Annotated in this window: 44 protein-coding genes and 2 pseudogenes (2 of these 46 running past the window's edge); 21 read left to right on the top strand and 25 right to left on the bottom strand. The window is 73.5% G+C overall.

The window, feature by feature from the left end; genetic code table 11:
* On the bottom strand, window positions 1-459 hold the 5' portion of the coding sequence (locus ACIQWR_RS34680; RefSeq protein ID WP_404018102.1) for a hypothetical protein. 348 nt of this gene lie to the left of the window's left edge; only the first 459 of its 807 coding nucleotides appear in the window; it begins with the start codon at window positions 457-459; the stop codon falls past the left edge of the window.
* A 332-nt stretch (window positions 460-791) separates the two neighbouring features.
* Here ACIQWR_RS34680 and ACIQWR_RS34675 point away from each other — a divergent pair, with 332 nt between their 5' ends.
* Window positions 792-1,460 (top strand): transglycosylase family protein, encoded by a 669-nt coding sequence (locus ACIQWR_RS34675; RefSeq protein WP_404018000.1) that lies wholly within the window; start codon window positions 792-794, stop codon window positions 1,458-1,460.
* Window positions 1,461-1,634: 174 nt separating this feature from the next.
* Window positions 1,635-2,633, top strand: coding sequence for a helix-turn-helix transcriptional regulator (locus ACIQWR_RS34670; RefSeq protein ID WP_404017997.1), 999 nt, complete (start codon window positions 1,635-1,637; stop codon window positions 2,631-2,633).
* 299 nt (window positions 2,634-2,932) lie between these two features.
* Here the strand turns inward: ACIQWR_RS34670 and ACIQWR_RS34665 are convergent, their stop codons facing one another.
* Entirely contained in the window at window positions 2,933-3,979 is a 1,047-nt protein-coding gene (locus tag ACIQWR_RS34665) for a phosphatase PAP2 family protein (RefSeq protein ID WP_404017995.1), read from the bottom strand.
* A gap of 253 nt (window positions 3,980-4,232) precedes the next feature.
* Entirely contained in the window at window positions 4,233-5,429 is a 1,197-nt protein-coding gene (locus ACIQWR_RS34660; RefSeq protein ID WP_404017992.1) for a hypothetical protein, read from the bottom strand.
* Between the two features lie 269 nt (window positions 5,430-5,698).
* On the opposite strand from ACIQWR_RS34660, the gene ACIQWR_RS34655 reads away from it, so the two are divergent.
* Window positions 5,699-7,327, top strand: coding sequence for an MFS transporter (locus tag ACIQWR_RS34655; RefSeq protein WP_404017989.1), 1,629 nt, complete (start codon window positions 5,699-5,701; stop codon window positions 7,325-7,327).
* A gap of 355 nt (window positions 7,328-7,682) precedes the next feature.
* Window positions 7,683-8,867, top strand: a complete 1,185-nt coding sequence (locus tag ACIQWR_RS34650; protein ID WP_404017986.1) for an acyl-CoA dehydrogenase family protein — start codon at window positions 7,683-7,685, stop codon at window positions 8,865-8,867.
* A 9-nt stretch (window positions 8,868-8,876) separates the two neighbouring features.
* Here the strand turns inward: ACIQWR_RS34650 and ACIQWR_RS34645 are convergent, their stop codons facing one another.
* Window positions 8,877-9,335: a cell division protein SepF gene (locus ACIQWR_RS34645; protein WP_404017983.1), complete on the bottom strand. Its 459-nt coding sequence runs from the start codon at window positions 9,333-9,335 to the stop codon at window positions 8,877-8,879.
* A gap of 284 nt (window positions 9,336-9,619) precedes the next feature.
* Between ACIQWR_RS34645 and ACIQWR_RS34640 the strand changes: the two genes are divergently transcribed.
* From ACIQWR_RS34640 to ACIQWR_RS34620, 5 genes are all read left to right on the top strand, one after another.
* The gene (locus ACIQWR_RS34640; RefSeq protein ID WP_404017980.1) at window positions 9,620-10,978 is read left to right on the top strand and encodes a DUF5685 family protein; all 1,359 of its coding nucleotides are present in this window, start codon (window positions 9,620-9,622) and stop codon (window positions 10,976-10,978) included.
* A 95-nt stretch (window positions 10,979-11,073) separates the two neighbouring features.
* A complete protein-coding gene (locus tag ACIQWR_RS34635) occupies window positions 11,074-11,898 on the top strand; it encodes a DUF1684 domain-containing protein (RefSeq protein ID WP_404017978.1) in 825 nt (274 codons plus the stop codon).
* Window positions 11,899-11,986: 88 nt separating this feature from the next.
* Window positions 11,987-12,919, top strand: coding sequence for a S1 family peptidase (locus tag ACIQWR_RS34630; RefSeq protein ID WP_404017975.1), 933 nt, complete (start codon window positions 11,987-11,989; stop codon window positions 12,917-12,919).
* A gap of 95 nt (window positions 12,920-13,014) precedes the next feature.
* Window positions 13,015-13,494, top strand: coding sequence for a hypothetical protein (locus ACIQWR_RS34625; RefSeq protein ID WP_399266729.1), 480 nt, complete (start codon window positions 13,015-13,017; stop codon window positions 13,492-13,494).
* Window positions 13,495-13,609: 115 nt separating this feature from the next.
* Window positions 13,610-14,080: a hypothetical protein gene (locus ACIQWR_RS34620; protein WP_404017972.1), complete on the top strand. Its 471-nt coding sequence runs from the start codon at window positions 13,610-13,612 to the stop codon at window positions 14,078-14,080.
* 112 nt (window positions 14,081-14,192) lie between these two features.
* Here the strand turns inward: ACIQWR_RS34620 and ACIQWR_RS34615 are convergent, their stop codons facing one another.
* The 7 genes from ACIQWR_RS34615 to ACIQWR_RS34585 all read right to left on the bottom strand — a co-directional run bounded on the left by ACIQWR_RS34615 (window position 14,193) and on the right by ACIQWR_RS34585 (window position 24,975).
* Window positions 14,193-15,092: a DUF4231 domain-containing protein gene (locus ACIQWR_RS34615; protein WP_404017969.1), complete on the bottom strand. Its 900-nt coding sequence runs from the start codon at window positions 15,090-15,092 to the stop codon at window positions 14,193-14,195.
* A 100-nt stretch (window positions 15,093-15,192) separates the two neighbouring features.
* Window positions 15,193-19,158 (bottom strand): FxSxx-COOH system tetratricopeptide repeat protein, encoded by a 3,966-nt coding sequence (fxsT, locus tag ACIQWR_RS34610; protein ID WP_404017966.1) that lies wholly within the window; start codon window positions 19,156-19,158, stop codon window positions 15,193-15,195.
* Window positions 19,142-20,527, bottom strand: coding sequence for a TIR-like protein FxsC (locus ACIQWR_RS34605; RefSeq protein WP_404017964.1), 1,386 nt, complete (start codon window positions 20,525-20,527; stop codon window positions 19,142-19,144). The genes fxsT and ACIQWR_RS34605 overlap by 17 nt, the downstream gene beginning before the upstream one ends.
* 80 nt (window positions 20,528-20,607) lie before the next feature.
* A complete protein-coding gene (locus ACIQWR_RS34600) occupies window positions 20,608-21,420 on the bottom strand; it encodes an AAC(3) family N-acetyltransferase (RefSeq protein ID WP_404017961.1) in 813 nt (270 codons plus the stop codon).
* Complete coding sequence (fxsBH, locus tag ACIQWR_RS34595; protein ID WP_404017959.1) at window positions 21,417-23,690, bottom strand: radical SAM/SPASM protein FxsBH, inactivated beta-hydroxylase extension form; 2,274 nt, start codon at window positions 23,688-23,690, stop codon at window positions 21,417-21,419. Before fxsBH ends, ACIQWR_RS34600 begins: the two co-directional genes overlap by 4 nt.
* A 29-nt stretch (window positions 23,691-23,719) precedes the next feature.
* Window positions 23,720-23,884, bottom strand: a complete 165-nt coding sequence (gene fxsA / locus ACIQWR_RS34590; protein WP_399266734.1) for an FxSxx-COOH cyclophane-containing RiPP peptide — start codon at window positions 23,882-23,884, stop codon at window positions 23,720-23,722.
* Between the two features lie 188 nt (window positions 23,885-24,072).
* On the bottom strand, window positions 24,073-24,975 hold the full coding sequence (locus tag ACIQWR_RS34585) for an alpha/beta fold hydrolase (RefSeq protein ID WP_404017956.1): 903 nt from the start codon (window positions 24,973-24,975) through the stop codon (window positions 24,073-24,075).
* A 291-nt stretch (window positions 24,976-25,266) separates the two neighbouring features.
* On the opposite strand from ACIQWR_RS34585, the gene adhE reads away from it, so the two are divergent.
* The gene (gene adhE, locus ACIQWR_RS34580) at window positions 25,267-27,909 is read left to right on the top strand and encodes a bifunctional acetaldehyde-CoA/alcohol dehydrogenase (protein WP_404017953.1); all 2,643 of its coding nucleotides are present in this window, start codon (window positions 25,267-25,269) and stop codon (window positions 27,907-27,909) included.
* Window positions 27,910-28,011: 102 nt separating this feature from the next.
* Here the strand turns inward: adhE and ACIQWR_RS34575 are convergent, their stop codons facing one another.
* The 4 genes from ACIQWR_RS34575 to ACIQWR_RS34560 are packed head-to-tail and all read right to left on the bottom strand — an operon-like array spanning window position 28,012 to window position 31,687.
* Entirely contained in the window at window positions 28,012-28,578 is a 567-nt protein-coding gene (locus ACIQWR_RS34575; protein WP_404017950.1) for a YcxB family protein, read from the bottom strand.
* Between the two features lie 49 nt (window positions 28,579-28,627).
* On the bottom strand, window positions 28,628-29,812 hold the full coding sequence (locus tag ACIQWR_RS34570) for an AAA family ATPase (RefSeq protein ID WP_404017948.1): 1,185 nt from the start codon (window positions 29,810-29,812) through the stop codon (window positions 28,628-28,630).
* A gap of 43 nt (window positions 29,813-29,855) precedes the next feature.
* Window positions 29,856-30,551, bottom strand: coding sequence for an acetate uptake transporter (locus ACIQWR_RS34565; protein WP_404017945.1), 696 nt, complete (start codon window positions 30,549-30,551; stop codon window positions 29,856-29,858).
* Window positions 30,548-31,687, bottom strand: a complete 1,140-nt coding sequence (locus ACIQWR_RS34560; RefSeq protein WP_404017943.1) for a DUF3533 domain-containing protein — start codon at window positions 31,685-31,687, stop codon at window positions 30,548-30,550. Before ACIQWR_RS34560 ends, ACIQWR_RS34565 begins: the two co-directional genes overlap by 4 nt.
* Before the next feature lie 184 nt (window positions 31,688-31,871).
* Here ACIQWR_RS34560 and ACIQWR_RS34555 point away from each other — a divergent pair, with 184 nt between their 5' ends.
* From ACIQWR_RS34555 to ACIQWR_RS34545, 3 genes are all read left to right on the top strand, one after another.
* Window positions 31,872-35,486: a DNA polymerase III subunit alpha gene (locus tag ACIQWR_RS34555; RefSeq protein ID WP_404017940.1), complete on the top strand. Its 3,615-nt coding sequence runs from the start codon at window positions 31,872-31,874 to the stop codon at window positions 35,484-35,486.
* Window positions 35,483-36,532 (top strand): hypothetical protein, encoded by a 1,050-nt coding sequence (locus ACIQWR_RS34550; RefSeq protein WP_404017938.1) that lies wholly within the window; start codon window positions 35,483-35,485, stop codon window positions 36,530-36,532. The genes ACIQWR_RS34555 and ACIQWR_RS34550 overlap by 4 nt, the downstream gene beginning before the upstream one ends.
* Window positions 36,533-36,835: 303 nt before the next feature.
* Window positions 36,836-37,696 carry an esterase/lipase family protein gene (locus tag ACIQWR_RS34545; protein ID WP_404017935.1) on the top strand — a complete coding sequence of 287 codons (861 nt, stop codon included), beginning with the start codon at window positions 36,836-36,838 and terminating at the stop codon, window positions 37,694-37,696.
* 54 nt (window positions 37,697-37,750) lie between these two features.
* Here ACIQWR_RS34545 and ACIQWR_RS34540 read toward each other — a convergent pair whose 3' ends face one another.
* The 3 genes and pseudogenes from ACIQWR_RS34540 to ACIQWR_RS34530 form a co-directional block, all read right to left on the bottom strand.
* Window positions 37,751-38,845: a lytic polysaccharide monooxygenase gene (locus tag ACIQWR_RS34540; RefSeq protein WP_404017933.1), complete on the bottom strand. Its 1,095-nt coding sequence runs from the start codon at window positions 38,843-38,845 to the stop codon at window positions 37,751-37,753.
* Window positions 38,846-39,117: 272 nt separating this feature from the next.
* Window positions 39,118-39,420 (bottom strand): annotated as a pseudogene (locus ACIQWR_RS34535) (DUF402 domain-containing protein); the annotation flags it as partial.
* A 210-nt stretch (window positions 39,421-39,630) separates the two neighbouring features.
* Window positions 39,631-40,560: pseudogene (locus tag ACIQWR_RS34530) on the bottom strand (GNAT family N-acetyltransferase); the annotation flags it as partial.
* A gap of 92 nt (window positions 40,561-40,652) precedes the next feature.
* Between ACIQWR_RS34530 and ACIQWR_RS34525 the strand changes: the two are divergent.
* Window positions 40,653-41,039, top strand: coding sequence for a GntR family transcriptional regulator (locus tag ACIQWR_RS34525; RefSeq protein WP_404017930.1), 387 nt, complete (start codon window positions 40,653-40,655; stop codon window positions 41,037-41,039).
* Between the two features lie 77 nt (window positions 41,040-41,116).
* On the opposite strand, the gene ACIQWR_RS34520 is transcribed toward ACIQWR_RS34525, so the two are convergent.
* Complete coding sequence (locus ACIQWR_RS34520; RefSeq protein ID WP_399266747.1) at window positions 41,117-42,214, bottom strand: DUF5925 domain-containing protein; 1,098 nt, start codon at window positions 42,212-42,214, stop codon at window positions 41,117-41,119.
* A gap of 199 nt (window positions 42,215-42,413) precedes the next feature.
* Between ACIQWR_RS34520 and ACIQWR_RS34515 the strand changes: the two genes are divergently transcribed.
* Window positions 42,414-43,217: an SGNH/GDSL hydrolase family protein gene (locus ACIQWR_RS34515; RefSeq protein ID WP_404017926.1), complete on the top strand. Its 804-nt coding sequence runs from the start codon at window positions 42,414-42,416 to the stop codon at window positions 43,215-43,217.
* Between the two features lie 13 nt (window positions 43,218-43,230).
* On the opposite strand, the gene ACIQWR_RS34510 is transcribed toward ACIQWR_RS34515, so the two are convergent.
* Entirely contained in the window at window positions 43,231-45,012 is a 1,782-nt protein-coding gene (locus tag ACIQWR_RS34510; RefSeq protein ID WP_404017923.1) for a serine/threonine-protein kinase, read from the bottom strand.
* A 304-nt stretch (window positions 45,013-45,316) separates the two neighbouring features.
* On the opposite strand from ACIQWR_RS34510, the gene ACIQWR_RS34505 reads away from it, so the two are divergent.
* Window positions 45,317-45,586, top strand: coding sequence for a hypothetical protein (locus ACIQWR_RS34505; RefSeq protein WP_354384390.1), 270 nt, complete (start codon window positions 45,317-45,319; stop codon window positions 45,584-45,586).
* Between the two features lie 153 nt (window positions 45,587-45,739).
* Here the strand turns inward: ACIQWR_RS34505 and ACIQWR_RS34500 are convergent, their stop codons facing one another.
* A complete protein-coding gene (locus ACIQWR_RS34500) occupies window positions 45,740-46,942 on the bottom strand; it encodes a CaiB/BaiF CoA transferase family protein (RefSeq protein ID WP_404017919.1) in 1,203 nt (400 codons plus the stop codon).
* Between the two features lie 91 nt (window positions 46,943-47,033).
* Entirely contained in the window at window positions 47,034-48,236 is a 1,203-nt protein-coding gene (locus tag ACIQWR_RS34495; RefSeq protein WP_404018100.1) for a type ISP restriction/modification enzyme, read from the bottom strand.
* A 192-nt stretch (window positions 48,237-48,428) separates the two neighbouring features.
* Between ACIQWR_RS34495 and ACIQWR_RS34490 the strand changes: the two genes are divergently transcribed.
* Both ACIQWR_RS34490 and ACIQWR_RS34485 read left to right on the top strand, forming a co-directional pair.
* A complete protein-coding gene (locus tag ACIQWR_RS34490; protein ID WP_404017917.1) occupies window positions 48,429-49,442 on the top strand; it encodes an SPFH domain-containing protein in 1,014 nt (337 codons plus the stop codon).
* On the top strand, window positions 49,439-50,374 hold the full coding sequence (locus ACIQWR_RS34485; protein WP_404017914.1) for a hypothetical protein: 936 nt from the start codon (window positions 49,439-49,441) through the stop codon (window positions 50,372-50,374). Before ACIQWR_RS34490 ends, ACIQWR_RS34485 begins: the two co-directional genes overlap by 4 nt.
* Window positions 50,375-50,451: 77 nt before the next feature.
* On the opposite strand, the gene ACIQWR_RS34480 is transcribed toward ACIQWR_RS34485, so the two are convergent.
* From ACIQWR_RS34480 to hmgA, 3 genes are all read right to left on the bottom strand, one after another.
* The gene (locus ACIQWR_RS34480; RefSeq protein ID WP_404017911.1) at window positions 50,452-50,736 is read right to left on the bottom strand and encodes a hypothetical protein; all 285 of its coding nucleotides are present in this window, start codon (window positions 50,734-50,736) and stop codon (window positions 50,452-50,454) included.
* Between the two features lie 133 nt (window positions 50,737-50,869).
* Window positions 50,870-51,619, bottom strand: coding sequence for a GntR family transcriptional regulator (locus ACIQWR_RS34475; RefSeq protein WP_404017908.1), 750 nt, complete (start codon window positions 51,617-51,619; stop codon window positions 50,870-50,872).
* A gap of 43 nt (window positions 51,620-51,662) precedes the next feature.
* Window positions 51,663-52,976, bottom strand: coding sequence for a homogentisate 1,2-dioxygenase (hmgA, locus tag ACIQWR_RS34470; RefSeq protein WP_404017905.1), 1,314 nt, complete (start codon window positions 52,974-52,976; stop codon window positions 51,663-51,665).
* A 318-nt stretch (window positions 52,977-53,294) separates the two neighbouring features.
* Between hmgA and ACIQWR_RS34465 the strand changes: the two genes are divergently transcribed.
* The 3 genes from ACIQWR_RS34465 to ACIQWR_RS34455 all read left to right on the top strand — a co-directional run.
* Window positions 53,295-55,520 carry a right-handed parallel beta-helix repeat-containing protein gene (locus tag ACIQWR_RS34465; protein ID WP_404017902.1) on the top strand — a complete coding sequence of 742 codons (2,226 nt, stop codon included), beginning with the start codon at window positions 53,295-53,297 and terminating at the stop codon, window positions 55,518-55,520.
* 101 nt (window positions 55,521-55,621) lie between these two features.
* The gene (locus ACIQWR_RS34460) at window positions 55,622-56,464 is read left to right on the top strand and encodes a hypothetical protein (protein ID WP_404018097.1); all 843 of its coding nucleotides are present in this window, start codon (window positions 55,622-55,624) and stop codon (window positions 56,462-56,464) included.
* Window positions 56,465-56,478: 14 nt separating this feature from the next.
* Window positions 56,479-57,671 carry the 5' portion of a hypothetical protein gene (locus ACIQWR_RS34455; protein ID WP_404017899.1) on the top strand. It continues 400 nt past the right edge of the window, so only the first 1,193 of its 1,593 coding nucleotides appear in the window; it begins with the start codon at window positions 56,479-56,481; its stop codon lies beyond the right edge, outside the window.

Here is a 57,671-nt window from a genome sequence, read left to right as displayed (position 1 = left end):
GAAGTCGTCGCCGGGGCCGTCGGTGCCGGGGCGGGCGATCGGCGCGGTCGGCTCGACCACGAGCGCGGGGTGCAGCTCGCCGCCGATCAGGACCAGCCCGCTGGTGATGCCGAGGACGGCCTGGCCGCCCGGTACGGCCTGGGGGACGTCGGGGGCGGCGAACGCGTCGCCGGGGCCCTCGGCGGACGGGTCGGTGCCGGTGATGCTGCGGACGGCGCCCTGGAGCTGGTCCTCGGAGACGTTGACCACCTGCGAGGGGATGCACAGTGCGTGGGCGAAGGCGAGGACCGCGGTCTCCTCGCCGACGAACAGCACGGTGCTGGTCTGCTCGCGCTCCGAGTCCCCCGGGGTGCGGCACGAGGTGCAGTCGTAACTGCTCGGGGCCTGGTCACCGGCGAGCAGCCGGTTGGCTTCTTCGTCGCCGATCTCGGCGCGTACGTCATCACTGACCTCGAGCATGCGCGGCACGGAGTGACTCCTCGGACTACGACGGACCGGTGGGCCGTTCCGTCTCGGCGTGCGGGACCGGGCGGTTCCCGGCTCGCCGGGATCAACGGGAGAGTGACGGCCGGGGTCACGCCGGATGAGGGAACGGATTCGAACCTGACCCCCGGACGAGTGAATGGGCTGAACGGAGCGTTGCTTTCATGCCAACTCTTTTCCCTTTGTGCTCAGTTGACGGCGTGGAATGCGCGGTTCGCGGGGGCGGGGTGATCGGCCTTCCGGGTGGCCGCGGGTGGGCGGCCGCGTGGCGGGGCGGGGACGCGAGGGGGGCTGCGTAGCGTGATCAGATGCCCACATTCCGGATCCGGGCGGCCGTGTTGGTGGCTGCCGCGCTGGTGTTCGTACCGTCGGCGGCGTCGCGCGGCTACGCGTCGGCCCCACCACCGCCCGCGCCCGGGCCCGCCGGGGTCCATGCCGCCGGTGCGCCGGGGAGGATCGGGAAGGGGGCCGGGGACTGCGGGCCCGGCGGTCAGTGGCCGTGGGACTGCGTGGCCGACTGCGAGAGCACGGGCCGCTGGAACGTCAACACCGGCAACGGCTTCTACGGGGGGCTCCAGTTCTGGCAGCCCACCTGGGAGGAGCACGGCGGGCTCGGCTACGCGCCGCGCGCGGACCTGGCGGCGCGGGATCAGCAGATCCGGGTGGCGGAGGACGTCCTGGGCACGCAGGGGTGGGAGGCGTGGCCGGTCTGCTCGAAGCGGTACGGGTTGGCGGGGCGGATGCACGTGGTGCGGGGCGGGGACTCGTTGGACTCGATCGCCCGGCGGCATCGGGTGCGGGGTGGGTGGCGGGTGCTGTACGAGGCGAACCGGGGGGTGATCGGGGCCCGGCCGGAGCTCCTGGTGGTGGGCACGCTCCTGGCCCTCCCCCCGTCGACCCCGGCCCCGGCCAAGCCGCCGGCCGCGGCCCCCGCCCCCGCAGCGCCTACGCCTACGCCTGCGCCGCGCGTTCGCTGACGGTGCCTCCGGCGGCGCCTCAATCGCCGGCGGGGCTGAGGGTGGCAGGCCGATTCAGCCCGTCCGGCTGGTGTGGGTGGGGCCAATTCAGCCTGCCCGGCGTTTGAGGGCCCGCCGGAGGCCACAGGGGCTGAGGGCCCCGGAGGGTGCATTGGCGCTGGCAGACTCGGGGGCATGCTGGAGACTTCCGCTCGGTTGTTGCGCCTGTTGTCCCTGTTGCAGGCGCACCGGGAATGGACCGGGTCCGCCCTCGCGGAGCGGCTCGGGGTGACCCCCAGGACCGTACGGCGCGACGTGGACCGCCTCCGCGAGCTGGGGTACCCGGTCAACGCCAGTCCCGGCACCGGCGGCGGCTACCAGCTCGGCGCCGGCGCCGAGCTGCCCCCGCTGCTGCTCGACGACGACGAGGCCGTGGCGGTCGCGATCGGGCTGCGGACCGCCGCCGGGAACGGCGTCGAAGGCATCGGGGAGGCCTCCGTGCGCGCCCTGGCCAAGCTGGAGCAAGTGCTGCCGGCGCGGCTGCGGCGCAGGATCTCGGCCCTCAACGCCTTCACCGTGCCGATGCTGCGCGGCCCGGACCGCGCCACCGTGGACCCCTCCGTGCTGGCCGAGCTGGCGGCCCTGTGCCGGGACGGCGAACGGCTGCGCTTCGGCTACCGGGACCACGCCGGCGCGAGCACCCGCCGGACCGTGGAGCCGCACCGCCTGGTGTGCACCGAGCGCCGCTGGTACCTGGTCGCCTGGGACCTGGAGCGCGCCGCCTGGCGCACCTTCCGCGCGGACCGGATCGAGCCGAGGCCCCCGCACGGCCCCCGGTTCACCCCGCGCCCGCCACCGGCCGAGGACCTGGCGGCGTACGTCTCCGAGGGCGTCTCCCACCGCGGGTACGCGGCCCGGGCCGTGGTGCGGCTGCGGCTGCCGGCCGAGGAGGCGGCGCGGACCATCGGACCCTCGGACGGGGTGCTGGAGCCACTGGACGCGCACAGCTGCCTGCTGCGCACCGGAGCGGTCAGCCCGGACGTGTTGGTGATTCACCTCATGCTGCTCGGCTGCGAGTTCGAGGTCGTGGAGCCTCCCGAGCTCATCGCGCGGATCAGGGCGGCGCGGGACCTGCTCGGGCGCGCCGTGGGGCCGGCGGACGGGGCGGACTCCCCACGCGTGGAGAAAAGGTGAAGGTGCGTCGGGCAATGCGGAGACGGAATTCCGGGGGTCCGGACAGGAATGGGAATGAGCCTTCGCGCCGGGCGTGTCGAGGGCCGGTAAACAATTGCCGCGAGGAACTCGGCAGGCGGAACGACTGTCGGCAATCCGTGACACAAGCGTGACCCGGTTTGGACGAACACCTGGGCGTTCGGCTGACGCACGACTGCCGCGGTCCGGAGGATGATCCGGCTCGCGGCAGTCGGGTGGAGCGTGGAACGGGGCTCGGGCGGGATCGGGTCGTGCGTACCGTGCTCCCGCCCGGCGCAGGGTCAGCCGCCGGCCACCGGGCGGGCCGCCGGGTTGCGCCCGGTGCGGTCGCGCTCGGTGTGCGGCGGGCGACGGCTGCCCGCCGGGGTCACCGGGGTCCGCTCCGAGCGGATGACGTGCGGCCGGGCGGCCACGTGCGGGGCCGCCGTACGGGCCGCGGTGGCGTGCCCGGCGCCCGCGGGCACCGCGGCGGGCTCCTCGGGCACCGGAAGCGCCTCGGCCGCCCGCTGGACGAACACCTTGGCCTGGGCGGACAGCGGGGCGACGGGCAGCGCGGCCGCGCCGCTCTGGCGGCGCAGGCGCCAGGCGACGCGCTGCTCCATGATGAAGGCCTCGGTCCGGGCGATGAAGGGCTCGAACCACGGCAGGGCGAGCAGCACCAGCAGACCGGCGGCCCAGCCGAGCAGCACGTCGCTGACCCAGTGCGTACCGAGGTAGACGGTGGTGGCGCCGACGCTGAGCGCGACGATCGCGGAGGCCGTCGACAGCACCCGCCGGGTGACTCCGGTGGAGGCCAGGTAGGCCAGGATCCCCCAGGTCACAACGGCGTTGGCGGTGTGGCCGGAAGGAAATATATCGCCGCCGCCGAACATCTCGGCCGAGCCGATCTGGGTCGCGTAGTGCGGGCCGAGCCGGCCGAGGCCGAGCTTCACCGAGCCCACGGTCACGTTGAGCGCGAGCAGGGCCACGCCGAGCGTGATCAGCGGGCGCAGGGTGTGCTGGCGCCAGCAGCGCCAGCCGAGCCAGGCCATGACCATCATCGAGGTGGGGCCGCGCTGGCCCAGCACCACGAGGTAGTCGAGGAAGGCGTGCACCTGCGGCCACTGCTCGTACGGCCGGAAGAACATCAGCTGCCAGTCGAGCCGCACCAGCCACGAGGTGGTCAGTACGCCGATCACGATCGCCAGGTAGAACACGAGCGTCGCGCCGAAGAGCACGACACGGTGCCGGCTCATCTGCGGCACTTGCAGATGAGCCGGTCGTTCGGGTTCCCGGTCGAGGCGGGCGAAGACCCGCTCCAGACGGGTGAAAATTTGGTCAGTACGCACCCAATCGACGTTACCGCGCGCCGATGGGCCGCCCGGTCGAATCCCGGGCTTTGTGATGACCATGTGATGTGGAGTTGGTCTCGTTCGGGTCTTTATTCCCCGGAATGCGGCAATGTCCTGAGGCGTGACTGCCGGAACGTGATCCACATGTGTCCTGAATAAGGTGACACACTTATCGGGATTTTATGGGGCCGGGAGCAATTACTTTGCACAAAGATGGATCGGAATTCCCCCTTCCGTTAGCCGGCTCCCGTTACGGCGGACCCGACCCGTTCAGCCACCAGGCGCCGTAGACCGCCGAGGCCAGGGCCAGCGCCCCCACCGCCGCGGCCACCCACCCGGTCCGCCGGCGCGCCAGGGCCACCGCGACCGGCAGCAGCAGCGGGAAGGCCGGCAGCAGCAGCCGGGGCTTGGAGCCGAAGTACCCCGAGGCACACAGGGCCAGGGCCACCACGATCCCGCCGTAGACCAGCAGCGCCACGGGCTGCCGCTGCCGCACGCACGCCGCGCACAGCCACAGCACCAGCGCGACCCCCGCGAGCAGCCCCAGGCCCGCCAGCACCCCGGGCGCCGTGGCCGAGCCCAGTCGGCCCCCGATGAAACGCGCGAAGGCCCAGCCGCCGTCGAAGCCGTTGCCCCAGCCTGCCTGCACGTCCAGGTAGCCGAAGAGCCCGCGCCCGGTGTGCGCGCCGACCCACAGGACGTAGGCCGCCGCCCCCAGCGGGGCCAGCGCCGCCCCGACCGCCGTCCGCCAGGTGCCCCCGCCGCGCCGCCGGGCCAGTACGGCCGCCACCCAGACCGCCGCGACCACCGCCGCCCCGACCGGCCGGGTCAGCCCCGCCAGCGCGGCCAGCGCGCCCGCCCACACCCAGTTGCCGCGCAGCACCCCGTACAGGGCCCAGGCGGCCAGCGCCGTGAAGAGGGCCTCGCTGTAGGCCATGGACTGCACGATCCCGACCGGCAGCGCGGCCCAGATCGCCACCGCCAGCACCCCGGCCCGGCGCCCGTACAGCAGGTCGACGACCGCGAAGATCCCCCAGGCCGCGGCCAGGGACGCCGTCCACGCCACCACCAGCCCCGCATCGCCGTACGCCAGGCCGGTCGGCGCCGCCACCGCCCGCTCCAGCCACGGCAGCAGCGGGAAGAAGGCGAGGTTCGAGTGGACGTCGCCGTTGGCCAGCACCACCTCGTACCCGTAGCCCTCGCCCGCGACCCGCGCGTACCAGAGGGAGTCCCAGCGGGCGGAGAGCAGCGTGTGCGCGCTGCTGCCCGCGGCCAGCCCCCACAGCCAGAGCGCGAGCAGACCCAGCGCCCGTACCGCGGCGAAGGCGGCGAGCGCGGGCGCGACCCGGCGCGGGGTCGGGGCCGGCGCGGGGTCGGGGGTGGGCTGCGGCGGCCGGTTCGCGGGGTGCGGCGGCGCGGGCGGGGCGGGTGGGGCGTGATCGTTCACGGGATCGATTATCGGGGCCGGCGCGGCGAACCACGGCCCGTGACCTGGCGTGTACGCCGGTGGGGGAGGGGGAAGGGGGGAGCTGCGCCGTGACGCAGCGCACCGCGGAGACGTGACCGGGATGAGAGCTTGGCCACGTCGGCGCTGGCTCGAACTCGCGTACGCTGTCCGTTCACTCGCGCGTCGATGCCGGACCCCCTCGGCCGCCGCCAACCGCGGCCGTCGGACGTTGGTCCGCCGAGGCGAGGGCTCATCTGGGAGGTAGATGCATGTCGGGGACGAACACCCTCCGGCAGCGGATCGGCGCGCTCGCGGGAGGCGCCAACCGCTGGGCCGTACTGGCCGTCCTCTGCATCAGCCTGCTCCTCGTCGCGCTCGACGCGACGATCCTGCACGTCGCCGTCCCCTCGGTCACCGAGGACCTGCGCCCCGGCGCGATCGAGCTGCTGTGGATCGTCGACGCCTACCCGCTGGTCTGCGCCTCGCTGCTGATCCTCTTCGGCACCCTCGGGGACCGGGTCGGCCGCCGTCGGATCCTGCTGATCGGCTACGGGCTCTTCGGCGTGGCCTCGGTGATCGCCGCCCTCGCCGACAACGCCCAGCTGCTCATCGCCGCGCGCGCCCTGCTCGGCATCGGTGGCGCGATGATCATGCCCGCCACCCTGTCGATCCTGCGCACGGTCTTCCCCGACCGCCGCGAGCGGGCCCTCGCGATAGGGATCTGGACCGCGGTCGCCGCCGTCGGCGCGGCGAGCGGCCCCGTCATCGGGGGCTTCCTCGTCCAGCACTTCTGGTGGGGCTCCGTCTTCCTGATCAACATCCCGCTGATGGCGCTGATCCTGCCCCTGGGGCGGTGGCTGCTGCCCGAGTCCAAGGGGGCCAACGACGGGCCCTGGGACGTGCTCGGTGCGCTGATGGCCGCCGGGGGCGTGCTCGGCACGGTGCTCGGGGTCAAGCGCGCGGGCGCCGACCGGACCTTCCTGGAGGTCGGGGCGGTGGTCCCGGTGCTGATCGGCGCCATCCTGCTGGTGTTGTTCGTCCGCCGGCAGAAGCGGCGCGAGCACCCGCTGATCGACATCGGGATGTTCTCCAGGGTGGCCTTCTCCACCTCCGTGGCCTGCATCGTGCTCGCCATGCTGGCGCTGGTCGGCCTGGAGCTGATCGCCGTCCAGTACCTCCAGCTGGTGCTGCACCTGAGCCCGCTGGAGACGGGGCTGCGGCTGCTGCCGCTCACCTTCGCGGCGATGGCGGCGGGCGCCACCGGCTCGTACACCCTCCAGCGGGTCGGCCCGCGCGCGATGGTCTCGCTGGGCTTCACGCTCACCGCGTGCGCCGTGCTGCTGCTGACGCTGATGGGCCTGGACGACCGGCCCTGGCTGCTCACCTTCGGCTTCGTGCTGCTCGGCTTCGGACTGCAGACCACGCTCTTCGCGGCGTACGAGTCCATGCTGAGCGAGGCCCCGGCCAGCAAGGCGGGGGGCGCGGCGGCGATCGGCGAGACCTCCTACCAGCTGGGTGCGGGGATGGGCATCGCGCTGCTCGGCAGTGTCATGAACGCGGCCTACATCCCCGGGCTGCGGGAGGTTCCCGGGGTCTCGGCGGTGGATTCCGGGCGGGCCTCGAACTCGCTCGGCGAGGCGTACCAGATCGCGCGGAGCCTTGGCGGGCCGGCGGGGGAGTCGCTCTACTCGGCGGCCCGGCACTCCTTCGTGCACGGGCTGCACGTGACGTTGCTGGTGAGTGCGGTGCTGTTGTTCGCGGGGGCGGCGATGGCGTTGAAGTTGCCGCGGGGGCTGGAGGGTGAGCCGGGTCCTGCCGAGCCGGTGCGGATCCCCGGGCAGTCGGGGCCGCCCTGCCCGGACCCGGTCGCCGGGCCCTCCGCCCAGCGCTCCTCCTGACCCTGCGCCTCGCCTCAATCGCCGGCGGGGCTGGGAGTGGCGGGGCTCCGCCCCGGGCCGGCGGGCTGGGATGGCCGGCCAGATTCAGCCTGCCCGGCGATTGAGGGCCCGCCGGAGGCCTCGGGGCTCCGCCCCGGACCCCGCGCCTCAAACGCCGGCGGGGCTGGAGTGGCCGGGCTCCGCGCCTCAAGCGCCGGCGGGGCTGGAGTGGCCGGGCTCCGCGCCTCAAGCGCCGGCGGGGCTGGGAGTGGCGGGGCTCCGCCCCGGGCCTGGAGGGGCGGGGGTGGACCGCGGGGGTGAACGGTGGCTAACTTGCAGCGCTAGGTTTTGTTTCCAGGCCCGCCGGGAGGCCCTCGTGTCCGCGTCGAAAACGCCGTTCGTCCCCACCGACCCCCTCGGGCTCGACGAGCTGCTGAGCCCCGAGGACCTCGCGGTGCGGGACACCGTACGGAACTGGGCCGCCGACCGCGTGCTGCCGTACGTCGCCGATTGGTACGAGAAGGGCGAGCTGCCCGGGATCCGGGAGCTGGCCCGCGAGCTCGGCGGGATCGGCGCGCTCGGCATGTCCTTGACCGGGTACGGCTGCGCGGGCGCCAGCGCCGTCCAGTACGGGCTGGCCTGCCTGGAGCTGGAGGCCGCCGACTCGGGGATCCGCTCCCTCGTCTCCGTACAGGGATCGCTCGCCATGTACGCGATCTGGAAGTACGGCTCCGAGGAGCAGAAGCAGCGCTGGCTGCCCGGCATGGCCGCCGGTGAGCTGATCGGCTGCTTCGGGCTGACCGAGCCGGACGTGGGCTCGGACCCCGCCGCGATGCGCACCCACGCCAAGCGCGACGGCGGCGACTGGGTGCTGAACGGGCGCAAGATGTGGATCACCAACGGCTCGGTCGCGGCCGTCGCCGTGGTCTGGGCGCAGACCGACGAGGGGATCCGCGGCTTCGTCGTACCCACCGGCACCCCGGGGTTCTCGGCGCCCGAGATCAAGCACAAGTGGTCGCTGCGCGCCTCGGTGACCAGCGAGCTGGTCATGGACGACGTACGACTGCCCGCGGACGCGGTGCTGCCCGACGTCATCGGCCTGCGCGGCCCGCTCGGCTGCCTCAGCCACGCGCGGTACGGGATCGTCTGGGGGTCCATGGGGGCGGCGCGCGCCAGCTTCGAGTCGGCCCTCGGCTACGCGAAGACGCGCGAGCAGTTCGGGAAGCCGATCGGTGGCTTCCAGCTCACCCAGGCCAAGCTCGCGGACATGGCCCTGGAGCTGCACAAGGGCATCCTGCTCGCCCACCACCTCGGGCGCCGCATGGACGCGGGCACCCTGCGGCCGGAGCAGATCAGCTTCGGCAAGCTCAACAACGTCCGCGAGGCGATCGAGATCTGCCGCACCGCGCGGACCGTCCTCGGCGCGAACGGGATCTCCCTGGAGTACCCCGTCATGCGGCACGCCACCAACCTCGAATCGGTGCTCACCTACGAGGGCACCGTCGAGATGCACCAGCTGGTCCTGGGCAAGGCACTCACCGGCCTCGACGCCTTCCGGTGAGCGCCCTGCTCAGCTCTGGTTGAAGAAGTCGCGCGTGCGTCCGCCGGACTCGCCGCTGACGATCTGGGTGTCGGCCGGGGTCAGCAGGAAGACCCTGGTCGCCACCCGCTCGATCGAGCCGCGCAGGCCGAAGGTCAGGCCGGCCGCGAAGTCGACCACGCGCTTCGCGTCGCCCGGGTCCATCGAGGACAGGTTCACGATCACGGGCACGCCCTCGCGGAACAGCTCGCCGATGCCCCGCGCGTCGCGGAAGCCGTCGGGGGTCACCGTGGCGATCCGCCGGCCGTGCTCGACGGCCGACTCGGACGCCACCTGGACCCGCGGGTCGGTGACCCACTGCTCGCGCTCCGCACCGCCCGTGTGGTTGCTCTGCGCCGCGGCCTCCGCGTACTCGTCGTCGTAGTACCGCTCGTCACCGCTGTCCTCAACGAGACCCAGCCAGGCACTCGCCTTGCGTACCGAACCCATGGACGCCTCCTTTCACCGGGGGTCTGTCTGTCATCTTCTCCGCGTCCCTATGGTCGACCATGATGCTGACAACGCGCCAAGTGGATAGTCGCCGCGCAGGGGTTTCGTGACGGTACTGGTGCAGAACATCCGGTGCGCGGCCAAGGTTCCCGGCGCTTACCGCTGCTGACTGAGTGAAAATACGACCGCTGCATCCGTCCGGGTGACCGCAGGGGACGTACGGGTGAAGGACCCGGCTCGGTACGATGCCCCGCACGCACGCGCTTGACACACGGGGGAACCACTTGTTCGGCATCGTCAGACCCTGCACGCACCGGCTCGGGGACCGGTTCAAGACGGAATGGATGGCCCATCTCTGCGGACTGTGCCTGGCACTTCGCGGGGACCACGGTCAGTTCGCGCGGGTGGTGACCAACTACGACGGGCTGCTCGTATCCGTTCTGACGGAGGCTCAGTCCGGACCGGCTCCGGGCTCCCGGCGCACGGCGGGCCCCTGCCCGCTGCGCGGGATGCGCACCGCGCCGGTGGCCAACGGCGAGGGCGCGCGGCTCGCCGCCGCCGTCTCCCTGGTGCTCGCCTCGGCGAAGGTGCGGGACCACGTGGCCGACCGGGACGGCCTGTTGGCGCGCGCTCCGCTGGCCGCCGCCGCGCGCACCGTGGCCCGGCGCTGGGATCGGGCCGGCGCGCGCACGGGGGCCTCGCTCGGCTTCGACACCGCGGTGCTCGTGGACGCGGTGGACCGGCAGGGCGACATCGAGGCGCTGGCCGGGCTCGGCACTCCGGTGCTGCGGGTGACCGAGCCGACCGAGACCGCCACGGCCGCCGCCTTCGCCCATACCGCGACCCTGGCCGGTCGGCCAGGCAACGCCCCCGCGCTCGCGGAGGCGGGCCGCTACTTCGGTCGGCTCGCGCACCTGCTGGACGCGGTGGAGGACCAGGCCGCCGACGCCGTGGCCGGGGCCTGGAACCCGCTGACGGCCACCGGGACCTCGCTGGTCGAGGCCCGGCGGCTGTGCGACGACGCGCTGAGCGGGATACGGCTGTCCCTGCGGGAGGTCGAGTTCGTGGACGCGGGGCTCGCGCACCGGCTGCTGGTGCACGAGCTGCGGACCTCGGTGGACCGCGCCTTCGGCACGAGCTCCTGCGGGCACGCGGGCGCCGCCGCCGGCCACGCGCACGGCCAGGGGCAGGGTCACGGCCAGGGCCAGGGCCAGGGCCAGGGCTTCGGCGCGGCGCCGCCCGGTTGGGACGCGGGGAGCGGGGGCCCGTACGGCGGCGGCCCCCAGGGCGGGAACCCGTACGGCAACCCCTACGGGCCGACGGCTCCCGGTGGCCCCGCGGCGCCCCCGCCGATGGGCCCGGGCGGGCCCGGGGGCGGCTGGGGCGGCGGTCCGGGCGGCTTCGGCGGCCTGCCGCCGCAGAAGCCGCGACGCGGGCTGCTGGCGGGCTGCGCGGTGGCCATCGGGCTCTTCTGCACCTGCCAGCTGTGCTGCACCGAACACGAGGGTCCTTGGTCCCGCGAGAAGCGGGACGCGTGGTGCGACGACTGCGATTGCAGCGGCTGCGACTGCGGGTGCTGCGGTGACGGCGGCTGCTGCGACGGGTGCGACTGCTGCGACTGCGGGTGCGACTGCGGCTGCTGAGAGCGCCCTTGAGACAACGTCAGGGCAGGTCCGTACGGCGTACCTTGTAACGCCGGTGACACCGACCGGCGGCCGCGGTGTGGAAATGTGACCGCATGGTCTCTGACGCAACGGACGCGGCCGACGCCGTCACCGCCTGGGAGCGCTGGCACGCGCACCGGGTGGACACGGTGTCCGGCCCCTACGGCCCCCTGGCCCTCACCGGCACGCACTGGCTCGCCGACTACCCGGAGGGTCGAATTCCGGACGTTCCCGGGCGGTGGCGCGAGACGGACGCCGGAGTCCTCCTCGTCTCGGGCCCCGGCGACGGGCCGACCCTCGACGGCGAAGCCTTCACCGGCGAGGCGGTGCTCGGCGCCGACGACGGCCCGCCGTCGGCCTCCCGGGCCGCCGCGGGCGAGGTCCGGCTGGTGGTGATCCGGCGCGAGGGGGCGTGGGCGGTCCGCGGCTACGACCCGGACGCCCCGGCCCGCAGCGCCTTCAAGACGATCGAAGCCACCCCCTACGACCCGGCGTACGTGCTCCCCGGGCGCTTCCGTGCCTACGACGAGGACCGGACCGTACAGGTCGAGAACGCCGACGGGCGCGCCCGCGGGCTCGGCCTCGGCGGCGAGCTGGCCTTCGACTTCCGGGGCGCCCCGCACGCCCTCCAGGTCGCCGTGGACGAGGACGACGGCAGCCTGTGGGCCGTCTTCGGCGATGCCACCGGCGGGCGGAGCAGCTACCGCTTCCGGTTCCTGCGCCCCGGGGTCCCGGCGGCCGACGGTTCGATCACGGTCGACCTGAACCGGGCGCTGCTGCCTCCCTGCGCCTTCGCGGACCACTTCATCTGCCCGTTCCCGCCGCCCGGGAACACCCTGCCCTTCGAGGTCGCCGCAGGTGAACGGCGGCTGGAATCAGCCCTTGCTACCGGTATCTGACGCCACCACACTCCCGGTCAGTGCTTGTCAGGTGCACGGCCAGGCCCCCCAGTCCGCCGCGCCCCGATTCCCTCCGGGAGGACGAGAAATGAGCTTCAAGCACATCCCCCACACCCCCATCCCCGCAGCGACCCGCGGGCGCGCCCACGCCCGCACCCGACTCGCGGTGCTCGCCGCGGGCCTCGCCGCCGTCGCCGCCTTCACCGTCCCCGCGACGGCCAGCGCCAGCTCCGATGCCGACTCCGGTGGCCTGAGCGCGGACCGGCTCGCCGCCGTCGGCGCCGCCGTCCAGCGCGCCGACGTCGCGGGCACCGCCTGGTACACCGACCCCGCCACCGGCACCCTCGTGGTGAGCGCCGACTCCACCGTCTCCGCCACCGACCTCGCCAGAATCAAACGCGAGGCCGGGACGGACGCCGGGGCCCTGCGCGTGGAGCGCACCTCCGGCAGGCTCAGCAAACTGCTCTCGGGCGGCGACGCCATCTACGCGTCGAGCTGGCGCTGCTCCCTGGGCTTCAACGTCCGCAGCGGGAGCACCTACTACGCGCTCACCGCCGGGCACTGCACGGACGGCGCCGGCACCTGGTGGACCAGCACCTCGCACACCACCACCGTCGGCAGCACGGTCGGCTCCAGCTTCCCGGGCAACGACTACGGGCTCATCAAGTACGCGAGCAACTCGCCGGTGCCGCCCGGCACCGTCGGCAGCCAGGACATCACCAGCGCGGCCAACGCCACCGTCGGCATGTCCGTGACCCGGCGCGGCTCCACCACCGGCATCCACAGCGGCACGGTGCAGGCCCTCAACGCCACCGTCAACTACGGCGGCGGCGACATCGTCTCCGGCCTGATCCGCACCAACGTCTGCGCCGAACCCGGCGACAGCGGCGGCCCGCTCTACTCCGGCACCCGGGCCATCGGCCTGACCTCCGGCGGCAGCGGCAACTGCTCCAGCGGCGGCACCACGTTCTTCCAACCGGTGACCGAGGCCCTCTCCGCCTACGGGGTCAGCGTCTACTGACCGCGCGCCCCCGTGCACACCCTGGACGTCCCCCCGCCTTCTGGGAGGATGTCGTGGACGTCCAGGGTTCGGCCGTCCACGGGGGAGGCTCGGGTATGAAACGCATCGGGGTGACCGGCCACCGGTCCCTTCCCGACGAGGTGATCGCCCACGTCGAGGACGGGCTGCGGGCCGTGCTCGACGGCCACGACGGCCCGCTGGAGGCGCTGTCCAGCCTCGCGGAGGGAGCGGACCAGCTCTTCGCCGACATCGCGCTCCAGTGCGGGGCCGACCTCACGGTGGTGATCCCCAGCGCCGACTACGAGGCCACCTTCGGCGGCGGCGCGCCGCTCGCCGGCTTCCACCGGCTGCGCGGACTGGCCGCGCAGGAGGTCCGGCTCGACTTCGCCCGTTCCACCGACGAGGCGTACTACGCGGCGGGCACCTTCATCGCCGACAGCTGCGACCGGCTCGTCGCCGTCTGGGACGGGCTCCCGGCCCGCGGGCACGGCGGCACCGGCGAGATCGTCGCCTACGCACGGGCGCTCGGCAAGCCCGTCACCGTGCTGTGGCGGGCGGGCGTCGTACGGGACTGATCCCGCCGCCCCGGGGAAGCCGCGTGACGGTCGCGCAGCCGCGTCGTGGGGGGCTTCCGAGGGTGCTCCGGATCGGTCACCATGGACGTCCGTCGGCGATCCGGGGAGGGCACGGATGAGCGAGGGCGCGGAGGTTCCGGACGGGCGACCCGAGGAGGTCGGACCCGCACCGTGGCTGGCGCTGGCCTGTCTGGTCGGGCTGATCCTCTCCTACGTCGTGCTGACGCACTTCACCGGAGAGCTGCGGACGGCGCTGTGGGGCGAGCCCGGGACCGTGACCGCGGTCGACTGCCGGACCTATGACAACACCGTGGCCAACGCGGGCACGTCGACGTCCTGTTCGGGCGCCTTCGCCCCGGACGAGGGCGGCCCGTCGATCGAGGTCCCCGTCGACGGCGACGTCGACGCGCAACCCGTCCGTGCGTGGCTGGTGGACGGTGCGTCCGGCACCGCGTACGTCTCACCGACGGGGTGGGCGGGAGTGTTCCCGGTGGGGCTGTCCCTCCTGCTGACGGGTCTCCCGGTGGCGGTGACGGTGAACCATCTGCGCCGCGCCCGCGCACGGCGCCAGAGGGTCACCGGGTAGGCCGTCTCTTTCGGATCTTGCCGGGCCCGCGACGTCCGGCAGCACGGCCATGCACGGCACCGGACGCCGTGGGCTCGACCGACAAGATCCGAAAGAGACGGCCCGGCCCGCCTCAACTGCTGTGACGGGCAAGCCAGTCCGTGTGCTGCGGCGAGACGTAGCGCTCGGTCTCGTAGACCGCGGACGGCCACTGCGTCTCCGTGATCGTGGTCTGCATCACCACCATCATCGCGGACAGGTCCTGCTCGATCAGGGTGTGCGCCTCGATCAGCGGATGGTGGCGGCGCACCTCGTTCCAGGCGATCCCGGCCGCCGCGGCGGCGCTCAGCAGCGCCGTCAGCTGCGTCCCCGGACCCGACCCGAAGGCCCCGAGCAGCGCGAACAGCAGCGCCACGCAGGTCAGCAGCACGATCGACCACGACCACACCGCCGTGGCCCGCCGCGACACCTCCGTCTTGCGCTGGTACCACTTGCGCTGCTCGATCAGCCGGTCCCGCACGTACGTCTCGCGCCGCACCTGATAGCCGAGGCCCCGCAGCCGGTGCATCGCCCCGGTGATCTCCCCGCCCTCGGGCAGCATCCCGGCGGCGCGCGGATCCTCCCATCCCATCTTGCGCAACTCGTCCAGACCCGCCTCCAGTCGGGTCCCGTACACCTGCGCCACGCCCGACACGTCGCTGCCGAAGGGCGCCCCGTGGACGGCGTACCGCCAGGCCAGCGACTTGATGAACTCCGCCGCGCTGCGGTTGAGCTGCCACTGCGGGCGGGCCCGGCGCCGGGTGGCGCGCATCCCGACGGCGAGCACCCCCGCGTACGCCAGCGCGCTGAGCATCCCGAACAGGTGCAGCGACCCGATCCGGGCGGCCGAGGACGGCAGCGCCCCGGCCGCCGCGGCCGTCACGAGCAGCAGCAGCTGCGCGCGGGTGGCCTGCGTGGACTCCCGCTGCCGGGAGATAGCCGCCTGGTCGGTGTGGTGGAAGAGGGCCGGCAGGTCTTCGTTTCGAAAGGTCATGCTGTCGGTCACAGCGAACCCCCCAGTCTGCTGTCCAGTGGTGCGCGGTGCGGCCGCCGGGACCTGCCCGGTCCCCGGCGGCCGCCCCGCCCGCGGGCGGTCACACCGCCAGCGGCTCCAGGTCGCGGTGGACCCGGCGCTCGTCGCGTGCGTAGCGGGTCAGGCCGTGTTCCTCGCCCAGGAGCCTCGTCAGCTCGTTCACCGCTTCCGTGCGGACCCGTGCGGCCTCCTCCTTGCGGCCCATCGAGTCGAGGCTGACCGCCATGTTGGAGGCGCTCGCCAGGGTTTCGGGGTGGTGCGCGCCGAGCGCCTCGCGCAGCCGCATCACCGCCATCCGCTCCAACTCCAGCGCGCCCTCGGGATCGCCCAGGTCGGCCAGGGTGTTGGCCAGGTTCAGGTGGGCGAAGATGGTGTGCGGGTGGTTGTCGCCGAGCACCTCGCGCATGTGTCGGATGACGTGGCGCAGCATGGTCTCGGCCGTCTCCGCGGCTCCCGAACCCCAGTGGAAGACCGCGAGGTTGTTGAGCGCGGCCAGCGTGTACGGGTGCCGTTCGCCCGGCACCTTCATGTACTCGTCGACGACCTCCTGCGCCAGGTCCCGCGCCCCCGCCGAGTCCCCGACGGCGAACATGTCGGCGGCCAGGTTGAGTTCGCAGGCCAGCAGGTCCGGGTTGACCGAGGTGTACTTGGCCCGGTAGCGGTTGCGGGTGGCGGTGGTCAGCCGCCGCGCGTCCTCCAACTCGCCGGCCCGGCGCAGCGATACGGCCAGCGACTTCGCGGCGGCGAGGGTGCCCGGGAAGGTGCGCCCCAACTGCCGCTTGTAGATCTCGTAGGTCCGGCTCAGCAACTGCACCGAGTCGTCGTAGCGGCCCACCTCCCGCAGGTCGCGGGCCAGGCTCTGGGCCGAGGAGAGGGTGTACGGGTGGTCCGGGCCGAGCACCTCGGTGCGCCGGTCGAAGACCTCCTGGTCGATCTCGCGGGCCCGGGCGTACTGCCCGACCATGCGCAGGTTCAGCGCCAGGTTGTTCGCGGCCGCCAGGGTCCGGGGGTGCGACTCGTGGAAGATCTGGCTGAAGCCCTCGTGCGCGGCCGTCGCCAGCTCCATCGCCTCGCCGTAGCGGCCGAGGGTGCCCAGGTCCATCGCCAGCCCGCTGGTGGTCATGTAGGTGTGCGGGTGCGAGGGGCCGAGCGCGGTGCGCTGGCGCTCCAGGGTGACCTCGTCCAGCTCCTTGGCCTCCACGAACCGCCCCTGCGAGCGCAGGATGTTGGACAGGTGGAAGCGCAGGTACAGGTACTGCAGGTCGTCGCCGCCCAGGGTCTCCTTCCAGGTCTCGCGCAGCTCCTCGCCCAGCTGGTAGGCCGCCTTGAAGTCACCGCGCTTCCACAGGTAGCGGACCCGGTCGATCAGGAGCCGCCGGGTCTCCGGCTCCTTGCAGAAGCGGGCCTCGGAGGGGGTCAGGTGCGGCCAGATGGTGTTGAACCGCGGCCAGGTCTCCGGGTTGTCTATCGGCTCGTCGTCATCCGGCCGGGCGCCCGCCAGGATCCGGTGCACCGCGTGCCGGGCCTCGCGCTGCTCCTCCTCGGTCAACTGGGCCCGGATCACGGCCTGGACCAGGCGGTGCACCTGGATGCTGTTGCTGACCTGGTCGACCTTGGCCATCGCGAACCGGCCGATCTCGCGGATCACCCGGCCCAGCACCAGCTTCTCCTGGAGCGAGGAGTCGTAGGGCTTGAGGGCGTCGATCATCTCCTTGCTGTACAGGAGGTTCGCCGAGATCGGCTCGGGCGCGAAGAAGGCGCAGAGCTGGAGCAGCCGCACGGCGGCGGGGGAGCGGCTCTGCAGCCGTTCTATGGAGACGTTCCAGGTGGCCGCGACCGGCTCCGGGTAGCCGGGCGGCTGGTTGAGCGCCAGCACCCGGGCCGCCTGCTGGGCGAGCTGCTCCAGGTACGCGGAGACGGGCGTCGCGGTCTCCGCGATCCACGCACCGGCCTGCTCGACGGCGAGCGGCAGGTCACCGACCGCGATCGCGACCTGCTCGGCGTCGTCCTTGGTGAGCCCGGGGGCCCGCCGCTGGAGGTGCTCGATGGACTCCTCGCGCAGGAAGACGTCCACCGGCAGCGCGTCCCCGTACTGCGACCAGCTCTGGTTGCGGGAGGTCACCAGCACGTGCCCGGGACCGCCCGGCGGGAAGAACCGCTTGAGGGTCTCCGGATCGTCCGCGTTGTCGAAGACGAGCAGCCAGCGCGCGGAGGGGACCCCGCGCCGCAGCAGGTCGATGGCCTCCTGGGAGGCGGCCGACATGTCCTCGCCCGTCTGTGCGCCGAGCCGGACGGCCAGTTCGGCGAGGGCCGCGACCACGTCGTCCGTCTGCTCGGAGGAGATCCACCACACCAGGTCGTAGTCCGCCATGAACCGGTGGACGTACTCCAGCGCGACCTGGGTCTTGCCGACCCCGCCGAGCCCGTAGAGGGTCTGCGGCTGCGGCAGCACCACGGCCACGCCCCCGCCGAGCTGGTCGCGCATCCGCTCCAGCACGATGGAGCGCCCGGTGAAGCCGGGGTTGCGCGGCGGCGCGTTCCAGATCTTGGGGACGGTCCCCGGGAAGCGGGGGCCGGGCGCCGTGGCGCTGGTGATCCCGTCGTTGAGGGCGGTGGGCCGCTCCACCGCGCGCAGCAGGGCGGTGGTGGCGTGCATCTCGTCGAGGCGGAAGAGGTCCACCGGATTGCGGTCGATGTACGGGGTGCTCAGGCGTACGTCGCCCACGCGCAGCGGGACCAGCTGGCGCCGCCCGCCGGTCGGGTCCTCGGCGGCGGCCCGCTCCCACACGTCCACGGCCCGGGCGGACTTGAGGTAGGCGCTGGAGAGCAGCACCACGGTCCGGGCGGCGGTGTCGACGCTGATCCCGGCGCCCAGGGTGTCGCCGGGCGCGGCCGCGGGCGCGCGTTCGGCGGAGACGTCCTTGGGCACCACCCGGAAGCCGGCCCGGGTGAGGACCGATTCGATCCAGTCGGCCCACATGCGGTTCTCGGCGACGTAGGACAGGAACAGGTCGGCGGGCAGGGCGGGGCGGCGCCGGGTGAAGGCGTCGCGGATGCGCAGCCGGACCTCTTCGCCGATGGCGGGCATGGAGGTGATCTCGCCCTCGGTGACCACCGTGGTGAGCCGTTCGAAGGCGGAGAGCAGGGAGTTGGTGAGCCCGGCCTCGTCGCCGAAGGTGGCCAGGGTCTCCTCGTAGGCGTAGTACGGGCGGTACGGGATCTCCACCGCGCCCCAGTAGGCGGTGAGTTCGTCGCCGCCCAGCCCGCTGGGGAAGCGGTCGAACTTGATCCGGGCCAGGGCGCGGCCCGCGTCGGCCTTCTCCTTCTCGCCCTCGTCGATGCGCATCGGGACCGGGTAGATCTTGATGCCCCGGTCGTTGAACCGCTCGTCTATCTGCCGGGCGACGGAGGCGGCGCCGTCGATGGACTGGTCGGAGAGGGTGAAGCAGTCGACCAGGACGTCGGGCAGGTGGACCGTGCAGATGTCGGCTATGTCGCTCAGCCCGGTGCGGCTGTCGATCAGGACGTAGTCGTAGTTGCGCTTCATGTCGTCGCGCAGCGCGTCGAAGAAGTGGCCGCCGCCGAGCCGGTCGTAGAAGTTGTCCCAGTCGAAGGTGGAGACCGTGGCGGAGTACTCGCGGTTCTGCCGGCCCGCGGAGACGAAGTCGAGGGTGCCGCCGTCGGGGAACTCCCAACCGAGGGTCTCGGGGGTGAGGGAGACGGCGTGCGGCTGGATCCGCGCGTAGTCCTTGTGCCAGTCGTCGGAGCGCTGCGCCGGGCTGGTCGCGGCCCAGGCGTACTCGCTGATCAGGTCGATGATCCCGGTGGTCGCGCCCAGGGTGGAGGGGTCCAGGAACGGGTGGAAGAAGCGGTGCAGGCCGGGAGCCTCCAGGTCCCAGTCCACGGCGAGGACCCGCTTGCCGTTGGCGGCGAGGATCCAGGCGGTGTTGGCCAGCGCCATGGTGCGGCCGGTACCGCCCTTGTACGAGTAGAAGGTGACGATCCGTCCGTCACGACTGGCTGTCATCCGCGTCCCCCGCTTGATTGGTCGGTCCGTCGGCGTCCGGGTGCGGCCCGGTGGTCCGGGCGTCGTGCTGTTCGGTGTCGGGCGGGAAGGGCGCGGGCGGCGGCGCCGGTGGCCCGTTCATGCCCATCGGGCCGAGCAGCCGCGGCCGTTCGGTGTGCGCGCCGCCCGCGGGCGGATAGACCTGGGCGTGTCTGAGGAACTGCTGGGCGGCCGCCTCGACCACCTGCGGCAGGATCTGGCCGAGGGTCTCCATGTTGGCCACGCCGTTCGCGGCGGCCCGGCAGGCGATCCGGCCCTGGCCCATCTTCACGGGCATGGTGTCTTCGAGCTGGTCGGTCAACTCCGCTTCCCTGGCCCGGCTCTGGCTGTCGTACCGGTTCCACGGCACGACCACGCTCACCCAGGGCCGGGGGTCCTGGTCGAAGGCGGCCAGGCGCTGGCGGCGCAGGTCGTCGGCGACGGCCCAGCGGTCGACGATCAGGATCTCGGGGCGGGTCGGCGGCTGCTTGGTGTCGAAGTGGCCGGCCTCGTCGTCGAAGGAGGCCATCGTGGTCTGGTAGTTGAGGGAGCGCACCAGGTCCTCGGCGACGTAGGCCACCGGCCGCTGGGCGACGGGGTGGTACGGGTTCCAGTCCAGCGCGGTGTCCCCGTAGTACTCGGGGCTGCGGCCCTCCGGGAGGTCGTGCCGGGTGGCGGCGGCCACGGTGACGTGCAGGCTGCGGGCCGCGTTGCCGGGGCCGCCCGCGGCCCCCGGACTGCCGAACGCGCTGGGCACCACCCGGTAGTCCATGGGGCGGCTGATGTCGAGGCGCACGGATTCGGCGACGCGCACGATGCGCTTGGCCAGCTCGTAGACGGCCCGCTCGTACTGTTCGGCGTACCCGCGCAGTTTGATCAGTCCGTAGAGCCCGTCGGTGACGTAGCGCTCGCCGAAGGTGTTGTGGTTGAACTGGAGCCGCTCGGCCGGCCCGGGCAGCTGCGCGGGCGGCACGGGGACCCACAGCGCGGGCACGATCGCCTCGGCGGGTTCGCCGCTGACCGCGGTCCGCTGGATGGTGCGGTGTGCGAAGGCGAACCATTCCTTTCCGCACATCTCGCTCGCGAAGTAGCGCGGCGAGAAGAGCGGGACGAAGACCCGACAAGTGGCCAGTGCCGTGCCGAGCCGTTCCGACCAGCCCTCGCCGCTGCGTATCTCCCGGTCCATGAATCCGGCGTCGGACCCGGCGGGCAGGTCAGTGAGCGCCATGACGTGGCTGGAGAGGTCACGGAAAAGCCGCTCCACCCACATGTCGGGGTCGGGCCCCCCGGCCCCGAACCTCGGCGTATGCGCATAACTGAGAAAAAAGTACGGCTGCACTGATGCGGGCACACGACCCCCGTCCCGAAGATGTGGAGCGAAGAAACATCATTCCGGAGCTGCTCCGCCACATCGCCTCATGGTTCAGTCAATCAGCGTCTGTTTTCGGTCATCCAGGTAACGGCGTGATCGACGGCATCAGGAATCCCGAAGATCTTGACCGAGGCCCCTCCCAACTGCCCCTCACGCACCTTGGACAAGGGAAAGTCCCGGCCGATCTCCGCGAAATCACTGTCGTCGAGCGCGACGTCCTCGTATGCCGTCCACTCCTCCCCCTGCCGCCGCCCCGGAAGGTTCACCTTCACCACACACGCGTACATGCGCAAGGGGGGCTTCGGAATTCGATACTCCGCGAGATGGAAAGCACTGCAAACGGAAAATCCCACATTGATCATGAGTACCTGCCCCCCCTCCCGGCACAGCGTTCCCAACGGCGAATCCTCCCCTAAATGGCAGGCCAACCGATGGCCGGCGGCGAACCGCCGCGCACCGTGCCCCAGCACCGCGAAGGAGGTCTGCGGATGGCCGCTGCGCGCGGCCCCCGGCGCGGTGCGCACCGCCTCCGCGAAGACGCCCATGTCCTCGCTCGGGGTGCGCACCGGATCGAAGCCGGGCATCCGGGCCCGGAAGGCCCGCAGCTCGGCCCCGCTCATGCCCGCGGTCCGGGCCAGGTGGGTGGTGGAGGTGCGGGAGTTGGAGGTGGTGAAGGCGGGCGCCACCAGGGTGCCCCGGGGACCGAGCACCTCCACCAGGGCCGCCAGCAGCCGCTCGGCGCGCAGGCCGGTGCCGCCCAGCGAGGCGTGCACCAGGAGCCGGCCCCCCGGCCGCACCCCGAGCAGCCGCAGCCGCGCGGCGAGCGCGGCCGTACTGGGCGGGGCGAGCAGCGGGGTCGGCCCGCCGCTCACGCGTCGACCGCCTTGGCTTCCCAGCGCAGCTCCTCGACCAGCCGCTTGCCGGTACTGGTCAGCTCGGCCGCGCTCGCGAGCCGGTCCAGCGCCCGGTGGATCCGGTCCGTGCCCGCCGGGTGGTACGGCTCGGTGGCCCGCCGGTAGGCCTCCACCGCGACCCGCTCGTGCACGTCCGCCAGCAGCCGGGACACCGGAACAGGCCGCTCCCGCCAGGGCGAGGGGTGCTCCCACGCCCCGTCCAGCGCGTACAGGTCGGCCACCTCGGTCAGCGCCCGCAGCCGGGCCCGTCGCTGCCCGGTGAGCAGCGCCAGGGCGGTCTCGCCGACCCCGGCCGCGTAGGGCAGGCCCAGGGCGCCGGGGCCGTGCCGGCCCGCCTCGCCCCAGCCGACCGCCCGCGGGCCGCCGGCCAGCGGGGTCAGGGTGGTCAGCCCGGCCGCGGCCGCCCGCGCGAACTCCGGCACCGCCCGGTGCAGCAGCGCCCAGGCCGCCCCCAGCCGCTCCCGCCACTCCTCGGCCTCCCCGGCGCCCAGGCGCAGCCGCGGGGGGCGGGCGAAGCAGGTGCGGTACGGGTCCAGGTCGTCCAGCGCCACGGCCGGGCCCCGCGGTCCCGGGGACCAGGACCGTACGGGCTGCCAGCGGGCGTCCCCGGCGGCCGGGCCGAAGCGGTGCCCGGAGCGGCCGTCGTGGGCCGCGTAGCCGTCCTCGGTGGCCCGCAGCGAGGCGCGGCCGTCCGTGCCGGGCTCCCCGAGCCGCAGCAGCCCCAGCGTCGGCAGGTACACCTCTCCGTCCCGGTAGCCCACCTCGGCTGACAGGTCCAGGCCGCCCCGCAGCACGGCGGCGGCGGCCAGCGCGGCCAGCCGCAGCGCGGCCTCCGGTCCGTCCGGGCGCCCCTCCTGCGCCGCGTCCAGGGCCGCCAGCACCCAGGTCCGTGTGTAGGGGTGCGCCAGTACGAGGTCCAGCGCTTCCGCGCCCGCCCCGCCCGCGCCCTCCACCGCCCCCAGCAGCTCCCAGGCGTGCGCCCAGGCGGCCCCGCCGCCCGCGCGGGGGGCGAACTCGGTCAGCTCGGCGTGCAAGCGGGCGAGCAGCACCCGGGTCAACTGGTGTTGGGAGGCTGCCAGTTCCGCGGGGTCGGTCAGCTCGACGGCGGTCGCCTCGGCGGCGGTGCGCCCCTCGACCCCGTCGATCAGTTCCCGCAGGTCGGCGCAGTAGACGGAGGGGTTGGCGAAGTCGGTTCCGGGGCGGTAGCGGTGGGTGTAGAGACCGCCGCCGCACGAACGTACGACGGGGCAGCCGCGGCACGTGTCGCTGACGCCCTCCAGGCCGAGCTGGCGGGCGCGCACCCCGGGATGGGCGGCGACCTGGTCGAAGGTGTGGGAGAAGACGTCGAAGCCGGTGGCGGCGGCGCCCTCGTAGGCGCTCTTGAGGGAGTCCACCTGCTCCAGGGACCCGTCCGTCTCCACGACCACCAGGTCGGTCGGGGCCAGGCCCAGGGACTCGGTCAGGCTGGGGCCGCCGCGCAGGGTGCTGGCGAGCGACTCGAAGATGCGCACGGGCACGGGCCGCCCGAGCCGGTCCCAATGGTCGAAGACGCGCAGCAGCCAGCGGGCGTACGCGTCGGGCGCGCCGTCGGGGCGGGGCGGGGGCGTCTCCCAGGTGGCGTGCGGGAGCAGGAAGTCCACGCGCGGGGGTTCGAGGGCGACGAGGGCGTCGAGCACGGCGACCGGGTCGTTGGCCACGTCCACCGTGCAGAGCAGGCCCTGGTAGAGGTGCCGGTAGGGGGCCGAGCGGAGCAGTTCCACGGCGGCGAGGACGAGCGGGTGGCTGGTGCGGCCGTCCGCGAAGCGGCGGTGGCGGTCGTTGGCCGCGCGGTCGCCGTCCAGGGAGATGCCGACCCGGACGCCGAATTCGGCGAAGAGGTCGAGGTAGCGGGGGCTGAGCTGGAGGCCGTTGGTGTGGATGCGCAGGTCCAGCGCGGCGATCGTGGCGAGGGCCCGGGTGAACTCCTCGCACACCAGGCGCAGTCGCTCGGGGCCGGCCAGCAGGGGTTCCCCTCCGTGGAGAATCACCGTGACGGAGGGGAGTGCATGATCACGGGCATGTTCGGCGAGCCGCGACGCGGTATGGGAAATGACCTCGGGGGAGATCACTTTCGGCCGGGCTCGCCAGCTCTGATCTGCGTGTTCATAGACATAGCAATGATCACAAGCGAGATCGCATCTGCTGTGAACCTTGAGGACGATCTCGCGAAAAGCGATCAGGCCGGTCATTCCACCAGTCTAGAGCGCCTACTTCTCGGTCAGAGCGCAGAGTTGAAGATCGGTGCCTGAACCGTGCGACCGGATTCTTCGCGCAGGACGCGTCCGAGCGCGGCGGCGGAAGACGCGCTGCGGACGTCGATCTGGGCGAGGGGGACCCGGTGGGCCTTGACCGTGCTGGTCGCGGGGGTTGCGGAAGTGTTCACGACACCGTCCTTGAGGGGGCCATGTGAAATGGGCGGGGGATTGACAAGAGCGTCACGCTCGTGTCATGCGTGGACTTTACTAGTCCACGTCCTATTGGCAACCGAGACATGACGCCAGGTCAAGCGTTCTATAGAAAGAGTGACGCAATTCCTTTGCCCGCCGCCCGCAGGCCCCCTCGTGTTCGCCGTCAGGCGGGCCGTTGGTGCTGTTCGGGCGGGTCGGGGAGATCGCGCAGCAGCCAGGTGAGGATCTCCGGCAGGGCGCGCAGGGCGGCGAAGTGCGCGGCCGCGGGATCGATGGTGGCGGTGGCGCCGGGGATCCGCTCGGCCAGCCAGCGCGAGTGGCCGACGGGGGAGAAGACGTCCTGCTCCCCGTGCCAGATCATGACCGGGCAGCGGATGTCGGCGGGCTCGAACCCCCAGGGGCTGCACAGTGCGAGGGCGTCGTCGATCCAGCCGTCCGCCGAATTGCGCAGCCCCTCGCGGAAGTTGCGCAGCAGCATCGAGCGCAGCCCGGCGTCCGCGACGATCATCCGGTCGTTGTCGGTGAGTTCGATGCGCAGCTCCTCCAGCAGTCGCCCCGGGTCCTTGCCGATGGCCGCGGCCCGCGGGGTGAGCCGGGCCGCCAGCTCCTCGGGGTCGGCCGACGCGGTGGTGTACTCGCGCACGTTCGAGGCGGTCATGCCGTCGAACCAGTCGAGCCCGTCCGCGTCCCAGGGCGCCAGGCCCACCAGGGCCGCCGTCCGGGTGACCCGCTCGGGCAGCAGGGCCGCGCAGGCCAGGGCGTGCGGGGCGCCGCCGGAGCGGCCGGCCACGGCGAACCGCTCCAGGCCGAGGGCGTCGGCGATGGTGGCCACGTCCTGGACGGCGTCGGAGACCGAGCGCCCGCGCAGCCGGTCGGAGTCCCCGTAACCGGGGCGGTCGTAGGCGATGATCTGGATCCGGCGCTGGTAGAGCACCATGCCCCGGGGGGCCGGGCCCAGTCTGCTGCCCGGGGTGCCGTGCAGCAGGAAGACCGGTCTGCCGCGGGGGTCGCCGAAGCGCTCCACCATCAGTTGCCGTCCGTCCGCGGTGCGCACCCGATTGTGCACGCGTCCCTCCCTCACGGTCGACGGTGAAGCCGTCCTGGTGATTGTGCTCGCTGGGGGAGGAGTGCGGTAGGGCGCACTCTCTCCGAAATTCTTGTGAAAGTTTTCACAAGCGCACAGGGGTCTTTGGTCCCCTGGCATATCCGCAGGTCAGATGCCATATCGAGGAGGAGTGAACGGTGGTGAACGGTCCTTCGGCCCCCGCTGTGGGGGCTTTTTCGGCGCCACTGCTTCCGCTTTTGGGTGTCGAATTGAGGCATCAGGAAAACGGGTCGCAAAGAAGGAGTTCCTGCCATGCAGGCCAACGAGATGGTGGACGCGCTCGTCCAGGGGGCGCTCACGGCGCTCGACCAGTTCGAGGGTTTCGACCAGGAGCAGGTCGACCACATAGTCAAGAAGGCCTCCCTGGCGGCCCTGAGCAGCCACGGAGAGCTGGCCGAGCTGGCGGTCGAGGAGACCGGCCGCGGCATCTTCGAGGACAAGGCGGTCAAGAACCTCTTCGCCTGCGAGCACGTCGTGAACTCGATGCGCGGCCTGAAGACCGCCGGCGTCATCCGCCGCGACGAGCTGAACGGCATCACCGAGATCGCCGAACCGGTCGGCGTCGTCTGCGCGATGACCCCGGTCACCAACCCGACCTCGACCACGATCTTCAAGGCGCTGATCGCGCTGAAGACCCGCAACCCGATCATCTTCGCCTTCCACCCCTCCGCGCAGAACTGCTCCGCCGAGGCCGCCCGCATCGTGCGGGACGCCGCCGTCGCCGCGGGCGCTCCGGAGAACTGCGTGCAGTGGGTCACCGCCCCCTCCATGGAGGCCACCGGCGCCCTCATGAACCACCCGGGCGTCTCCACCATCCTGGCCACCGGCGGCAACGCGATGGTCAAGGCCGCCTACTCCTGCGGCAAGCCCGCTCTGGGCGTCGGCGCGGGCAACGTCCCGGCGTACGTCCACAAGAGCGCCAAGCTGGCCCGCGCGGTCCACGACATCGTGCTCTCCAAGGCCTTCGACAACGGCATGATCTGCGCCTCCGAGCAGGCCGTCATCCTCGACCAGGAGATCTACGAGAAGGGCCTGGCCGAGTTCAAGCGGCTCGACGTCCACGTCGTCTCGGCCGCCGAGAAGACGAAGCTGGAGCAGTTCATCTTCGGCACGACCGCCTACGCCGCGGACGCCTCCGGAGCCAAGCTGAACCCCGCGGTCGTCGGCAAGTCGCCGCAGTGGATCGCCGAACAGGCCGGATTCGAGGTCTCCCCGCAGACCTCCATCCTGCTCGCCGAGTGCAACGAGGTCGGTGAGAACGAGCCGTTGACCCGCGAGAAGCTCTCCCCGGTACTGGCCGCCCTGAAGGCCAATGACACCGAGCACGGCCTCGAACTCGCCGCCGCCATGGTCGAGTTCCACGGTCTGGGCCACAGCGCGGCCATCCACGCCGAGGACGAGGCCCTCGTCGAGGAGTTCGGCAAGCGCGTCAAGGCCATCCGCGTCATCGCCAACTCCCCCTCCACCTTCGGCGGCATCGGCGACGTCTACAACGCCTTCCTGCCCTCCCTGACCCTCGGCTGCGGCTCCTACGGCCACAACTCGGTGTCCAACAACGTCACCGCGGTCAACCTGATCAACATCAAGCGGATCGGACGGCGCAACAACAACATGCAGTGGTTCAAGGTCCCGCCGAAGATCTACTTCGAGCGCAACTCCATCCGTTACCTCGGTGAGATGGACGGCATCAGCCGCGTCTCGATCGTCACCGACAAGACGATGGTCGCCCTGGGCTTCGTGCAGAAGGTCACCGACATCCTGCAGGCCCGCGAGGGCGCGGTCGCCATCCAGGTCATCGACAACGTCGAGCCCAACCCGGAGCTGTCGACCGTCCAGGCGGGCGCCGCGATGATGCGCGACTTCAAGCCCGACACGATCATCGGCCTCGGCGGCGGCTCGCCGATGGACGCCGCGAAGATCATGTGGCTGATGTACGAGCGCCCCGAGGTCGAGTTCGCCGACACGAAGGAGAAGTTCTTCGACGTCCGCAAGCGCGCCTACAAGTTCCCCTCGCTCGGCGAGAAGGCCAAGATGGTCGCCATCCCGACCACCTCCGGCACCGGCTCCGAGGTCACCCCCTTCGCCGTCATCTCCGACCCGGCCGCGGCCCAGAAGTACCCGCTCGCCGACTACGCGCTGACCCCGAACGTCGCCATCGTCGACCCGGTCCTGCCGATGGGCCTGCCGGCCACGGTGACCGCCGACTCCGGCTTCGACGCCCTGACGCACGCCACCGAGGCCTACGTCTCCGCCTACTCCAACGACTACACCGACGGCCTGTGCCTCCAGGCCATCAAGCTCGTCTTCGAGAACCTCGAACGCTGCGTCCTGGACGGGCCCAACGACCCCGAGGCCCGCGAGAAGATGCACAACGCCTCCACGGTGGCGGGCATGGCCTTCGCCAACGCCTTCCTCGGCCTGGTCCACGCCATGGCGCACACCCTGGGCAACACCTTCCACGTCGCCCACGGCCGCACCAACGCGCTGCTCCTGCCGCACGTGATCCGGCACAACGGCACGGTCTCGCACAAGGCCACCCCGTGGCCGAAGGCCGAGGTCTACCGGGCCCCCGAGCGGTTCCAGGAGATCGCGAAGATGCTGGGCCTGGCGGCCGCCACCCCGGCCGAGGGCGTCGAGTCCTACGCCGCGGCCGTCGAGGAACTGCGCGCCAAGTGCGGGATCCCCGCCTCCTTCGCCGAGGAGGGCGTGGACGAGCAGGCCTTCATCGAGGCCCTGCCGACCCAGGCCATGAACGCCTACGCCGACCAGTGCGCCCCCGCCAACCCGCGGATGCCGATGATCGGCGACATGAAGCAGCTCATGCGCCAGGCGTACTACGGCACCACCGAGGGCGTCCCGGCCAAGGCCCCGAAGGCCGCAGCCAAGAAGAAGTAGCGGTCCCGGGACCGGTCCCAGGACCGGTCGCAGGACGACGAGAGCCCGCCCGGGGCGTCACGCCCCGGGCGGGCTCCCGCGCGTCCGGACGGCGGGCGCGGATCAGATCCGCCGCAGGTGCTCCGTGAACAGGGCGCGCGCCCGGTCGACGTCCTCGGGGGAGAGCGCTCCGCGCTTGGGGAGCACGAAGAAGTGCTCCAGGCTCCCGGTGAGGACGAACAGCTCGTCCGTCTCGAACCACCAGGGGTAGCCGCGCCAGTCGTCGACCTGGTCCGCGGGGGCCGCGCTCCCGTCGCCCTCGGCCGAGCCGGCGGTGGTCAGGCCGTCCTCGGTGAGCGTGGTGCGCAGGGCGCCGCGGGCCGCGTCGGCCTCGTACAGGCGGTTCATCCGGAACCTGCGGTGCCACTGCCGGATGCCGAGCGGGGCGATCAGGAGGGTCACGCCCAGCGTGACGTACCCGGACGTGCCGAGGCCCCAGAGCGCGACGCGCAGGCCGCCCGCCGCGGCCCCGATCACGAGGGGCAGCGCCAACATGGCGGTGCGGCCCGGCCGGGTGTCCAGGGTGAACCGCCACAGGGCCCGGCCGTAGTCCGCGGCCTCGGGGGTGTGGGCGAACCGGGCGGTGCGCGAGGCGGTGTTCCCGGCCTGCGTGGCGTGATTCATGTCCATGACAGCGGAGGGTACGACAGCCCCGGAGCGGGGCGCCGACGGCCCCGGATCAGCGCTGCGGCCAGTACCAGAGAGGCTCGTCCAGCGGGCCCTCGCGGCCCGCCACCTCCGTCTGGCCGAAGTCCTTGAACAGGGTGAGCGTCCGCAGGTCCACCCGGTGGCGGCGGCTGCCCGCGGCGAGCGCCTCGGCCAGCGGATCGGCGTGGGTGACCACCACCGTCTGGGTCTCCCGGCTCGCGGTGAGGATCAGGTCCGCCAGGGGGGCCAGCAGGTCCGGGTGCAGGCTGGTCTCAGGCTCGTTGAGGACCATCAGCGCGGGCGGGCGGGGGGTCAGCAGGGCCGCCGTCCACAGCAGGTAGCGCAGCGTTCCGTCGGAGAGTTCGGCGGCTCCCAGCGGGCGCAGCAGCCCGTGCTGGTGCAGCTCCAGTTCGAAGCGCCCGTCCCGCTCCCGGACCCCCACCCGGGTGCCCGGGAAGGCCGCCGCCACGGCCTCGTCCAGCGCCGCCGCGTCGCCCACCTCCCGGATGGTCTGGAGCGCCGCGGGCAGGTCGGACCCGTCGCCGCCGAGCACGGGCGTGCGGGTGCCGATCCGGGGGGTGCGGGCGGGGGCCGCCGCGTCGGTGCGGACGTGGTCGTAGAACCGCCAGGACCGGATCAGCTCGCGCAGGGCGAGCAGGTCGGGCGCCGACTGCGGGTCCGCGAGCTCGCTCAGCATGGAGTCGTACGGCCGCAGCGCGCCCTGGGTGCGGTGCCAGCCGCCGTCCGCCGTGCGGGTGCGCACGGCGGGCCCCGAACGGTCCGACAGCAGGGCGGCGGGGCGCAGCACCGGCCCGGCCCAGGTGCACTCCCGCTTGATCTCGGGGTCCAGGCCGAAGAGGGAGTCCGGTACGGGCGTCGGGTGGCCGAAGTCCACGGCGTACCCGAACTCGTCCCCGGCGAAGCCCAGGCGCAGGCTCACCGGTGCGGAGCGGACGGTGGGCTGGACGGCGTAGCGCCCCTCCCGGACCGCCCGCCCGGTCTTCTCCGGTCCCGCCCACAGGGTCGAGGGCAGCCCGCCCTCCCGGGCCAGCGCCGCGACCGCGCCGCCGCGCGCGGAGTCGGCGAGCAGCCGCAGGGAGCGGTAGAGGCTGGACTTGCCCGTCCCGTTGGCCCCCGTCACGACGGTGAGGCGGCCGAGCGGCACGATCAGACGGCGCAGGGAGCGGTAGTTCTCGACGGCCAGTGTGGTGATCATCCTTCGATCCTCGCGGATGTCCGGAGTCGCCCGGTTCGCCCGGTCACGTCTCGGGGTGCTCCTCGGGGGCCAGGAAGCGGCCCATGGGCAGCACCGGGCGGCCCCAGGTGCTCGCGAGGATCTGCCCGGCGAGCAGGTACAGGGCGCCGAGCGCGGCGAGCAGGCCCGCCCAGCCGGTGATCCGGTTCCAGATCACCTCACCGGTGAACCCGTTGACCGTCATGGCGATGAAGACGACGAGCACGCAGGTGAAGGTCGACAGCAACACCAGGTGGATCCGCCAACTGCCGAGCCACAGCACGAACACCACGAACACCCAGGGCAGGGTGAACAGTCCGCTGACGTCCCCGCGCAGCGCGGGGTCGGTCGCGGGCAGCACCCACTGGAGCAGGCAGGCCTTGGCCATCCAGAAGAGGCCGAAGCCGCCGAACACGGTGGCGTGCCAGGTGTCGCCGCGCTGCGCCTGGAAGAGGCCGGCCAGCAGCTGGGCGAGCCCGCCGATGAAGAAGCCGACCAGCGGCAGCACGGAGTGGGCGAGCTTCTCGGGGAAGACGCCCGCGTCGATGCCGGTGGCGATGGTGGTGACCACGATGAAGCCGGTGAGGCCGAGCGCTCCGAGCTGTGCCTGGGCGCTCGGCTCCATCCGTTTGACGGAGGCGGACTGGGCCACCGGCCCCTGGCGGTTCCACAGGGCGCGGCCGGCGGGGTCGTGCGGCGGGCCGCTCGTCGGGTCGTTCACCGGCCGGCCCCTTCGGCGGGGTCGGGTCCGGTTTCGAGGTCGGGTGCGGGGTCGGGCAGGCCGCTGCCCACGGCCGCTCCCGGGCGCCCCTTGTGGAAGATCGCGCAGGCCAGGGTCACCGCGGAGCCGAGCACGGCCCAGCCCGCCAGGACCAGCATCGAGGGGGCCATGTCATTGCCCTTGAAGTACGCGATGGAGCGGGCGGCGTAGGTGCCCGCGCCCGGTGGCAGGGCGGGGCCGATGGCCTTCCAGAACGGCGGCAGCAGCGGGTACGGATAGGCGCCGCCCGCGCTCGGGTTGCCGAAGACGACCACCAGCAGGATCGCCAGGCCGATGCCGACGACGCCCGCCAGCCCCTGGAAGGCCAGGGTGATCGCGCCGACCGCGAAGACGACCAGCGTGCCCAGCCCCCAGAGGCCGAGGATGCTGCCGGGCAGCGCGTCCAGGACGGGGCCCGCGATCACCGCGCCGAGCAGGCCGGCGGCGATGGAGTACAGCAGCAGCGCACCGAGCCGGATGACCGCGCGGGCGGAGTTGGCGGGCCGTGCGCCGGCGCTGATCGCGAGGATCGCGGCGCACAGGTAGCCGCCCACGCACCAGCCGACGACGAGGTAGAAGGAGCTGAGGCCGCGCCCGTCGCCCGCGGCGGAGGGGGCCACGTCGACGACCCGGACCGTGCGGCCCTGGGCCTTCTCGGTCAGGCCGACGACCTGTTCGAGGGCCTGGGAGAGCGCCGCCCCGGAGCCGCCCGCGACGAGCAGCCGGTCGGTGGTGCCGCCGGGGTCGACGATCAGGGCGCCGTCCACCTCCCGGTTCTTGATCTGGCGCAGGGCGGTGGCCTCGTCCTTGACCGCGCGGGGGTCCAGGGGCTTGCCGGGCAGCTCACCGAGCTGCTTCACGGACCGCTCGGTGAGCTGGGCGACCGGGGTGGTGACCGCCAGCGGGATCTCGCTCGGCTTCGGGTGGTGGAAGGCGCCGATGTAGGAGGTGATGAAGGCGAGCTGGAGCGCCAGCACCCCCAGGACCAGCAGGGCTGCCCGGGTGGTCACGGCGTCCTTGACCTCGGCGAGGAAGCCGCCGGAGGGGCCGGTGGCGCTGCCCGAGGGGCCTGCTGCGGTATCGGTGGGCCGGTTCATGCCTTCACGCTCGACGGGGTGGGGACCGGGCGCAGCAGGGGTGGGCCGAACGGATGAACGGGCCGGCTCGGCCGCACCGGAGAGGTCGAACACGTGTTTCGCACGAACATTCGAATTGCTCTATGGTGGAGACGGGGGAGGGTGAAGGAGTGTCGGGCGCAACGAGCGAAGCAGGAGGCCGCGGATGCCTGGTTTCACGCATCTGCACACCGTTTCGGGGTTCTCCGCGCGCTACGGCGCCTCGCACCCCGAGCGGCTGGCGGAGCGCGCCGCGGAGCGGGGCATGGACGCCCTCGCGCTCACCGACCGCGACACCCTCGCGGGTGCGGTGCGGTTCCTGAGGGCGTGCGAGAAGGCCGGGATCCGGCCGCTGTTCGGCGTCGGACTGGCGGTGGCCCCGGCCCCCGCCGTCGGCTCGGGCCCCGGCGCCACCGCCACCGGTTCGGGGTCCCGTTCCGCCTCCGGTCGCGGCGACCGGCTCTCGCACCGGCTCCGCACGCCCGTCACCCCCGTCAAAGGCGGAGCCTTCATCGACGAATCCGCCACCCGGGCGCTCTTCCTCGCCCGGGACGGAGCCGCGGGCTGGGCCGAGCTGTGCCGGATGATTAGCGCCGCCCACGCCCGCCCCCGGGGCGGCGGCGGGGGCTCCCCGCTGCTGCCCTGGGACGCCCTGCACGGCGCGGGCGGCGTGTACGTCCTGCTCGGCCCCGACTCCGAGGTGGGCCGCGCGCTCGCCGCGGGCCGCCCCGACCGGGCCGCCCGGCTGCTCGCCCCCTGGCGCGAGCGCTACGGCGACGACCTGCGCCTGGAGGCCGTGGACCACGGCCGCGGCGGCGCCCGGGCGGGCACCGGCCCCGGCTCGCTGCGCCTCGCCGCCCGCACCGTCGGCTTCGCCGCCGACCAGGGCGTGCGGGTCGTGCTCAGCAATGCCGTGCGCTACGCCGACCAGGGCCAGGGCCGGATCGCCGACGTCCTGGACGCGGCCCGCCGGCTCGTCCCGGTCGACCCCCGGCGCGGCCTCGACAGCGGGGAGCGCTGGCTCAAGGATCCCGCCGCCATGGCCGAGGCCGCCGAGCGCATCGCGCTCGCGGCCGGTCTGGGCCCCTCCGGCGCCCGCGACCTGCTGGCCGAGACCCGCGCCACCGCCGAAGCCTGCGTGGTCGACCCCGCGGACGACCTCGGCATCGGCGAGGTGCACTTCCCCGAGCCCCGGCTCGTCGGCGCCGCCCACCGCACCGCCCAGCGGGTGCTCGCCTCCCGCTGCGCGGCGGGCATGGTGCTGCGCGGGCACGCGGACGACCCGGTGTACCAGGAGCGGGTGCGCCACGAGCTGGACATCATCGCCCACCACGGCTTCGCCTCGTACTTCCTGACGGTCGCTCAAGTGGTGGACGACGTACGGGACATGGGCATCCGGGTGGCCGCGCGCGGCTCCGGCGCGGGCTCGCTGGTCAACCACCTCCTCGGCATCGCGCACGCCGACCCGGTCGAGCACGGGCTGCTGATGGAGCGCTTCCTGTCCAAGCGCCGCCGGGTCCTGCCCGACATCGACATCGACGTGGAGTCCGCGCGCCGCCTGGAGGTCTACCGCGCGATCATCGACCGCTTCGGCACCGAACGGGTCGCCACCGTCGCCATGCCCGAGACCTACCGGGTCCGCCACGCCATCCGCGACGTGGGCGCCGCCCTGTCCATGGACCCCGCCGAGACCGACCGGCTCGCCAAGGCCTTCCCGCACGTCCGGGCCCGCGACGCCCGCGCGGCCCTCGCCGAGCTGCCCGAGCTGCGCGACGTGCGCGAACGGCAGGAGCGGGGCGGGGCGCACGGGCTGTTCTGGGAGCTGGTCGAGGCGCTGGACGCGCTGCCGCGCGGGGTCGCCATGCACCCGTGCGGGGTGCTGCTCTCCGACGCCTCGCTGCTCGCGCGCACGCCGGTGGTCCCCACCAGCGGCGAGGTCCCCCTGGGCGCGGCGGGCGAGGGGAGCGCCCCGCTGCCGATGTCCCAGTTCGACAAGGAGGACGTGGAGCACCTCGGGCTGCTCAAGCTCGACGTGCTCGGGGTGCGGATGCAGTCGGCGATGGCGCACGCCGTCGCCGAGATCCGGCGCGGTACGGGGCGGGAGCTGGACCTGGACGACCCGGCGCAGGTGCCGCCGGGCGACGGGGCGACGTACGAACTGATCCGCTCCGCCGAGACGTTGGGCTGCTTCCAGATCGAATCGCCCGGCCAGCGCGACCTGGTGGGACGGCTCCAGCCCGCCACCTTCCACGACCTCGTCGTGGACATCTCGCTCTTCCGCCCCGGCCCGGTCGCCGCCGACATGGTGCGCCCCTTCATCGAGGCCCGGCACGGGCGGGCGCCGGTCCGCTTCCCGCACGAGGACCTGGCGCCGCCGCTGCGCGAGACCTACGGGGTCGTCGTCTTCCACGAGCAGATCATCGAGATCGTCGACATCATGACCCGCTGCGGGCGGGACGAGGCGGATCGGGTGCGGCGCGGGCTGTCCGACCCGGATTCGCAGGCCCGGATCAAGGTCTGGTTCGCGGCCCGGGCCGCCGAGTTCGGCTATGCGCCCGAGGTGATCGCCCGGACCTGGGAGATCGTCGCGGCCTTCGGCTCCTACGGCTTCTGCAAGGCGCACGCGGTGGCCTTCGCCGTGCCGACCTACCAGTCCGCCTGGCTCAAGGCGCACCACCCGGCCGCCTTCTACGCCGGGCTGCTCACCCACGACCCCGGCATGTACCCCAAGCGGCTGCTGCTCGCGGACGCGCGGCGGCGCGGGGTGCCGGTGCTGCCGCTGGACGTGAACCGGTCCGCGGTCACCCACCGCATCGAACTGGTGTCCGATGGACCGGTCGGCGCGCGGCGCTGGGGGCTGCGGCTCGCGCTCCTCGACGTGCACGGCATCAGCGAGAGCGAATCCGCGCGGATCGAGACCGGGCAGCCCTACGGCTCCCTGCGCGACTTCTGGGACCGGGCCCGACCGAGCCGGCCCGTGGCCGAACGGCTCGCGCAGGTCGGCGCGTTGGACGCCTTCGGCGCCAACCGCCGCGATCTGCTGCTGCACCTGTCCGAACTGCACGGCGCGCAGCGGGCGAAGGGTGCGCGCGGACCGCAACTCCCTCTGGACGGCGGGCGGTCCACCGCCTCCGTCGGCCTGCCCGACCTGGACGACGCCGAGCGGCTCAGCGCCGAACTCGGCGTCCTGGGCATGGACGCCTCCCGCCACCTGATGGGGGACCACCGCGCCTTCCTCGCCGAGCTGGGCGTGGTCACGGCCCGCGCCCTGCGCACGGCCGCCCACGGCCAGACCGTCCTGGTCGCGGGTGCCAAGGCGGCCACCCAGACCCCGCCGATCCGCTCCGGCAAGCGGGTCATCTTCACCACCCTGGACGACGGCAGCGGCCTGGTCGACCTCGCCTTCTTCGACGACAGCCACGCGGCGTGCGCGCACACCGTCTTCCACTCCTTCCTGCTGCTGGTGCGCGGAGTGGTCCAGCGGCGCGGCCCGCAGAGCCTGAGCGTGGTCGGCGCGGCCGCCTGGAACCTGGCCGAGCTGGCCGAACTGCGCTCCACGGGCGGCCTGGAGGCGGTCGCGGCCCGACTGGCGGAACCGGCCGAACCGGCCGAACCGGCTGCTCCGGCCGCACCGCCGGAGCAGGCCGTTCCGGGCCCGGCCCGGACGATCCGACTGGCGACGGGGTACGAGCTGAACCCCTGGGCCGACCTCCAGCCGCCGGGCACCGGCCCCGCCACGGGCCGCAAGCTCTGGCACTCCAGCCCGGGGAGCGCGGGATGAGCGCGGGGCCGGACGCGGGGTGGGACGCGGGCCCGGGCGCGGCCGTGCGCGGCGGGGGCGCCGCGCCGGTGCTGTGCCTGCGTTTTCGCCGGGTCGACGGCGTCCCGCTGGACGCGGACACCCACGCCGGCCTGCTCGGCCTGCTCGGGGCCCTCACCCCGGTGGTCCAGCCGCTCCCGCCCGACGGCGCCCTCGCCGACCTCCGGGGCGCGCTGCGCTACTTCGGGCGGGACGCGGCGGACCTGGCCGCGGTGATCCGGGTGCGCGCCCTCGCCCTGTACGGGGCCGAATGCGCCATCGGCGCCGCCGGGAACCCGATGCTGGCCGCGATGGCGGCCCGCGGGGCCGGCCCCGGGCGCACCGTGGTGGTCCCGGACGAGCCCGCCGCCGTACGGGAGTTCCTGGCCGGCCGGCCCGTCGCGGCCCTGACCGGGGTGGGCCGGGGGGCCGCCCGGACGCTCTGCTCCTACGGCCTCGACACCGTGGGCCGGCTCGCCGCCGCCCCGCCCGCGACCCTGCGGCGGATCCTGGGACCCCGGGTCGGGCGCGAGGTGTACGAGCGGGCCCACGGCATCGACCGGACCCCGGTGCTGCCCGGCGCGGCCGCGCGGTCACTGGCCGCCGAGCGCCCCTTCGACCGGGACGAGCTGGACCCCGTACGCCACCGCAGCGCCCTGCTCTCCCTCGCCGAGGAGCTCGGCGCCCGGCTGCGCGCCGGTGACCAGGTCTGCCGCGGCCTCTCCCTCACCGTGCGCTGCGCCGACCGGACCACCCTGACCCGGACTCGGGTGCTGCCCGAAGCCACCGCCCACTCGGCCGCCCTGACCGCCACGGCCTACGCCGTGCACGCGGCCCTGGGGCTCCAGCGGGCCCGGGTGCGGGCGCTCTCCCTGCGCGCCGAGGACCTGACCCCGGCCGACCGGGCGGCCCGGCAGCTGACCTTCGACCCCGAGGACGAGAAGGCCCGGCGGCTGGAGGCGGTCACGGACCGGATCCGGGCGCGGTTCGGGCCGGCCGCCATCGCCCGCGGCAGCCTGGCGGCATGACGGGCCCGGCGGCATGACGGCCACCGAGGCTGCCGCGGCCGACCCGTCGCCCCGCTGACCACCGCCCCGCCGCCCCGTCGACCCGTTCAAGTGCTGCCCCGTAGAACGCCCGTACGCCATCGGCGAACCGATTCGCCGCGCGACACGCATTCTTTACTGACGCGTAACTTCCAAGTCTTGCTACTCGCCCGTAATTTGGCGGCAGCAGCACCTCCATGTGATCCGGATCACGGGACTTCCCCCGCCGTACCTCCCCTTGCCCGCCCAGTTCGCGCTGCGCGGATCCCCCTAGGAGATCACTCGATGCTGCCCTGGAGACGACGCCTGCTCCGCCCGCTGGCCGTCCTGGCCCTCGCCGCCGCCGCCCTGGTCCCCACCGGGTCGGCGCAAGCCGCCTCCGCCCCCCACAGCGGATGGAACAACTGGTCCTGCAAGCCGTCCGCCGCGCACCCGCGCCCCGTGGTGCTGGTCCACGGCACCTTCGGCAACTCCGTCGACAACTGGCTCGGGTTCGCCCCGTACCTCGTGGACCGCGGGTACTGCGTCTACTCCCTCGACTACGGCCAGCTGCCCGGGGTGCCCCTCTTCAACGGGCTCGGTCCCATCGACAAGTCCGCCGGCCAGCTCGACGTCTTCGTCGACAAGGTGCTCGGCTCCACCGGCGCGGCGAAGACGGACATCGTCGGGCACTCGCAGGGCGGCATGATGCCGAACTACTACCTGAAGTTCCTCGGCGGCGCGGCCAAGGTCAACGCGCTGGTCGGGATCGCCCCCGACAACCACGGGACCACCCTGCTCGGCCTGACCAAGCTGCTGCCCTACTTCCCCGGCGCCGGGGACCTGATCAACTCGGCCACCCCGGGGCTGGCCGACCAGATCGCCGGCTCGCCCTTCCTGACCAAGCTGAACGCGGGCGGCGACACCGTGCCGGGGGTGGCCTACACCGTCATCACGACCCGCTTCGACGAGGTGGTCACCCCCTACCGCACCCAGTTCCTCGACGGTCCGAACGTCCACAACGTGCTGCTCCAGGACCTGTGCGCGGTCGACCTCTCGGAGCACGTCGCGATCGGCCTCACCGACCGGATCGCCTGGCACGAGGCGGCCAACGCGCTCGACCCGCAGCACGCGCGGCGGACCACCTGCGCGTCGGTCTTCGACTGACGCGCGGGCGGTCCGGGGCGCTACGGGGCGGTCCGGGGGCGTAGTGGGCGGGCGTCAGCGGCCGTGACGACCGGTGGTGGCCCGACGACGGGCCACCCCGAAGAGCACGGCCGCGCCCACCGCGAGGGTGCCCGCGCCGGCGATCGCGATCATCGGCGTCGAGCTGTCCCCGCCGGTCTCGGCGAGGTTGCCCGTGGCCGGTGACCCGGCCGCGACCGGAACGGCCGAAGAGCCGTTGGTCTTCGGGTCGTTGTCCCCGTGCCCGGCGTGCTCGACCGTGGACTTGCCCGCGCCGTCCGCGATCTGCTGGTCCGTGGGCGCCTTCGGCCCGGTCGCCGGCCCGGTCGTCGGCCCGGTCGTCGACCCGGAGCCGGGTGCGGCGGATCCGTCGGCCGGCCCGGACGGGTTCGCGGACTGCGCGGGGTCCGCGCCGGGCACGGTGGTGGGCGGCGTGCCGCCGCCCGCGTTGCCCCCATTGCCCCCGCTGCCCCCGTTGTCCTTGCCGAAGACCACGTCGGAGCAGGTGTAGAAGGCCTCGGGGCTGTCCGAGCGCTGCCAGACGCTGTAGATGAGGTGGCGGCCGGTCTTCTTCGGGACGGTGCCGGAGAAGACGTAGTCACCGCTCCGCATGCCCGGGTCGCTGACCTTCAGGAACGGGGTCGCCTCCAGGTCGGACCACTTCAGCGGCTTCGTCGGGTCGTACGAGTCCTTCGTGACGTACAGCTCGAAGGAGCCCTTGTGCGGAGCGGTGCCCTTGTAGCGGAAGGTGTGGGCGCCGGCCGCCATCGGGCTGGCCGGCCAGTCGGCGCGGGGCAGGTCCAGCCCCTTGTACTTGCTGTTGCCCGCCGAGCACAGCTGCCCGTCCGGGATCAGCTTCTTGCTCTGGCCCGCCGCGTTGGCGATGTTCACCGCGTTCCAGTCGTAGAAGGCCTGCGCGCCGCTCGCCGCGACGGCCGCCTTGCACGCCGCCGACTTGGGGGACTCCGGCCCTTCCGCGTAGCACGCGGCCACCCGGCTGACCGGGTCCGTCATCGAGCCGTGCGCCGCGGCGGGCGCGGCGGCGTACGCGGCCACCGCGAGCGGGGCGAGGCCGAGGGCGGCGATCCGGGCGGCGGTGCGGGTGGCGGCGTGCGGGCGGCGTGCGGGCATGGGCAGAACTCCTCTGAGCGGGGCGTACGGGTGGTACGGGCTGTGCGGCGCCGTCCCCGTCACGGGGTGACGACGCCGCCTCCGGCCCTCCCTGGCTCGCCCAAGCTAGCCACCGGAACCGCCCGTTCCGAGGCCTTGGGCCCCCAGGAGCCGATCCTTAGGCTCCACTTAAGGCACCGGTAAGAGCCCCCTCAGGAACGGGCCCGCGAGCGGCGGTGCGGGCCACCCCGCCCCGCGGTCCCGGCAGCCCCCGCCCCGGGCGGGGAGCGCTCTCAGGCGAGGAGCGCTCTCAGGCCCGCCGACGAGCGGGCCTGCCGCTCCAGGGCGTCGAGGGCCGCGCGGGCCTCGGCCGCCGCCCCCGGGTCCCGCTCCGCCAGGCCGCTGTCCGCGAACTCGTCCTCGTCCAGGCGGATCACCCGCGACCCGTCCGCCGAGACCCACAGGTCGAGGTCGAGGTCCTCCACCACGACCTCCCCGTCGCGGACCACCGCGGGCCGGGTGATGTCGCAGTACCAGCCCTTGAGGACGCCCACGCCGCTGCGGACCTCCTTGACGGCGTACCAGCGGTCCCGCCAGAAGTGCTCCGTGAACACGTCGCCCGGCTCGAAGCGGACGAAGCCGAAGTCGCGGACGCCCGGGGCCGCCCACGGGGCGCGTACGGACACCCGGGTGCCGGTGTCGGCGAGCAGGTCGGCGGGATAGCGGATCTTGGTCACACCGGCCTTGACCAGGGTCACCGTGAGCGTCCTCGGCAGGACCCGCGCCCCGTCGGGCTCCGGCGCGGACACCCGCTTGGCGTAGCGGACCTCGGAGGCGCAGATCTCGTAGCCGAAGCCCTTGTTGACCGCGAGCATCGGGGCGTTCTCGGTGTCGTTGCCCGTGAACGCCTGGGTGTAGCCCGCCGCCCGGGCCCGGTGCAGGGAAACGCCCTTGGCCAGCTTGGCCAGCCCCCGGCCGCGGAAGGCGCGCCGGGTGCCGGTCATCGCCGAGGCGTAGCGGGTGGCGCCGTCGGTGTGGGCCGCGGTGAAGGCCGCCACCTCGCCGTCGACGAGGACGACCGTGCTCAGCTGCCGGTCCAGGGCGGGGGCGCGCCAGATGTGCCGCAGCCAGTCCTCGTAGTCGTCCATGTCCGTGGGCACGTCCCCCGGTTCGTCCGACGAGGCCTCGGCGTCGGCCTCGAACAGCGGTCGCGGATCGGCCTCGAACGCGGCGGCCGGGCGCAGCTCGACCCCGGCGGGCAGGGTGGCGGGCAGCTCGGGCAGGGCCGCGGTGGTGAGGTCCAGGCGCAGGAAGTGGGCGGAGCGACTGGCCCGGTACCCGCGCCGCTCGGCGAAGGCCCGGTGGGCGGGCTCGTCCAGGACCCATGCGAACACGTCGGTGGCACCCAGCTCCGCGAGGTGCCGCTCCGCCGCGCGCACGAGCGGGCCGCCCGCCCCCAGACCCCGGTGCGCGGGGTCGACGTACGCGTTCAGGAAGGCCTGACCCGGCTCGGGACTGTCGTGCGCGATCCCCACCTGGGCGCTGCCCACCACCGTGCCGTCGGGCGTCTCGGCGACCAGCAGGCGGTAGTGCCGGTCGGGGTGGGCGGAGTCGAGTTCGAAGGCGACGCCCTCGGCGGTCGTGATCATGTAGGGGAGCGCGGCCCGGCGGACGCGGACGACGGCCTCGGCGTCCGCCGCGTCGCCGGGGCGCAGGTCACGAATCAGAACGGTCATGCTCCGACGCTACGTTCGCCCTCGCGGCGCCCGCCTCCGAATTTCCCGCCGATGGCCGCTCGGTGGCCGGGGGATGGGCGACAATCGGCCCCGTGACCTCGACGAACCTGAAGCTCGCCCTTGACGGCTCGGCCGGTGCGGCCGCCCCCTACGAACAGTTGCGCGCGCAGATCTCCCGGCAGGCGCGCTCGGGGCGGCTGCCGGCCGGCTTCAAACTGCCGACGGTGCGCGGGCTGGCGGAGGAGCTGGGCCTGGCCGCGAACACGGTCGCCAAGGCCTACCGGGCGCTGGAGGCGGACGGGGTGATCGAGACCCGCGGCCGCAACGGCACCTTCATCGCCGCCGAGGGCGGCACGGCCGACCGCGAGGCCGCGACGGCCGCCCAGGCCTACGCGGAGCGCGCCCACCGGCTGGGCCTGACCCGCGAGGCGGCCGAAGCCGCCGCGGCGGCGGCCCTGCGGGCGCGGTACGGCGGCTGACCGGCCACCGCACGGGTAGGCCTCGGCACGGCAGGACGCGGCCCGGCAGGATTCAGCACGCCGACCACGCCCCGCCCCTACAGGTACAGCCCCGCGTCCGCCCCGTGACCCTGGGGCGGCAACAGGGACGCCGGGCCCGTGCCGCGCCGGAGCGCGAACAGCTCGGCCAGCGTCGCCCCCTCGCGCGGCACCCCCTCGTCGGTGCCGAGCCACTCCACGGCCTCGCGGTGGGTCAGCCGGTCGACCTCGATCCGGGCCAGGCAACGCCCGGGCCGGACCACGGCGGGGTGCAGCCGCTCCAGGTCCTCGTTGGTGGTGACGCCGACCAGGACGTTGCGGCCCTGGCCCAGCAGACCGTCCGTCAGGTTCAGCAGCCGTGACAGCGCCTGCCCGGCGGTGTGCCGGGCCTCGCCGCGGATCAGCTCGTCGCAGTCCTCCAGCAGCAGCAACCGCCAGCGGCCCTTGGCCGTGCCCTCGTCCTCGCCGATGGCGATGTCCATCAGGTAGCCGACGTCGTTGAACAGCCGCTCGGGGTCGAGGACGCAGTCCACCTGGCACCAGTCGCGCCAGGACCGGGCGAGAGTGCGCAGCGCGGAGGTCTTGCCGGTCCCGGGCGGCCCGTGGAGCAGCAGCAGCCGCCCCGCGATGTCGTCCGGGGTCACCTTCATCAGCCGGTCGAGCGCACCGGCCACGGGCGCGGTGTAGTTGGGCCGCACCTCGGCCCAGGTGCCGGCGGCGATCTGGCGGGTCGTCCGGTACGGGCCGCGGCGCGGGGAGACGTACCAGAACCCCATGGTGACGTTCTCGGGCTGCGGTTCGGGTTCGTCCTGGACGCCCTCGGTGGCCTCGCCGAGCACGCTGGAGGCCAGTTCGTCGCTGACCGCCGTCACGGTGACGTCCGCGCCCCGGCTCCAGCGCGAGACGAGCATGGTCCACCCCTCGCCCTCGGCGAGGGTGGCGCTCCGGTCGGAGTCGCGGGCCGAGCGCAGCACGGTGGCGGCGGGCGGGACCAGGGTGGCCCCCGCCTTCACCCGCTCGATGGAAACGCTGTGCGAGTACGGCTGCTCGCCCGACGCGAACCGGCCGAGGAACAGTGCGTCGACGACGTCCGACGGGGAGTCGCTGTCGTCGACGTTGAGCCGGATCGGCAGCGCGTCATGAGGGTTGGCTGGCATGGCGCCCATGATCCGGCACGAAGTGGCCCTGTGCACCCGTGTTTCGCCGGAACGGGTGCGCGGGTTCCCCCTTCAAACGCAACCGGGGTGAAGATTCCGGCCGGAACTCCACCCCGAACATTCTTGGCATGAACACTTCCAGACGGGCCCCGCTCCTTGTACCACGGAATCGAGACGAAACCCCCACAAGGAGCCGTACATGAGATTGTCACGGTTTGCCGCATTAACCTCCTCGCTCCTCCTCGCCGCGGGCGCCGCGCTGTTCGGCGCCGGACAGGCCTCCGCGGCCCAGGCGGACTTCGGCTACGTCGCACTCGGCGACTCGTACTCCTCCGGTGTCGGATCCGGGAACTACGACAGCTCCAGCGGCGATTGCAAGCGCACCAGCCGGGCCTACCCAGCCCTCTGGGCCGCCGCGCACGCACCCCAGACCTTCTCCTTCACCGCCTGCTCGGGCGCCCGGACGGACGACGTCCGCGCCAACCAGCTCGCCCCGCTCAACACCGGGACCGACCTCGTCAGCCTCACCGTCGGGGGCAATGACGCCGGCTTCTCCGACGTCATGACCACCTGTGTGCTCCAGTCCGAGTCCAGCTGCGTCAACCGCGTCAACCAGGCCAAGGCGTACGTCGACTCCACCCTCCCCGGCAAACTCGACGCCGTGTACGACGCGGTGGCCTCGCGCGCGCCGAACGCGCACGTGGTGATCCTCGGCTACCCCCGCTTCTACAAGCTCGGCGGCAGCTGCCTCGCGGGCCTGTCCGAGGGCAAGCGCGCCGCGATCGACGGCGCGGCCGACTACCTCAACGCCGCGCTCGCCAAGCGCGCCGCCAACCACGGCTTCCGCTTCGCCTCGGTGACCAGCGCCTTCACCGGGCACGAGATCTGCTCGGGCAGCGAGTGGCTGCACAGTCTCAACTGGGCCAACATCGGCGAGTCCTACCACCCGACCGCGGCCGGACAGTCCGGCGGCTACCTCCCGGTCTTCACCAGCGCGGCCTGAGGAACCGGCATCATCACGGCGTCGGGCCCGGGCTGGACGACGGGCTCGGCGCGCCGGACGAACCGGAGGTGCCGGAGGCGCCGGGAGAGGAGGCCCCGCCCGACGGGGTCTGCGTCGCGCACCTGACGGAGAAGTTCACCCAATCGGAGGCGAGCGTGCCCGGCCGCCGCACCTCCACCCGCACCGCGTCGTCCAGCGTCGCGCCGGGGTGGTGGCTCAGCTCGGTGAAGGACAGCTCGCGGACGGTGGGCCCGCCCGCCTCGAAGGTGACGGCCTGCCAGTCCGGCGCGGAGCTCACCCCGCTGCGGGTGGTCCAGCGGTACTCCACGACCACCGGCGTACGGACCACCTCCAGGGACGCCGTGAAGGCGGGCGCGGACGCCTCGGGCGGCGGGCAGGGGCCCGCGTACCGGTCGCGCACCGCGTGCACCGACACCGTGACCTTCTGGTCCGGCGTCGCCGAACCGCTCGGTGACGGGCTGGGCGACGGGGTGGCCGAGGGCGTCGGGGCCGAGCCGGCGGGGGAGGCGCTCAGCGAGCTGCCCGGCCCGCCCGTCGCACCGCTGCCGCCCGCGGCCCCGTCCGTACGGTCCTTGAGCAGCAGCCAGCCCAGCGCGGCCAGCGCCAGCAGCAGGACCACGATCCCGGCGGTGAGCACCAGACCGGCCCGCCCGGTGCGGGGCGAGTCCGCCGCGGGCCCGTAGCCCGACTGCGGCGCGGTCCCGTAGCCGGATCCGGGGGCGGGCGGCGGGGAGGCGGGCGCCCCGTACGGCCCCGCGCCCCGATCCGAGCCCGATCCGGATCCCGGTGCCGCGCCCGGGTCCCGACCGTAGGTCTGTCCCGGGCCGCCGGCCTGCCCGTATCCGTGCCCGTGCCCGTGTCCCTGGCCCTGGCCGTCGCCGTGGTGCGCGGTCGTCGTCGGCGCATCGGGCCCCGACAGCGGCCCGCCCGCCGCCCGTACGGTGCCGCCCGCACCCACCACCCGCAGCATCCGCGCCGCCTCCGGTGCGGAGATCCGCAGGGCCGGGTCCTTGCGCAGCAGCCCCTCCAGTACGGGCGTCAGCGCCCCGGCGTGGCGCGGCGGCGGCAGCTCCCGGTCCACCACGGCCTGCAGCGTGGCGACCGGGGTGTCCTGACGGAAGGGGGTGTGCCCCTCGACCGCCGCGTAGAGCATCACGCCCAGCGACCAGAGGTCGGAGGCGGGCCCGGGCGCGGTGCCCAGCGCCGCCTCCGGCGCCAGGTACTCGGGGGAGCCGACCACCTCGCCGGTCATCGTGATCGCCGAGGAGCCCTCCAGCCGGGCGATCCCGAAGTCGCTGAGCAGTACCCGGCCGTCGTTGGCGATCAGCACGTTCCCCGGCTTCACGTCACGGTGCAGCACGCCCGCCTCGTGCGCGGAGCGCAGCGCGGAGAGCACCTGCTCGCCGATGTGCGCGGCCCGCTGCGGGGTCAGCGGGCCGTCGGCCTCCAGCACCTCCGCGAGCGAGAGCCCGCGCACCAGCTCCATCACGATCCAGGGCCGCCCGCCGTCGGTGGCCACGTCGTAGACGGTGACCACCCCGCGGTGCGTGACCCGGGCCGAGGCCCACGCCTCGCGCTCCAGGCGCGCGTACATCCGCTGCACGTCGGCCTCGTCCAGGCCGGCCGGGGCCCGGACCTCCTTCACGGCGACCTCGCGGCCCAGGACCTCGTCCCTGGCCCGCCAGACGATGCCCATGCCGCCCTGGCCCAGCGGGCCCAGCAGCCGGTACCGTCCCGCGACCACGCGTTCGTCGCCGCTCGGCTCTCCGCTCACACGAGCCCCCTCATCCGGGTAACGGGGTGATCACTCCAAGTTAACCGATCGTCCGCGGTGTGACGCCCGTCGCGCCGCAACTCTCCACATCGCACTCCCGCGCGGCCGTCCGCCCCGCCGAGGGGCCCCGCGGCAGCCCCGTGACGCCGGGTCACTTCGGAGAGTGACCGTCAACTGCGCTGAGTAATCGTCAACTACCCACCACTACAGGGGTAATTCACGCGACCGGGATACCCGACTGCCACGCGAGGGCGATAGGGTTACCCTGCCCGGGCCGGGTGCCTTCGTACGGGTGGGGAGAGACATGGAACAGATAGCTATGCGCAGCAGGCCGCCCCGCGTGCCTGCCATCACCTGCGGGAGCGGTGCGACCAGTTCGCGCCTCGACCGTCACCTCGCGGTGCTGGGCGGACCCGCCGTGCCGCACGGTGACGCCGCCGAGGCGACGCTGCTGATGCGTGAGCTGACGTCGCGCGACCACACGCACGTACAGCGGAGCCGGAGCGCGCGCGTCTCGCTCTTCGCGCCGCTGCGACGGCTGCGCCGCACGCTCTTCGGCAGCCGGCGCTCGTAACCGGTTCCGGATCCAGGGCCGTTGCGGCGGCACCCGGATCCGCTTCCGCTTCCGTACCCGGCGTCCGTACCCGCGTCCGTTTCCGTATCGGCGTCCGTATCCGCGTCCGTATCCGTGTCCCGAGCGTCTCCCCGATCGCTCTCGTCCCCGGCCTCAGGCGATCACACCGTCCCGGCGCAGTGCCGTGATCTGCGCGTCCGTCATCCCCAGGGCGCGCAGCAAGGCGTCGGTGTGCTCGCCGAGCGCGGGAACCGCGCCCATCCGCGGTTCCGCGCCACCCGGCAGCCCGATCGGCGGCAGCAGCGCCCGCAGCGGTCCCGCCGGTGAACCGATCTCCCGCCAGCGGTCCCGCGCCGCCAGCTGGGGGTGCCCGGCCAGCCGGGCCACCGAGTTCAGCCGTGCGCAGGCGATCCCGGCCGCCTCCAGTCGCGCGAGCGCCTCCGCCGCCCCGCACCGGCCCAGCGCCTCGGCGACCACGGCGTCGGTCTTCTCCCGGTTCGCGGTGCGCGCGGCGTTCGTCGCGTAGGCCGGATCGTCGGCCAACTCCGGCCGTTCCAGGACCTGTTCGGCCAGCCGTCGCCACTCGCGGTCGTTCTGCACCGACAACAGGACCCGATCCCCGTCGGCCGTGGCGTAGGCGTCGTACGGCGCGATCACGGCGTGCGCCAGACCGGTCCGGGCCGGCTCCTCGCCGCCGTGCATGGTCAGGTGCAGGGGGTGGCCCATCCACTCGGCGAGCGCGTCCAGCATCGAGACCTCCACCGGGCCGCCGAGCCCGGTCGTGCCGCGCCGCAGCAGGGCCGCGAGGACTCCGGAGAAGGCGTACATGGCCGCCGCGATGTCGGCGGCCGGGATGCCCGCCTTGACCGGTCGCTCGGGGGTGCCGGTGACCGAGACCAGGCCCGCCTCGCACTGCACGAGCATGTCGTACGCCCGCTTGTGCGCGTACGGTCCCCGCGCGCCGTAGCCCGAGATGTCCACCGCGACCAGCCGCGGGTAGCGCGCGCACAGCGCGGCGGCGTCCAGGCCGAGCCGGGCGGCGGCTCCCTGGGCGAGGTTCTGTACGAAGACGTCCGCGTCGGCGAGCAGGCCGTGCAGGGCGTCCAGGCCGCGCGGGTCCTTCAGGTCCAGCGCGATCGACTCCTTGCCGCGGTTGGCCCACACGAAGTGCGAGGCCAACCCGTGCGCGGCGGTGTCGTAACCGCGGGCGAAGTCCCCGCCGTCGGGCCGCTCGACCTTGATGACACGGGCCCCGAGGTCGGCGAGCTGCCGGGTGGCGAAGGGCGCGGAGACGGCCTGCTCGACGGCGACCACGGTGATCCCGTCGAGGGGGAGGGGCTGCGGGCTTGAGTTCATGCCCCGGTCCTACCGTCCCGCTCCCGGTCTGTCACCCCCCGCGAGGTCGTCCCCCGCCGCCCGCGGCCCGTTCCCCACCTTCGCTCCCGTTCTAGAACGGGAGCGCGAACTGGCCGTCCGGACCCTCCTCCTGGTGGCTCAGGACCGAGGCCGGGCGGCGCGCCCAGCGGGGCGGCGGCAGCACCCCGGCCGCGCGCAGCCGCTCCGCCGGGAGCGCGGGCCCCGGCTCGAAGGCGGCCCGCTCCGGGGCCAGCCCGGCCAGCAGGCTCACGGTGGTGACCAGGGCCAGCAGCTCCGAGGTCCAGGTCTGCGGCCACTCGGCGGGGCCCAGCGCGGCCAGGCCCTGCGCCTCCGGTGCCCGGTGCGCGCAACGGGCGGCGAACCACCGCTCCAGCACGCGCACGCCGCCCGCCTCGTACGTCCACGCCGCGGCCGGGACGGGTGCGATGCTCCCGGCGCCCAGCAGCAGGCTCGCGCCCTCCTCGTCGTACGCGAGCTCGCCCGGCCACCCCGTCACCGCCGAACGGACGTACGGGCGGCGCCCGCCCGGCAGTCGGGGCGGCTCGCCCCCGCGGGCCCCGCGCAGCTGGACGGTCAGCAGCCGCTGCCCCAGCTCCAGCCCGGCCCGCCACCGCTCCGGATCGGCGGGGAGCGGGACCTCGTGGCCCCGCGGGCCCGGTCGGGCCGCCGCGAGGACCCAGCACAGGACGTCCTCCGGAGTCACCCACCCGCGGTAGACCTCGCCCAGCAGCGGCAGCAGCCCCGGCGCCAGATTGGGCTCGGCGCCCCCGGGGCGGCGGTGCAGCGGGCGGATCCGGCCGAGCCGCCCCGCCGGGAGGTGCGCGGTGGCCAGCGGGGACGCCAGCCCGGGCGGCTCCACGAGGAAGAGCTGGTGCTCGTCCAGGACCCGCCACAGCTCGGGGCGGGCCAGGTCGATCAGCCGCTGGTCGGGCAGCAACCACTGCTCGTCGAAGGGCTCGTACAGCACCCGGACGGGGTCGGGGCAGGCGCCGGGCTCCCGCCCGAACCGCCCCGTGGCCGACCGCTGGCCGGGCAGCGCGGCCGCGCCGGAGGCGGGCCCGCGCGAGCGGCTCGGCCGGAACAGCCGCTCCCGCTCGGCGCCCTCGGCGCCGGTCACCGCCGCCCAACGGGCCCGCAACGAGCCGGGATCGGGCGCGGCCACCCAGTCCCGCCCGAGCCGCATCCCACCCACGGACCAGGGGAGCAGCTCGTCCAGCAGGGGCACGGCCAGGGGCGCGGTCGGCGGCGCGGTCGGCGGCGCGACCGGGGGCACGGCCGGGGGCGCGACCGGAGGCACGACCGACTGAGGTACGTCTTCGCTCACAGCACCCGATGCTAGGGGCTGTCGGCCCGGTCCACCGTCGGCGCACTCGCCCGAATGTGGCCGGAGTTCTCCCTTCTCGTCCCCTTGACGATATGAAGGTGCCCCCTTTATCGTCGGGCTGACGAAATGAGGGGGTCCGTCATGGCCGACATCACCAGGCGCTTCGGTTGGCGTCATCTGCGCTCCGCGCCCACCGCCCACATCCGCCACCACAAGCGCGGGCACCTCGCCCACGACGGGCGGGGGCTCAGCTTCTGGTACCGGTCGCTGTCCGCGGCGCTCTCCGAGGTGCCCGTGGACGACCGGGAGCTGGCCATGGCGTTCCACGCCCGGACCTCCGACTTCCAGGACGTCGCCGTGCAGGCCACCGTCACCTACCGGATCAGCGACCCGGCCGAGGCCGCGGACCGGCTCGACTTCTCCGTCGACCCGGACACCGGAAGCTGGCGCGGCGCACCCCTGGAGCAGATCGCCACCCTCCTGACCGAGACCGCGCAGCAGCACGCGCTGGACGTACTGGCCCGGACCCCGCTGGCCGCCGCCCTGGTGGACGGCGTCGCCTCCGTCCGGGAGCGGGTCGCCACCGGTCTCGCCGCCGAGCCCCGGCTCCCGGCCACCGGCATCGAGGTGGTGGCCGTGCGGGTCGTGGCGATCCGCCCCGAGGCCGAGGTGGAGCGCGCCCTGCGCACCCCGGCCCGCGAGCAGATCCAGCAGGAGGCGGACCGGGCCACCTACGAACGGCGGGCCGTCGCCGTCGAGCGCGAGCGGGCCATCGCCGAGAACGAGCTGGCCAGCCAGATCGAACTGGCCCGGCGCGAGGAGCAGCTGATCGACCAGCGCGGCACCAACGCCCGCCGCGAGGCCGAGGAGAAGGCGGCGGCCGACGGCATCCGGACCGGAACCGAGGCGGACCGCAAGGTGCGCCTGGCCCGCGCGGACGCCGAGGCGGCGCGGGAGACGGGCGCGGCGCGCGCCGACGCGCAGGCCGCCTGGCTGCACGTGCACGACGAGGTCGACCCGGGCACGCTGCACGCCCTGGCGGCGACCCGGCTCGCGGAGAACCTGCCGCGGATCGAGAACATCACGCTCTCTCCCGACGTCCTCACCGGGCTCCTCAGCAAGCTCGGACGTCCGGGCGGCGGAGCGGACGCGTGAGCCTGGCCCCGCGGGCGGTGCTCGTGCACCGCAGGACCGAGTACGAGGAGCTGCTCGCCCGGCACGGTACGCACGGGCAGGCCGCGTTCTTCCTCTCCAGCCGGGGCCGGTCGATCGACGAGGTGGTCCGCCGCCACGACCGCAACCAGCAGGCGCTGCGGGAGGTGGCGGCGGCGGTGCCGCTGACCTGGCGCAGCTCCCGGGTGGAGCGGGCGGACCTGGACCGCTTCCTCTTCGCGCCGGAGGACGTGGTGGTCGTGGTCGGCCAGGACGGCCTGGTCGCGAACACCGCGAAGTACCTCGGCGGGCAGCCCGTGGTGGGCATCGACACCGACCCCGGGCGCAACCCCGGGGTCCTGGTCCGGCACCGCAGCACCGACACGGCAGCCCTGCTGCGCGCGGCGACCGCCGGCGGCGGGCGGACGGACGAGCTGACCATGGTCGAGGCCGTCGCCGACGACACCCAGCGCCTCCGCGCGCTGAACGAGATCTACCTGGGCGCACCCGGGCACCAGACGGCCCGCTACCGCCTGGGCTCCGACGGCGAGGCGGGCGAGGACGCGGGCGCGGGAGCTGGCGCGGGCGAGGGTGCGGGCGAGTCCCAGGCGTCGTCCGGGGTGCTGGTGGGCACCGGTACGGGCGCCACCGGCTGGCTGCGTTCCCTCTGGCTGGACCGCGGCAGCCCCGGGGGGTTGCCCGGGCCCGGCGACCCGCGCCTCCTGTGGTTCGTGCGCGAGGCCTGGCCCTCGCCCACGACCGGAACCACGAGGGTGGCCGGTGAGCTGGGGCGGGGGCAGGAGCTCCGGCTGACCGTGGAGTCGGACCGGATCGTGGTCTTCGGCGACGGGATGGAGGCCGACGCCCTGGAGCTGACCTGGGGCCAGAGCGTACGGGTGGGCATCGCGGGAACGTCACTGCACCTGGTGACGTGAGCCGTGAGCCCTGAGCCGTAAGCCGTGAGCCGTAAGCCGTGAGCCCTGACCGCTGTGCGCTGCGGCTGCGGCTGCGATCAGGCTTCGGGGTCGGGCAGCCGGCGGAGTTCGAGCAGCACCAGGGCGATCTTCACTCCGGTGGAGACCGTCAGCGCCTGGAGGAACGGCATGCCCGCCAGCCACAGCGCCACCATCATGACCGTGAGCACCAGGAAGGCGGGCAACAGGTTCGTCCGCCGGATCGCGGCCCGCAGCTGCCCGGCCCCGCGGCGCGGCCCCGGCCGAGCCGTACCCATCAGGCCCACCGCGACGCCGTCCTGCTCGCCTCGCGCGGGTCGCTCGTCCCGCTCTCCCTGCCGCATCGACTGCCGCCCTTCCCGTCGCTCGGGGTCGCCTCCCACCCGATCCTGAGCGGCGCCCCGGCGGACGGCCACCGCTGCCCCCGGCCCGGCCGCCATCCGCCGCACAGGTTCACCCCCTCGTGCCACTGCGTCGCTAGTGCGCGTCCATCGTCACCGTGAACGAGAAGCGGTCACCGCGGTAGCGGATCCGGGCCACGTCCACCACCTGCCCGTCCTCGTCGTAGGTCACCCCGGTGTAGTGCAGGATCGGGCTGAGCAGCGGCACCTGGAGCAGCTCGGCGGTGGCCGGATCCGCGAGCCGCGCCTCGACGGTGTCCGTGATCCGGCTGATCCGCACGCCCACCACGTCGCGCAGCACCTTGGTCATCGGCCACCGCTCCAGATCGGCCAGGTCCACCGCCTCGGCCAGCTCCGGACGGACCGCGTTCTCGGCCCAGTTCGTCGGCTCGCCGCTCTCCCCGTCGTGCCGCAGCCGGCGGTACGTCACCACTTCCGCGAGGTCGGGGAAGTACTCCAGCAGCTCCCCGGGCACCGGCGTCCGGGTGTGGCCGAGGATCGTCGTGCGCTCGCCCGACTGCTGGGCCACGATCGCGTCGACCGAGCCCAGCAGCCGCACCGGAGCGCTGCGCCGCGCTCCCGGCTCGATGAACGTGCCGCGCCGCCGGTGCCGGCTGATCAGGCCTTCCTGTTCCAGCTCCTTGAGGGCCTGGCGCATGGTCAGCACGCTCACCCCGTAGTGCTCGGCGAGCTGCTCCTCGGTGGGCAGGCGCAGGGTCGCCTCCGGGGTGCGGCCGAGTATCGAGGCGCGCAGCGACTGCGACACCTGGTACCAGAGCGGGAGTTTCCGGTTCAGTACCAGGGAGTCGGGTGCGAAGGCGGTCACGGGCGGTTCTCCGAACGGGTGGGCAGGGCGGTGTGCTGCGATGTTAGGCGCGGAAGTGCCGTTCCAGCCCCTGCCATACGTCGTCGTAGCCGCGCTGGAGGTGATCCGCCTCGGCCGCCTGAGCGGTGGCGGTGACCGGCCAGCGGGTCTCGAACATGAAGGCCAGGCCGTCCTCGATCTTCTGCGGCTTCAGCTCGGCGGCGCTCGCGCGGTCGAAGGTCTCCCGGTCCGGGCCGTGTGCGGACATCATGTTGTGGAGGGACCCGCCGCCCGGGACGAACCCCTCCGCCTTGGCGTCGTAGGCCCCTTCGATCAGGCCCATGTACTCGCTCATCACGTTCCGGTGGAAGTAGGGCGGCCGGAAGGTGTCCTCGCCGACCAGCCAGCGCGGGGCGAAGACCACGAAGTCGACGCCCGCCAGGCCCGGGGTGTCGGAGGGGGCGGTGAGCACGGTGAAGATCGAGGGGTCGGGGTGGTCGTAGCTGATGCTGCCCAGGACGTTGAAGCGGCGCAGGTCGTAGACGTAGGGGACGTGCGAGCCGTGCCAGGCGACCACGTCGAGCGGGGAGTGGTCGTAGGTGGCGGACCAGAGGTTGCCGCAGAACTTGTTGACCACCTCGACCGGCCGGTCCTCGTCCTCGTACGCCGCCACCGGGGCCTGGAAGTCGCGGGCGGCGGCGAGGCCGTTGGCCCCGATCGGGCCGAGGTAGGGCAGCTCGAAGGGGCGGCCGTAGTTCTCGCAGACGTAACCGCGGGCGGTGGCGTCGAGCAGTTCCACGCGGAAGCGGACCCCGCGCGGGATCAGCGCGATCTCACCGGGTCGAGCGCTGAGCAGGCCGAACTCGGTGCGCAGCAGCAGCCCGCCCTGCTCCGGGACGATCAGCAGCTCGCCGTCGGAGTCGCTGAAGACCCGGTCCGTCATCGAGGTGTCGGCGGAGTAGAGGTGGATGGCCATGCCGGTGCGCTGCGTGGCGTCGCCGTTGCCCCCGAGGGTCCACAGGCCGGACACGAAGTCGGTGCCGGGGGCCGGGGCGGGCAACGGGTTCCAACGCAGCCGGTTGGGGTCCGGGACGGACTCGGTGAAGGGGGCGGTGCGCAGGGCGCCGTTGTCGACGCGGGTGAAGGGCGGGTGCGCGGCCGAGGGGCGGATGCGGTAGAGCCAGGAGCGGTGGTTGTGGGGGCGCGGCTCGGTGAAGGCGCTGCCGCTCAGCTGCTCGGCGTAGAGGCCGAGACCGGCCCGCTGGGGCGAGTTCCGGCCGATCGGCAAGGCGCCGGGAACCGCCTCCGAGCTGTGCTCGTTGCCGAAGCCGGTGAGGTACTCCAACCCCTCCGCCGTCTTCCTGGCCTGCTCGCTCATGGCTGCTCCCGCTCCGTAGAAGGAATCCTATGGTTGACAGTAGGATTCCGCAGCCCCGACGTCAACGGGCACCCGCCGGTCGCCCGCCAACCCATCGCTCGCCGGTCGGGGTGGTTCCGGCGGCCGCTCGGCGATCACGAGGCGGACAGCCTTGCTGCGCCCGGACCCGGGCATGGAGCCGCGCCCGGGTCCGAGTCCGGGTCCACGCCCGGATCCGTGCCTGGATCCACGCCCCGCGCTCCGTTGCCGCGCTCCGTCGCCGGATTCGTGCGGACGCGGGGGATCCAAAAACATGAACATTGCTCTACTCTCACGCGCATGTCGTGGATCCGCAGGCTCCCTGCCGTTCCGGCGGCTCTCCTCGCCGCCCTCACCGCCCTCCTCTCGCTCCTGGCACTCTTCGCGGCCGCGCCCGCCGCGCAGGCCCACGAGGAGCGACCGGTCACCCTGCCCGACGGCTCCGGAAGCGTGCCGCAGTACCGCACGGGCGAACCCGACCTCCTCGTCTGCAAGACCGGCCGCCCCGACTTCGAACGCCGGACCGCCGGATTCCCCGAACCGCTCAGACAACGCAACCTCGCCCTGTACGACCGGTGCGAGAAGAGCGGCTACCGCGACCTCCAGGCGGCCGTGGACGCCGTGGACCGCCCCGGGATGAACATCGCGATCCTGCCCGGCCTGTACGAGGAAGAGCCCTCCCTGCCCAAGCCGACCGGCGCCTGTGCGGCTCTGAAGGCCCCGAACTCCGCACTGGGCTACCAGATCCTGTCCTACGAGCAGCAGGTGCAGTGCCGTCACAACCAGAACCTCGTGGCCGTACTCGGCAAGAAGGACCTGCAGATCGAGGGCACCGGAGCGTCCCGTCAGGACGTCGTCATCGACGCCAAGTACCAGAAGCTGAACGCCATCCGGGCCGACAAGTCCGACGGGATCTACTTCCGCAACTTCACCGCGCAGCGCACCACCTTCAACTCGCTGTACGTACTGGCGGGCGACGGCTTCGTCATCGACGACGTGCTGACCCGGTGGAACGACGAGTACGGCTTCCTCACCTTCGCCAGCGACCACGGCCTGTACAAGAACTGCGAGTCCTACGGCAACGGCGACTCCGGCATCTACCCCGGCAGCGCCTCCGACATCAACGACGGCCGCGGCTACGACGTCCCGCGCCACTCCATCGAGATCACCGGCTGCCGCAGCCACCACAACATGGTCGGGTACTCCGGCACAGCGGGCGACTCGGTGTGGGTGCACGACAACGAGTTCGACGGCAACATGGGCGGTGCCTCGATGGACAGCGCCTTCCCCGGTCACCCCGGACTCCCGCAGAACCACGCCCTGTTCGAGCGGAACCTGATCCACGACAACAACGAGGACTTCTACCCATACGTCGCCGACGGCACCTGCGCCAAAGCACCCGTCGACCGCGGCTACGAGCAGGGCGTGGTCTGTCCGCAGATCTCCATGCCGCCGGGCACCGGCATCATCACCGCGGGCGGCAACTGGAACGTGTACGAGAACAACTGGGTGTACGGACACCGCCGCGCCGGATTCTTCCTGAGCGCCGTACCCGCCTTCATCCGTGGCGAGTCGGCCTGGAGCAAGCAGGCCGATACCTCGCACCACAACCGCTACGCCGGAAACGTCCTGGGCAAGGACAAGTCCGGAGCCTCCCGCCCGAACGGCGCGGACGTGTGGTGGGACGGCCAGGGCACGGGGAACTGCTGGCAGGACGGACCCGACGGCTCCACCCCCGGCACCCTCCCGCAGTGCGGCGACGCGCGCGGAGCGGTGTCGGGCGGCTCGGCCCGGTTGGCGGGCGAACCGGTCAAGCTGGCCCAACTGCTCGTGTGCGCCGACTACAACGTCCAGGCGCGCAAGCTCCCGGCCGGATGCGACTGGTACGGCGCCCGGGGTCTGGAGCGGGTGGAGACACAGATCGCGCTGGCCGTCGCGGTCGTACTGGCCCTGGTCGGCGGGGTGTTGTGGTGGCGGCGACTGCGCGGATCGCGACTGGGCACGCTCTGCTCGCTGCTCGGCCTGGCCGGGCTCGCCCTGGACGTCGCCGGATCGACGATGGCGCTGACCGCCACCTTCGTCCCGGCTTTCGCGCTGCTCCTCCTCGGGTTGTGGTGGACGGGTACCGGGGTCGCACTGCGCCCCGACCGCCCCTGGCTGGCGCGGCTGACCCTGCTGCTCGGTGCACTGACCCTGTTGGACGCCTTCGACAAGGCCGTGCTGATGATTCCGTGGATCCCGCTCAGCCCCGCATGGATCCGCGCCCTGGTGGCGCTCGTATGGGTGCTGTGGGCCGTGATCGCCTCCGCCCGCCCCGGACCGGACCCCGACCCCGCCATCCCCGCTCCCACAGCCGCCGGCGACGGCGGGACCGACGGTGGCGGCGGGAGCGACGGTGACGGCGGGGGTGACGGTAGCGGTGCCGCTGACGGTCCGGGCGGCGGCGACCGCGAACCGGCCCCGGCGGCCCGTCCGGCCTCCACCCCGGCCGCCGGGGCGGCCCCCACCTCGGACGGCCCCGCGTGAGTGCGGGGGAGTGGTCGACGCCGCCCGGGCCGCCGAGCTCCCGTCCCCGCACCCGCGCCCACCCCCACCCCCGCCCCCGGACCGGGCGGGTCCGCGGGGCAGTGGTCTGCGCGGCGCTGCTCCTGCTCGCCGTGGCAGGAGCGGCCGGGTGTGGGGGGCGGGCCACGACCCACCACAAACCCGGCACCACCCACCAGCAGGCCTCCGGCAGCGTCGGCACCTTGCTGGCAGCCCAGGACGAGGCGGGCCACCGCCTGCGCCAAGTCCCGGCGCAGGGAGCACCGGAGGTGAAGCTCTCCCTCCGCCCCGACAGCGAGGACGGCTGGAACCTCCAGCTGGAGGTGGGCAACTTCCGCTTCACCCCCGACAGCGTGGGCGGCGCCGCCCTCGCCGGTGGCGGCCATGCCCACCTGGTGCTCGACGGCCACAAACTGGCCCGGCTGTACGGCCCCTGGTACCACCTGTCCGCCACCCAGGTGCCCGAGGGCGCCCACACCCTGACCGTCCGGCTCTACGCGGACGACCACACGGCCTGGGCGGTCGAGGGCAAGGCCGTGGAGGCCACCGTCCCGCTCACCGCGTCCGCGCCCGGCCCGGCGGGCCACGACCACTCCACTCCCGGAGCCGCGGCCCCGTCCGCGCCGTCGGCCAAGGCGCCCGCCCCCGACCCGGCCGCCGCAGCCGACCGGACGGTCACCATCGCCGTCCGCGGCGGCAAGGTGACCCCTGCTCCCGGTCGCACGGAGTTGAAGCGGGGCGAGCGGGTCGCACTGCGCGTCACCAGCGACCGGGCGGACACGCTGCACGTCCACGGCTACGACAAGGAACTGCCGCTGCCCGCCGGCCAGGAAGCCGTCTTGGTCCTGACGGTCGACCGCACGGGTCTCTTCGAGGTCGAGACCCACGAGTCCGACCTCGTCCTGACCCAGCTCCTCGTCCGATGAGTTCGACGAGCTTGATGAGTCCGGCACTGCCGCCGCTACAGGCACTCTCCGTACTGCCGACACCTGCGGTGCCGCCGGTGCTGTCCACCGGTGCGATATCGGTGCCGGGCCCGACACCGATATCCGCTCCGAACGGAGCGTGGAGCGCTCTCGCCGATCACCTCGCCGATCACCTCACCGATCGCGTCGGCGATCACCTCCCCCCTCAACCCGCCGATCCGCTCACCACCCTCGCCCACGGCATCGGATCGCAGCACGACCTGCCCATCTCGCCCTTCTACGCCTTCGCCGGCGCCTTCACCGCACTCTTCGTCTCCTTCCTCGCACTCGGCCTCCTCTGGTCCACCTCCCGCTTCCAGGGGTCGCGCTCCGGCCGCCCGCTGCCCGCCGCCGTCCAGCGGGTGGCCGACGCGCCGGCCACCCGGACCGCGCTGCGCGTCCTCGGACTCGCCGCCGCCCTCTTCGTCCTGCTGCACCTCCTCCTCGGTCCCGACGACCCCGCCCGCAATCCCGCTCCCGGCGCCGTCTACGTCCTGTTGTGGGTCGGTCTCGTCCCCGCCTCCCTCCTCCTCGGCCCCGTCTGGAGCCTGCTCAACCCGCTGCGCACCCTGCACCAGCTGTTGCACCGGCTGCCGCACGGGCTGCTGCGCCGGATCCCGACCGCTCGCCTCGGTCCGGCCGTGCACGACACCCCGCCGCGCCGCGCCATCCCGACGGCCGACCGCACTCCGGTCTCCCGCCGCGGCCCCGCGAAGCCTCCTCATCCCCTTCCGTCCTGGCTCGGCCTCTGGCCCGCCGCCATCGGCCTCTTCGGTTTCACCTGGCTCGAACTCGTCTCCCCGGACCCCGCCTCACGCACCACCCTTCTGACCGCACTCGTCGTCTTCGTCACCGTCCAACTCGGCCTCGCGGCCCGCTTCGGCGAATCGTGGTTCGCCGAGGGTGACCCCTTCGAGGCCTACTCAACGCTGCTGGCCCGTTTCTCCCCGCTCGGCCGTCGTGACGACGGCCGCCTCGTCCTGCGCAACCCCTTCCACGGGCTCGACGCGACGCCCGAGCGGCCCGGACTCGTCGCCACCGTCTGCGTCCTGCTCGGTTCGACCGCCTATGACGGCTTCTCCGACAACCCCTCGTGGATCAACACCATTCAGACCTCCCCCCTCGGCCGCACCCCCGCGGCCACGCTCGGACTCCTCGGCTCCGTGGC

Source organism: Streptomyces sp. NPDC098789 (assembly GCF_044759975.1).
GTDB lineage: Bacteria > Actinomycetota > Actinomycetes > Streptomycetales > Streptomycetaceae > Streptomyces.
The sequence above is the reverse complement of the archived record's forward strand: the minus strand, read 5'-3'. Positions and strand labels throughout refer to the sequence as shown.

Excerpts from the sequence above, each read along its gene's own strand:
- ACIQWR_RS34575 (WP_404017950.1), bottom strand. The coding sequence starts at position 28,578 with ATGGACATGAATCACGCCACGCAGGCCGGGAACACCGCCTCGCGCACC.
- ACIQWR_RS34560 (WP_404017943.1), bottom strand. The coding sequence starts at position 31,687 with ATGAACCGGCCCACCGATACCGCAGCAGGCCCCTCGGGCAGCGCCACC.
- fxsT (WP_404017966.1), bottom strand. The coding sequence starts at position 19,158 with ATGACAGCCAGTCGTGACGGACGGATCGTCACCTTCTACTCGTACAAG.
- ACIQWR_RS34500 (WP_404017919.1), bottom strand. The coding sequence starts at position 46,942 with ATGAACTCAAGCCCGCAGCCCCTCCCCCTCGACGGGATCACCGTGGTC.
- ACIQWR_RS34620 (WP_404017972.1), top strand. The coding sequence starts at position 13,610 with ATGAGCGAGGGCGCGGAGGTTCCGGACGGGCGACCCGAGGAGGTCGGA.
- ACIQWR_RS34630 (WP_404017975.1), top strand. The coding sequence starts at position 11,987 with ATGAGCTTCAAGCACATCCCCCACACCCCCATCCCCGCAGCGACCCGC.
- ACIQWR_RS34490 (WP_404017917.1), top strand. The coding sequence starts at position 48,429 with ATGGCCGACATCACCAGGCGCTTCGGTTGGCGTCATCTGCGCTCCGCG.
- adhE (WP_404017953.1), top strand. The coding sequence starts at position 25,267 with ATGCAGGCCAACGAGATGGTGGACGCGCTCGTCCAGGGGGCGCTCACG.
- ACIQWR_RS34515 (WP_404017926.1), top strand. The coding sequence starts at position 42,414 with ATGAGATTGTCACGGTTTGCCGCATTAACCTCCTCGCTCCTCCTCGCC.
- ACIQWR_RS34555 (WP_404017940.1), top strand. The coding sequence starts at position 31,872 with ATGCCTGGTTTCACGCATCTGCACACCGTTTCGGGGTTCTCCGCGCGC.
- ACIQWR_RS34505 (WP_354384390.1), top strand. The coding sequence starts at position 45,317 with ATGGAACAGATAGCTATGCGCAGCAGGCCGCCCCGCGTGCCTGCCATC.
- hmgA (WP_404017905.1), bottom strand. The coding sequence starts at position 52,976 with ATGAGCGAGCAGGCCAGGAAGACGGCGGAGGGGTTGGAGTACCTCACC.
- fxsBH (WP_404017959.1), bottom strand. The coding sequence starts at position 23,690 with ATGACCGGCCTGATCGCTTTTCGCGAGATCGTCCTCAAGGTTCACAGC.
- ACIQWR_RS34545 (WP_404017935.1), top strand. The coding sequence starts at position 36,836 with ATGCTGCCCTGGAGACGACGCCTGCTCCGCCCGCTGGCCGTCCTGGCC.
- ACIQWR_RS34570 (WP_404017948.1), bottom strand. The coding sequence starts at position 29,812 with ATGATCACCACACTGGCCGTCGAGAACTACCGCTCCCTGCGCCGTCTG.
- ACIQWR_RS34645 (WP_404017983.1), bottom strand. The coding sequence starts at position 9,335 with ATGGGTTCGGTACGCAAGGCGAGTGCCTGGCTGGGTCTCGTTGAGGAC.
- ACIQWR_RS34480 (WP_404017911.1), bottom strand. The coding sequence starts at position 50,736 with ATGCGGCAGGGAGAGCGGGACGAGCGACCCGCGCGAGGCGAGCAGGAC.
- ACIQWR_RS34670 (WP_404017997.1), top strand. The coding sequence starts at position 1,635 with ATGCTGGAGACTTCCGCTCGGTTGTTGCGCCTGTTGTCCCTGTTGCAG.
- ACIQWR_RS34615 (WP_404017969.1), bottom strand. The coding sequence starts at position 15,092 with ATGACCTTTCGAAACGAAGACCTGCCGGCCCTCTTCCACCACACCGAC.
- ACIQWR_RS34625 (WP_399266729.1), top strand. The coding sequence starts at position 13,015 with ATGAAACGCATCGGGGTGACCGGCCACCGGTCCCTTCCCGACGAGGTG.
- ACIQWR_RS34655 (WP_404017989.1), top strand. The coding sequence starts at position 5,699 with ATGTCGGGGACGAACACCCTCCGGCAGCGGATCGGCGCGCTCGCGGGA.
- ACIQWR_RS34635 (WP_404017978.1), top strand. The coding sequence starts at position 11,074 with ATGGTCTCTGACGCAACGGACGCGGCCGACGCCGTCACCGCCTGGGAG.
- ACIQWR_RS34520 (WP_399266747.1), bottom strand. The coding sequence starts at position 42,214 with ATGCCAGCCAACCCTCATGACGCGCTGCCGATCCGGCTCAACGTCGAC.
- ACIQWR_RS34465 (WP_404017902.1), top strand. The coding sequence starts at position 53,295 with ATGTCGTGGATCCGCAGGCTCCCTGCCGTTCCGGCGGCTCTCCTCGCC.
- ACIQWR_RS34540 (WP_404017933.1), bottom strand. The coding sequence starts at position 38,845 with ATGCCCGCACGCCGCCCGCACGCCGCCACCCGCACCGCCGCCCGGATC.
- ACIQWR_RS34675 (WP_404018000.1), top strand. The coding sequence starts at position 792 with ATGCCCACATTCCGGATCCGGGCGGCCGTGTTGGTGGCTGCCGCGCTG.
- ACIQWR_RS34550 (WP_404017938.1), top strand. The coding sequence starts at position 35,483 with ATGAGCGCGGGGCCGGACGCGGGGTGGGACGCGGGCCCGGGCGCGGCC.